This window comes from uncultured Pseudoflavonifractor sp., from assembly GCF_944387805.1.
Lineage (GTDB): Bacteria > Bacillota > Clostridia > Oscillospirales > Oscillospiraceae > Pseudoflavonifractor.
In genome coordinates, this window is record NZ_CALXGI010000016.1 from 1 (window position 1) to 49,111 (window position 49,111).

The following is a 49,111-nucleotide window of genomic DNA, read 5'->3' on the forward strand; positions in this document are numbered from 1 at the left end:
TCTATCGGGGAGTCCTTTTTTTGTCCATAGCTATAAGCTCTTTATCCACTGGCAGACCCAGTGGTTCTTTAAGCAAACCAAAAAAAGAAAGACATGACCTTTGGTCATGTCTTTCTTTTTGGAGCGGGTGACGAGGCTCGAACTCGCTACCTCCACCTTGGCAAGGTGGCGCTCTACCAGATGAGCTACACCCGCAAGCGACAGATGTTATTATAGCGGCTTGTCCGCCATCTGTCAACTCTTTTTTCATTTTTCTCTGAATTTATTTTTCCTTCCCCAAGATGCCTACGGATACCAGCTCCTCTTCTCCGCCGGAGTGCGTTGGGATCTCAGAGGGCACCGGCAGTTCCGAGGGAATGGGGATGTCTGAGGGCAGCACTGCCTCCTCCGACTGGGGCTGGAGACCGCAGCTGGGAAACTCCTCCCGGTTCCACTGGTAGCCCTGCTCTGTCATCTCCGCGTCCTGGAGGGCAAGGCCGTCAGCCCGCGTGGCGTCCACATGGCGGCTCTCCCCGTCAGGCAGGGTGACAATGTTCCAGTACCAGTCGGCGCCGTCCAGGGTGCCGGGCACTACTGTACACTCAATCCCCGTGTACTGGCACAGCAGCCGGAAGGCCAGGGCCATGCCCTCGCTGTCCGCCCGGCCGTCTACCAGGGCGGAATAGGCGGTGTTGGCCCTGCGGCCCTCGCTGTCCCGCAGGCCGTACTGGGCGGTGCTCCGCAGCAGGTCAAAAAGGGTCCTGAGCCCCGTCAGGTCCCCTTCCACCTCCAGACGGGAGCCGATGCTGCTCAGCCGGGCTGCCAGCCGCTCTTTCTTTCGCTGGAGCAGCTCCGGGTCCTCCGGGTAGCTGAGCTGGATCTCTACAATCCTCACTCCGCCGGGAGCGGTCTTTTTCTCCCCGGTCAGGCCGGGATAGATGGATACCGTCACTTCAGGCATGCCCAGGGCGGATTCCGGAGTGTCATAGTAGGCCTGCCGGACCAGATCCTGAATAAATTCCTCATCCTCGTTGAAATAGGTCACCCGCAGCACCGCCTCCGCGCCAAAGGACCGCAGCGTATCCTGCAGCTCCTCCCGGATGGCGCTGGTACCGGTGACTGAGACAATGCTCTTCACCTGGTCCTGGGTGCGGCGGTAGCTGATGTACACGCTCACCTCATAATAGGAGACAATGTAGGATGTCTGGGGCTTAATGTAGCTGACGGCGTAGGACCCCAGGGGGTATTCCTGAACCGCGTAGAGGCAGGCGGCATCCACGTCGGCGTCCACATCCCCCCGGTCGGGGGTGTAGTTGGACAGATGGACCACGCCGTAGGATATGCCCTGTTCCACAAAATGAATAACCGCGTCCTCCAGCTGCTGGTAGTTCTCGGCGGTAATCACGTCGCCGTCGGCGGCAAGGCCGTCGTCGTGGGGCTGAACCACGGTGTAGTTGTGGTCCAGCATGGAGGCGCAGCCACCCAGCCCCAGGGTCAGCAGCAGGGCCAGAACAGCAAGAACTCGCTTCACGGGGCTCGCGCCTCCCTTCTCTTCTCAGATGCCGCTCAGTGGAGCAGCTGGTTTTCCCCGTCCACCGACTCCATAGTGGTCCCGTTGCTGAAGTAGTAGGACAGGATTTCGGCGGCAATACCCGCCAGGTCGGTGCCGCTGCCGCCGTGTTCCACCACCACGGAGACGGCGATCTCCGGGTCGTCGTAGGGCGCGAAGCAGACCAGCACGGCGTTGGACTCGCTGTCCACCTGGCCTACCTGGGCGGTACCCGTCTTGGCGCCCACCTCCACGGGCAGGTCGGCAAAGGCGTTCTTGACGCTGCCCTCGTTGGCCATCAGGTACATGCCGTACTTGACCGCCTCCAGGTTCTCCTCGTCGATGTCCACACTGTCCAGCAGCTGGGGCTCATACTCATAGATCACCTCGGAGAAGTCGCTGGACTTGACGCTCTGAAGGATATGGGTGGCATACCGGTCGCCGCCGTTGACCAGAGTGGCCACGTAGTTGGCCAGCTGGAGGGGGGTAACCTGGGTGTTGCCCTGGCCGATGGAGGCGGACAGCAGGTCGCCGCCGTACCAGGTCATGCCCAGGGCCTCGCTGGTCTCGGGACCGGCCACCCGGCCGGATTTTCCGCCCAGCTCAAAGCCGGTGCTCTCCCCCAGGCCGAACATGGAGGCGTACTGGTCGATGAGGTCGATGCCCAGCCGGTCGCCCAGGGTGTAGAAGTAGATGTTGCAGGAGTCCTTGATGGCGTTGGCCATGTCCTCCATGCCGTGGCTGCCGCCGTACTGGAGGTAGTACCAGCAGGCGGGGTGGTAGTCGCCGTAGGGGTACTTCTCCCCCGCCGGGTACTGGAACCGGCCGGTGTCCCGGATCTTCTCGGTGGGGGTCACCAGCCCCTCCTGGAGGGCAGCGGTGCCCACAATCATCTTGAAGGTGGAGCCGGGGGAGTACAGGCCGTTGATGGCCCGGTTGTTGAAGGGATTAAGGGGGTTGCTGGCGACCTCGTTGTAGAGGGTGGTATTGCTGTAAATGGTGGTCAGGTCGTAGGTGGGGTAGGAGGCCATGGCCAGTACGCCGCCGGTCATGTCGGTCACCACCACGGCGCCGCCCTCGGTGTACTCCGACTCCAGGCCCTCAATGCCGTTGGCCAGGGCCCGCTCGGCCGCCTCCTGGAGGCGGATGTCAATGGTCAGGCTCACATTGCCCCCCGGCTCCGGCTCCAGCGTCTCGCCGGTCTCGCTGTCGGTGAGCCAGTACTGGGAGACAACCTTGCCGTCTGTGTTGGTGTTGATGGCCCGCTGTCCCGCGGTGCCCTTCAGGTAGGACTCAAAGGCCAGCTCCACGCCGTCCTTACCCACGGTGTCGTCCATCTGGTAGCCGTCGATGTTCTTGTAGTATTCCCAGTCGTCGGAATACATGCTGCCCACGTGGCCCAGCAGATGGGCGGCGTAGGTAGTGTTGTACTGCCGGACGGTGGTGGGCTCGATGGTGACACCCACCAGCCCCTCCTCCTTGACCCGGGAGATAAAGTCGATGTCCACGTCCTGGGCAAACACATAGGAGGTGCGCAGAATGTCCAGAGAGCGCATGCGCAGCTCGCACAGCACCCCCACCAGGGCCCGGCCATCCTCAGGGGAGACACTCTCGTCCACCTCATAGAATTCCCGCATCCTGGCCAGCAGGATGTCCGGCCCCTGCTGAGCCGCTTCGGTCCACTTCATCTGCTCCAGGAAAGCCTCATACCGGGCCTGGCCGGCCTCGGTGAGGGTGTCGGTATAGGTGAAAGGCTCAGTCATGGAGATGGGCAGCACCTCGTCGGTCCACGTCACCCCCTCCTCCCGGCAGATCTCCAGCAGGGCGAGCAGGTTGGGGTTGCGCTCGGCCTCCTCCCCCATGATGGAGGTGTCCAGCGTGACCTGATAGACCGTCCTGTTGGACACCAGCACCCGGCCGTACCGGTCCAGAATCTGGCCCCGGGCGGCCTCCACGGTCTCGGTTTTCGTAATGTTGCGCACGGATCTCTCCCGATAGTCGGCGCCGTGGACAATCTGAAGATTGTGGAGCACGGCGGTAAAGACGCCGATGATGAGCACCAGGATCAGGGTGATGACCCGGAGACGGGCGCGGAACTGTCTGGCTTCCAAGGGGTACCTCCTTACAGGCGGCCCGGGGCATGCGTGCGCCGGGGATTAGAACAGGGTTGCGAACTGGGTCCGGCTCCAGACCCAGTGGAAGATAGCGTAGATTAACGGGATAAAAACCAGGGAAAAGAGAAATTCCGGGACGGCCACCCTCAGCAGGGCGGTCAGGTCGGCCACCTGGAAGAGAAGCCGCCAGCCCACCCGGAAGAGTTCAATGAGAAAGAGACCGGCGGCGGAGCAGAGGGCGCAGCCCACCAGATTCTGCCGCACCAGGTACTGGGCGGTGATGCCCGCCCCGGCGCCCAGAAGGGCCAGGGATAGGGTCATAGCGCCGTTGGTTCCGTACACCGCGTCGCAGATCACGCCCACCGCCAGGCCAAAGCCCGCGCCCGGGGCTCCCCCCTCCAGTACGGCCACCGTAATGGCCGCCAGGGGCAGCAGGGTGGGCGACACGCCGAAGAGAGAGATGCGGCTGAGGACGTATACCTCCAAAAACCACACGGGCAGGAGGGCCAGGCCGTAGATCAGCCATTTTGTGAGAAAATCCCGCTGTGTCATCTGCCCGCCCCCTTACTCCACAATGTCAAAATCGGTGATAACGAACACCTGCTGCAGATCGTTCAGGTTGGCGGAGGGCGTGATAATGGCGTACCGGGTCATGCCAGAGTCGTCGGTGTGGACGGTGTCCACCGTGCCCACCAGCAGCCCCGCCGGGTACACGCCGCCCCGGCCGGAGGTAAGCACCTCGTCCCCGGACACCAGGTCGGTGTTCTCGGGCAGGTAGCTCAGCTTCAGCTTGCCCTCCCCCATGAGGGCGAAGTCGCCCTCCAGGATGGCGGCGGTGTCGGTGCGGGCCAGGATGCCGCCCATCTCGGTGTCGGTGTCGATGATGGTGGTGACGGTGGCCCAGTTGAGCCCCACCGTGGTGACCACGCCCACCAGATTGCCGTACTGGTCGATGACGCAGTCCTCGGCGGCAATGCCCATGTTCTCCCCCTTGCTGATGGTGAAGGTGGAGTACCAGTTGGTGGCCCCCACGGCGGTGACGGTGGCCGACTCCAGCGTCAAATCCCGCCGCTGCTCCCGCAGACCCAGCAGGCTGCGCAGCCGCTCGTTCTCCCGGCTGTCGGCCTCGGCCTGGCGGACCTGCTCCTCCATCTCGGCAATCTGGATTTTCAGCTGCTCGTTCTCCTCCACCAGCTGGTCGTACTGGAAGGCGTAGTCGTACACCCCCTCCACCCAGCCCACAAAGCCGTTGATGCCGTTGCGCACCGGTGTGGTAACAAAGCCCACCACGCTGGCGATGGGGTTGGCCGTGCCGCCCAGAAGGACGGAGGTCACCAGCGTAATGAGGGCCAGCAGCACCGCGATAATGAGAATGAGCACGCCGTTATGGCGGAAAAAGTCTTTCAAAGCAACCTCCACCCGCGTTCAGGCGGGTCTTTCCAGCAGTTATGTCCTCAGATAGGGTGCATTACCCCTCGGCGGCCAGCCTGAGGCAGTCCACCCCGAAGCGGGCGAGCATGCCGCTCAGGCGGCACACCGGCAGGCCCATCACGTTGTAGTAGTCGCCGCTGATGCCCTGGATGAGCAGGGCGCCGTAGCCCTGGATGCCGTAGGCGCCGGCCTTGTCCATGGGCTCGCCGGTGGCGATATAGTGCTCAATCTCCTCCTCGCTCAGCTCCCGGAAGGTGACGTCGGTGACCTCGTGGGCGGTCTGCTTCTCCCCGCCCCGGCAGACGGTGACGCCGGTGTACACCTGATGGCGCACGCCGGAGAGGGCAGAGAGCATCTTGAAGGCGTCCAGCTCGTCGGCTGGCTTGCCCAGCACAGCCCCCTCCAGGGCCACCACCGTGTCGGCGGCGATGACAATGGCGTCCTCCCCCGCCTTTCCGGCCACGGCGGCCGCCTTCTCGGCGGACAGGCGGCGGACCAGCTCCTCGGGGGGCAGGCCGCGGAAGGCGCTCTCGTCCACGTTGGGGGAGATGGTCTCAAAGTCCCGGATGCCCATCCGCTCCAGCAGCTCCTTCCGCCGGGGGGACTGGGACGCAAGAATAATCTTCATGTTCTGATACTCCTTTACTTTCCGGTGGAGCCGAAGCCGCCCTGGCCCCGCTCGGTCTCGTCCAGGCTGCCGCACACCTCCAGCCGGGCCTGGACCACCGGCATCACCGCCAGCTGGGCGATGCGGTCGCCGGGGGCGACGGTGTAGGCCTTGTCGGACAGGTTGGTCAGGCCCACCCGGATCTCTCCCCGGTAGTCGCTGTCAATGACGCCCACGCCGTTGGAGAGGGTGATGCCGTGCCTGATGCCCAGGCCGGAGCGGGCGAACACCAGGGCCACATACTCCGCAGAGGGCAGGGCGATGGCGATGCCGGTGGGGATGGACACCAGGGCCCGGGGTTCCACCGTCACCGGCCCGTCCACGCAGGCGCACAGGTCCATGGCCGCCGCGCCGGCGCTGGCGTAAAAGGGCGCGGGGATCTCCTTCCCGATTTTCGGGGATACATACTTGATTTTCAGGTTCATATTGCCTCCGGAGGGCTGCCGCCCTCATGTTTTGATGTGTGTATTATACCCGGACAGGGGATTTCCCTTTACTCCACGTCCCGGTAGTACAGGCCCCTGGTGTACTCGCCGGGGGTCCAGTCCCCTGTCTCCCGGTACCGGGCGGCCACCCGGGCGCACTCGTCGGGGGTCTCGGTGGTGAACATGAGCCGCTGGGCCCACAGGCCGATGCGCCGATAGTCCCCCTGCCGGTCGGCCAGGAACAGCTTCTGGCAGTTGAGAAGCTCGTTGCGGCAGCCCGGCGCCTTCACCACCGGGAACTGCTTGCCCTTCCGGTCGGTGAGCAGGTTCTCATTGTGGCAGTTGCAGCGGCCGGTGCGGTTCTTGATGACGCAGCTCTCCATGATCATCAGAGGCAGGCGGCCGTAGGTGATGAGCTCGGTGTCCATGGGCTTGGAGATGTCCCGCACCTGGGCCAGCTTCAGCTCAAAGGACAGGGTGGACGACACCAGCCCCAGCTTCTTGAGCTCCTTGAGGGCCTGGGCGTTGTACACCTCCAGGCCGTAGTCCCCCCGGAGGGTGAAGCCCAGCTCTCTGGCGATGGGCAGCATGCCCAGGTTGCCCACCAGGGCGTCTGTGACCCCCAGCTCCCTGGCCTTCTCCAGCTGCTTTACCAGCTCGTCCCGCTCCCGGTCCCAGGCCACGCGGGGCAGGGTGACGGCCAAGCGGCCCCTGGCCAGCTCCACGGTCTCCGGGTGGGCGTACAGCTCACCGGCGGGCACATAGATCAGGGCGGGGTCCTGCTCCATCAGCGCGGCGGTGACCTGCCCGGCCTTGAATACGGACACGGTCAGCTCCGGGGGCTCCTTCCGGTTGTTGTACCGGGCCCCGGGGTGGAATTCCCCGCTGCGCCGCTCCGGCAGAGCCGTGCGCTGGCGGGACAGGTCCTCCAGCACCTCACGCCGCATGGCGTTGAGGGCGGACAGGGGCAGGGACAGCCCGTCCTCCACCAGGGCCCGCACCCTGTCGCAGCGGTAAGGGGTGCCGCCGGTCTTGGCCAGCTGTTCCTCCACCTGCCCGGTGGTGATGGCCCGGGTGCGGGCGGCCTCGGGGACGGGGCCCTTGACGGTGGCCACCCGGCCGGCGCTGTCCTCCACGCCCACCTGGGCGCTCTCGCCGGGACGGATCATGGCGTAGAAGGTGACGGGCACACGGGGATTCTCCCGCTGGTACATAGCCCTGGCCTGGGCAAAGAGCTCCCTGGGCTCCCTGGTCTCCTCCCGGACGCCGAACATGTCCGGCCCCTGCCTGTCCATATAGAACCCGTCGGTAAAGCCCTGGCGGGAGAAGGCGGCGGTGAGCTGCTCAATCTCCTCCGCCGTGGGCTCCCGGTTCTCCCTGATGGCCTTGGCGTAGATGGAGATGACCACCGCCACGTACTCAGGCCGCTTCATGCGGCCCTCAATCTTCAGGCAGGCCACGCCCATCCGCTTGAGCTCCTGGATGTGACCGGCCATGGACATGTCCTTGAGGGACAGGGGGTTGCCGTCGGCCCTGCCGTTCCAGCCGTACTTGAGGCGGCAGGGCTGGGCGCACAGGCCCCGGTTGCCCGACCGGCCGCCGATCATGGAGGACATGAAGCACTGGCCGGAGTAGCACATGCACAGGGCGCCGTGGCCGAAGACCTCAATCTCAATGGGGGAGTTCTGGCAGATATAGGCGATCTGGTCCCGGGACAGCTCCCGGGAGAGCACCACACGGGTCATGCCCAGGTCGGCGCACAGCTTCACGCCGTCCAGGTTGTGGACGGTCATCTGGGTGGAGGCGTGGACGGGCAGGTCGGGCGAGGCCTGACGCAGCACCCGCAGCATGCCCAGGTCCTGGACCAGCACCGCGTCCACGCCGATCTCTCCGGCCTCGGCGGCCAGCCGGGCGCCCTCGGGCAGCTCCCGGTCGGTGAGCAGGGTGTTGAGGGTGAGGTACACCTTCACCCCCCGCAGATGGCAGTAAGAAACCGCCGCCGCAAATTCCTCCCGGGAGAAATTCTTCGCGTTGCGGCGGGCGTTGAAGTCACCGTATCCCATGTAGACTGCGTCTGCGCCGGCCTGTACGGCGGCGGTCACCGCCTCCATGGAGCCGGCGGGAGCCAGCAATTCCAGCATAGCGTCCTCCTTGTCTGTTGTATGAAAAGAAAAAGGGCCGCCGGTCCGCCGGAATCACTCCGCCGGACCGGCGGCCCCTCTGCGTCAATTGCCAGCCTGCCGAAAACGTTTTTTCACCGGGCTGCTGCGCTTTTTCAAGCCTTAAAAGTTTGACTGCACGGGAAAGACAACCCTGACGGTTTTCTTTCACACTGTCTTCCCCTCCGGAACCTCAACCCTCAGGGGGTATCGGCCGTCTCAATTACTTCTTCTGGTTCTGGAGCTTGAAGATCTCCCGCTTGGCCTCGGACAGCTCCATCTTCAGCTTGGTGGCCTCCTCCAGATACTCCTTGAGCTGGCGGCGCAGATTCTCGCTGGCCTCCACCTCCTTGAAGTACTCGTCGGCAATGTTGACGGCGGTGAGCACCGCCCCGTCCACCAGAGAGACCCGGGCGCCCTCCAGCACCTGCTTCATCTGGGCGTCCACATGCTGCGCCACCTTCTCCACATAGCCCTGGTCCTCGGTGGCCACAAGGGTGTACTCCTGTCCGGCGATGGTGACTGTGACGCGGTTTTTCATGGCGACCCCTCCCGTCCCCGGTACGTTCTGTGCACTCCGGGGAAATCTCTGCTGTACTTCCGGCCTGGCCGGAGCAATGTATTTTTAGGTAAACTTTATTATAGCATATACAAAGGTTTTTTTGAATGAATTATTTATAAATTTTCCTGCTTCTCCTCGTCCCTTCCTGGGGCGGTTTTTACAGCCGCTCCAGGATGCTCCGGATGAGCCCGGCGTGGGCCTCCTCATCCCCGGCCAGCTCCAGATAGAGCTCCCGGAGGGCGCTGTCCCCGGTGCGCCCGGCGGCGGCGCGGTAGGCCTCCGCCCCCTTCCGCTCCGCCCAGTACCGTGCCCGCAGGGCCGCCATGCAGCCGCCGCCCGGCAGCTCCGGCTCCGCCGGGGGCCAGAATTTCACCCCGGACAGCAGGAAATAGGCCGCCGACAGCCGTCCGGCGTGGCGGCGCTCATCGGCCGCCACCCCCATCAGCGCCCGGCCGTTCCCGCCGGGTATCCGCCGGGCCAGGGTCTGGTAGGTCCGCCAGTCGGACAGCTCGTCGGCGATAAAGGCCTGGAGCACCGCTCCGTCCCCGCCGGACTGCTCCGCCGGAACAGGAACCAGATCCGCTTTCCGCTCCTCTGCGGGCCGGACGGCTGCCTGCTCCTCCTCCGAATAAAGCGTAAAGGGGCAGTCGGGCCGGTCCTCCGGCATCACCCGCCGCCAAACCCGCTCAAATACCTCCCGGTCCGCCCCGCACTGGCCGGGCCCCAGGCTGCTGTTCTCGCTCATAGACCGCTCCTCCTGTTATTTCAGCGTTTTCAGACCATACTATGCACCGGAAAGTAAAATTGCGACCCATTGAACTCTTGTTTTCCTAGCTAAATAGTGGTATAACTATATCCAGACTTGTCCAAACACTCTAGGCAGCACCGTGCAATTTGGCAAGAGAACTGGCTGAGTCATTTTGTCTCAAATGAAAGTTTGAAAATCGCCGGAATACTGGATGTATTTCAAGATTTACAAACTGCACAGTTGGGGCAAAAGGGCCAGCCAGGGCCGCAGGCATAATTGTGCGGGATTGCCTCTACAAAGGAGTCAACATATATGTTGGAAATTCGCGATCTCCGCTATGAGGTGGATGACGGCGACCGTACCCTGGGCATTCTCCAGGGCATCAGCCTCACCATCCCCGAGCACAAATTTATCGTGGTCACCGGCCCCAACGGCGGCGGCAAGACCACCCTGGCCAAGGCCATCATGGGCATTGTGGAGCCCACCGGCGGCCAGATCCTGTGGAACGGCCAGGACGTGACCCATATGAGCATCACCGACCGGGCCCGGCTGGGCATCAGCTACGGCTTCCAGCAGCCCCCCCGGTTCAAGGGCCTGCGGGTGCGGGACCTGCTGTCCATGGCCGCCGGCAACGACAAGCTGACCCGGGACGAGGCCTGCCAGTATCTCACCCGCGTGGGCCTGTGCGCCAAGGACTACATCGACCGCGAGGTGGACACCTCCCTCTCCGGCGGTGAGGTCAAGCGCATTGAGATCGCCACCATTCTGGCCCGCAAGTCCGGCCTGATGATCTTCGACGAGCCCGAGGCCGGCATTGACCTGTGGTCCTTTGCCCGGCTGACCGAGACCTTCCGGGACATCCACGACCGCCGGGACGCCACCCTCATCGTCATCTCCCACCAGGAGCGGATCATCGACCTGGCCGACGAGATCATCATGGTCTCCGGCGGCAAGATCGTCAAGCAGGGCCCCAAGGACCAGATTTTCCCCGAAATTCTGGCCAACACCATCTCCGGATGCAGCTATCTCACTGAGGGGGTGAAAGCATGAACCAGGTAGATATTCAGCTCCTGCGTGAAATCGCGGACCTGGAGCGCACCCCCCAGGGTGCCTACAACATCCGCAAGAACGGCCAGCTGGAGGGCCGCTCCAACTCGGCCAACATCACCATTGAGTCCAAGAGCGACAAGCCGGGCATTGATATCCACATCGCCCCCGGCACCAAGCACGAGTCGGTCCACATCCCGGTCATCGTCACCCAGACCGGCCTGAAGGACCTGGTGTACAACGACTTCTATATCGGCGAGGACTGCGACGTGGACATTGTGGCCGGCTGCGGCATCCACAATTCCGGCTGCGAGACCGCCGAGCACGACGGCATCCACACCTTCTACGTGGGCAAGAACGCCCGGGTGCGGTACGTGGAGAAGCACTACGGCGAGGGCGAGGGCACCGGTCAGCGTATCCTCAACCCCCAGACCGTGGTCTATCTGGAGGAGGGCGCCTTCATCCAGCTGGACACCACCCAGATCAAGGGCGTGGACTCCACCAAGCGTGAGACCAAGATTGTGGTGGGTCCCCATGCCGAGGCGGTGGTCAACGAGAAGCTGCTCACCCACGGCAGCCAGACCGCCGAGAGCGACATGGAGATCATCCTGGACGGCGAGGATGCCAGCGGCCGGGTTATCTCCCGCTCGGTGGCCCAGGACAGCTCCCAGCAGGTGTTCTACCCCCGCATGACGGGCAACGCCAAGTGCTTCGGCCATGTCCAGTGCGACTCCATCATCATGGGCGACGCCAAGATCTCCTCTATCCCCGCCATCTCCGCCAACCATGTGGACGCCCAGCTGGTCCACGAGGCGGCCATCGGCCGTATCGCCGGTGACCAGATCACCAAGCTGATGACCCTGGGTCTCACCGAGGAGGAGGCGGAGGAGCGCATCCTCAACGGATTTCTCCACTAATCTCTCATATATACAGAGGGGGTCCCGGCGATACGCCGGGACCCCCTTGTCTCTATTTGTCCCCCTGCTTCAGCGCCAGCCGGCCGCCGCAGCGGCAGCGGTACCGCTCCGGGTGGAGCACCACGCTGGACGCCCTGGCCCGGACAAACTCGGCGCCGCAGCGGGTGCACTCCAGCACATACCGGGCCGGCTTCTGCTCCGGCAGGCCCATGGCCTCCCAGGTACCGGTGCGGGAGATGTGATAGCCCCAGCGGGCGTTCATTTTGGCGGCGTAGCCCTTCCACCGCTCCCCGTGGTTGCGGCAGCCCCGGCAGGTGTGGAGCACCTCGTGGGCCAGCACCTCCGCCACTGCCGCCTCCCCCGCCGGCAGCAGCCGGGCGGAGATTTCAATGATATACCCGCCCGATACCGGCCGGCAGCAGCCCAGCCGGGCCACCGCACGGGTGTTGAGCCGGACGCGGGGGTCGATGCCCTCAGGCACCGGGATGCCCGCCGCCCTGGCCTGGTCAATCACCCGGACCAACAGGGTGTCCACCTCTTTTTCCTCCATCTCCGCCTCTCCTCCGCCGTTCTGGTGTTGCCTCCCATTATATCACGCCCTGCCCCGGCGGAAAAGAGGCGGCGGAAACAGCTGTCCAAGCGGGGCGGAGTATGGTAGAATAGAGCTGACAACCACTGCCCGGGCCGTCTGACCGGCGGCGGGCTTGACAGGAGGCGTCCCCATGGGCAAGTATATTCTGGCGCTGGACCAGGGCACCACCAGCTCCCGCGCCATTCTCTTTGACAGCGAGCAGAACATTGTGGGCATCTCTCAGAAGGAGTTCAATCAGTTCTACCCCCGGGAGGGCTGGGTGGAGCACGACGCCATGGAGATCTGGTCCTCCCAGTACGCGGTGATGATGGAGGTCATCGCCCAGACCGGGGTGTCTCCGGCGGACGTGACGGCCATCGGCATCACCAACCAGCGGGAGACCGCCATCCTATGGGACAGGGCCACCGGCCGGCCCATCCACAACGCCATCGTGTGGCAGTGCCGCCGGACGGCGGAGATGGTGGACCAGCTGATTGCCGACGGTCTGGGGGACCACATCCGGTCCGTCACCGGTCTTATCCCCGACGCCTACTTCTCCGGCACCAAAATCAAGTGGATTCTGGACCATGTGGAGGGGGCCAGGGAGCGGGCCCGGCGGGGGGAGATCCTCTTCGGCACGGTGGACAGCTGGCTGCTGTGGAAACTGACCGGCGGGGCGGTCCACGCCACCGACGTGACCAACGCCTCCCGCACCATGATCTTTGACATCCGCCGCCTGGACTGGGACGACACCCTGCTCCAGGCCCTGGACATTCCCAGGGCCATGCTGCCCTCTGTCCGCTCCTCCAGCGAAGTCTACGGCTATGCCGACGTTCAGGGCGCCCGGGTGCCCATTGCAGGCATGGCGGGGGACCAGCAGGCCGCCCTCTTCGGCCAGACCTGTTTCAACCCCGGCGACGCCAAGAACACCTACGGCACCGGCTGCTTCCTGCTGATGAACACCGGCTCCACCCCCTGCGAGAGCAGGAACGGCCTGCTCACCACCATTGCCATCGGCCTGGACGGGGGCGTGCAGTACGCTCTGGAGGGCTCGGTGTTTGTGGGCGGCGCGGTCATCCAGTGGCTGCGGGATGAGATGCGCTTTTTCACCGAGAGCCGGGATGCGGAGTACTATGCCCAGAAGGTACCCGACAACGGCGGCGTGTATCTGGTGCCCGCCTTCACCGGTCTGGGCGCCCCCTACTGGGATATGTACGCCCGGGGCTGCATCGTGGGCCTGACCCGCGGCACCCGGCGGGAGCATATTATCCGGGCGGCCCAGGAGTCCATCGCCTACCAGGTGGCCGACCTGGTGCGTGCCATGGAGGCGGATACCGGCGTGCCCCTCACCCAGCTGAAGGCGGACGGCGGCGCCAGCCGGGACCGGTTTCTCATGCAGTTTCAGGCGGACATTCTGGACCGGCAGGTCCGCCGGCCCGTGATTCGGGAGACCACCGCCCTGGGGGCCGCCTACCTGGCCGGTCTGGCCGCCGGGGTGTGGAAGGACCGGGAGGAGATTGCCCACCTCTGGGCCTGCGACACCGCCTACACCCCCGACATGGACCCTGACCGCCGTGCCTCCCTCATGGAGGACTGGCACCGGGCGGTAAGCCGCAGCCGGGGCTGGGCGGGCGGCATGTAAGGTGCTTTTTGCGCCTCTCCGTCCTTTCTCTCCCAAATTCTCCAGGTTCCGGGTTCTTTTGCCCGGAACCTGCGCCATTTTTCTCTTGTTCTCCCGCCCCTTCTGCTGTAAAATGGAAACGGCAAGCAACAGGAGGCTGATGTTCATGCGTGAGATTGATACATATTCCTACCGCTGCGGCGTGATGGACTGCTTCTGTGAGATGGTGCGGGCGGGGGTAAAAGCCCTGGCTCTGAGCCACCCGGTGGACAGCCGGGCGGAGTGGGAGGAGCTGGGTCCCTTTGCCGCTAAAATTGCGGCAAAGTACGGCGTGAAGTGCCGCCCGGAGGAGGAGCCGTTGGTCACCGACCTTTTCCCCCTCTCTGCCACCCGGGGGAAGTTTCTCTACCTCTTCTACCGGGCGGACCACACCCTGGAGGAGTACCTGCGGCTCAAGGAGCGCAAGGCGTCCATGGTGGCAGGCCGGGCCTACTTCGGCGGAAACCGGACCCAGATCGCCCGGGAGTACGGCCGTCTGCTCTCCTACTCCCCCGAGACTGTCCGCGCCCTGCTGGCCGCCAACCAGGATCGGGAGCAGGTGTGACCGCCCGGGCGGCAGGCAATTTATTTCTGTTGACAACCTTACGGTTGGATGCTATCATATACCGTGATCTTCTCTATGCACGACCTGAACTCACATTTTTTGTAAGTCATCGTCTGCTCACTGGATGATGATAAACAGAAATGTGGGTTTTCTTTTTGCGCAGAGATCAAAATTTATTGCAGGAGGTACCAGCATGTATCACGGTACTGTAAAGTGGTTCAACGAGACCAAGGGCTTCGGCTTCATCTCCAACGACGACGGCAGCGGCGACGTGTTCGTCCACTTCTCCGCCATCCTGGTGGACGGCTTCAAGACCCTCGCCGAGGGCCAGAAGGTGACCTACGACACCGAGCCCGATCCCAAGGACACCGGCAAGCTCCGCGCTGTCAACGTCCGTCCTCTCTAATCTGAGGGTATAGACAAAGGCCCGCCGCGCAATGTGCGGCGGGCCTTTCCTTTTGTCACTCCCGGCGGCGGCCGGACATATGCTGTACTGTGGGGCGGGGCGGCGGCGCTGCCCCTGCTCTGCCAAATCTGTTTTGGGGGATACTTCCATGTATAATTGTTCCAACCGCCGCTGCTGTTGCTGCTGCGGGTGCTGCTGCGGCTGTTCCTGCGGGAATGGCGGAGCCGTCACCCTTCCCTCCTTCCCCGACCGTCCCGTGTGGGATTCCGCCCCTTCCGGGGACGGCTACCCGGTCTATGTGGCCATGCCGGCCTTTATGACCCGGGGCTCTGCCAATCTGCAGGCCGCCGTGGAGCTGGACGCCGGCTCCTCCTGTGCCTGCAGCCGGGGCTGAACGCCCCCGCCGCCCTCCGGCGGCGTACTTACCGCCATGGAATTCCCCTCAAGCCCGCTCCGGTATCCGCCGGGGCGGGCTTTTATTTCCTTTTTCTAATAAAAAAGGGGTGCTCCGAAGAACACCCCTTTGGGACCGTCAAAGTTCATTTCTGCCTTTCCATGCGCTCCAGCACCAGAGCCGCCTGCTCCCGGGTCAGGGCCGTCCGGGGGGCTGTTCCGTCAAACAGTCCCCTGGTCTTGGCCGCCTTCCAGGCCTCCTCCGCCCACGCGCTGACAGGCTGAGCCGCCTGCTCCGCCTGCCAGTCCTCCATGGCGGCGCGGAACATCTGGTTAAATGTCTCCTGTGTCATCTCCTCTTGCCCTCCCTTCATCTCTCTGGCTACGTCGGCGCGGAACTGGTCCATGTTTTTGCCGTGCCTGGGAAACCAGTGGCCCACGTCGGCGTGGTTGGAGGCAATGCCCAGGGCACAGCCCTCCGCGTGGTCCACCACAACCCCCGGCTTCAGCGGGTCCAAGCCGTATCGGGTGCAGAGCATGGCGGCCTGCTCCACCGCATTGCGGTACACCGCGGCAAAATAGGCGGCGTTTTTGTCCGCGTCGTAGCCAATCATGACGCCGCCCTGGTAGGTATGGCCGGCGGGTTCCAGAATTTCAAGGCTGATGTGGGTGTTGTTGGCAGAGACGCCGCCTCCCCTGGGCGCACCCGCGTGCCAGCCCCGCCAGTTCCAGGGCAGGGTCTGAATGACCCCGTCCTTGTGCACAAAGGCGTGGGCGCAGGCCTCCACTCCCGGCCGGTTCCAGCTCTTCAGGAACACCTCCGGGTCGGGCTGGGCCACGCCGGTGGAGTGGATCATAACCCCCTTTGGGGTGATGGTCCGCCCTGTCTTCCAGCAGTCGCTGCCAGTCAGAATGTGTTCGGTCAGATTCATGTGCTTCCCTCCCCTCCATAATATGCCGTTCCGCCCCTGTCTGTGGCACATCACTGTGCACCTACGGGAAAATCCGGGACTTGCAGGCGCTCCCGGCCTGCATTATAATGAAATTACCGCCGTGCGCACCTTAAGACGCCGGCAATCTCCGCCCGGAAGGCGGACACAGGGAGGTCAACATGGAGAAACGGCATTTTGCGTCCATCGGGGAGGATATCTCCCTGCTGGGCTATGGCTGCATGCGCTTTCCCACCCGTAAGAGCGACGGCATGATTGCCGTCCGGGAGAGCCGCCGCCTGCTGGAACGGGCCCATGAGGCGGGGGTCAACTATTTTGACACCGCCTGGAACTACCACAGGGGGGAGAGCGAGCCCTTTCTGGGGCAGGTGCTCTCCAAGTGGGACCGGCTGAGCTATCACCTGGCCACCAAGCTGCCCACCTGGCTGGCCAAATCCGCCTCCGACGTGGAGGATATCTTTACCCGCCAGCTCCAGCGCTGCCGGGTGGACTACTTCGACTTCTATCTGGCCCACAGCATTACCGCCGAGCATTATGCCACCTTCCAGGCCTCGGGGGCCTACCAGGTTCTGTCCCACGAGAAGGCCCGGGGCCGCATCCGCCGGCTGGGCTTCTCCTTCCACGACCGGCCCGAGCTGCTGGAGAAGATTCTGGACGACCACCAGTGGGACTTTGTCCAGCTCCAGCTCAACTACCTGGACTGGGATCTGCAGGACGCAAAGCGCCAGTATGAGATTGTCACGCAGCGGGGTCTGCCCGTCATCGTCATGGAGCCGGTGCGGGGCGGAGCTCTGGCCAGCCTGACCCCCGCCGCCCGTACCGTGCTGGAAGAAGCCGCGCCGGGCAGGAGCGCCGCCTCCTGGGCCCTGCGGTATGCCGCCTCCCTGCCGGGGGTGATGACCGTACTCTCCGGCATGTCGGCCATGGACCAGGTGGATGACAACATTTCCACCATGTCCCCCTTCCAGCCTCTCTCAGGCGAGGAGCGGGCCGTGCTGGCCAGGGCGGTGGAGGTATACCGCTCCGCCGGCACCATCCCCTGCACCGGCTGCCGGTACTGCACCGACTGCCCCAGGCATGTGGACATCCCCCGCATCTTCGCCATCTACAACCAGTTCTGCGTGGACGGAAAGAAGAGCTCCTTTGACAACACCTGGGACCTGATTCCCGAATCCATGCGGCCCGACCAGTGCGTCCGCTGCGGCCAGTGTGTGGACCGCTGCCCCCAGCATATCGCCATCCCAGACCGCCTGGCGGAGGTGGCCGCAGCCGCCGCCGAGGCTGCCAAGGGCTGAGGCGTTTCACTTTCCGGGCAGCAATTGCGGCCAAGGAAGCCGGAAACCCGCCGCACTGCGTGCGGCGGGTTTCCGGCTTTGATTTGGAAGAGAGAGGAATAGAAGAGGGAGAAATGAAAGACTCGCTTATATATATGGAAACACGGAAAACCGTGTTGTCTCTGGTCCGCCACAACAGCCCGAGGCGGTATCGGTGGTGTTCCTTTGCTGTGACTATAAGATACCACCGGGGCAGCGGAAATTGTTGGACGGATTTTAAATAAGATGTGAAGATTATGTAAACACCATCTTTTTTATTTCAACGCGCTTAACTGCGACTTTTGTCTTGACTGCCTCTGCCCGGTCGTTTATACTGATAAAATTAGAGGCCAAGCGGCCTCCTTGGGGCCCAGAAGGGCCCCCCTTACCGTGTTTTTTCCTCTCCCCGGCCCAGCGCGCGGCAGAGCGCCGCGTAAGATGTCAGAAGACATGCCCCACTGTGGGTATGTCTTTTTTTGTTGCTCCGGGCCGGATATTCTTTCCTCAGGAGGATATTTATGACCCTTCAGGACTTTTTTCGCGAGAATCCCAAGGCTGCCCTGGCCTTTTCCGGCGGCGCGGATTCGGCCTATCTCCTCTGGGCGGCCAGGGAGTGGGCGGAGGATGTAAAGGCCTATTATGTCCGCTCCCCCTTCCAGCCCGCCTTTGAGCTTGCCGACGCCAAGCGGCTGGCGGAGGAGCTGCACATGCCCATGGCGCTGCTGGAGGCCGACGTGCTGTCGGTGCCCGGCGCGGCGGCCAACGGCCCCGACCGGTGCTACCACTGCAAAACCGCCCTGTTCACCCTTTTGAAAAATGCGGCCCTGGCGGACGGGTACTCCCTTCTCATCGACGGCACCAACGCCTCGGACGACGCCGGGGACCGGCCCGGTATGCGGGCGCTGAAGGAGCTGGCCGTCCGTTCTCCCCTGCGGGAGTGCGGCATCACCAAGGCGGAGGTGCGGCAGCGGTCTAAAGAGGCGGGGCTGTTCACCTGGGACAAGCCCGCCTATGCCTGTCTGGCCACCCGGGTGCCCACGGGCACAGCCATCACGCCGGAGGCTCTCTCCGCGGTGGAGGGTGCGGAAAACGCCCTGGCCGCCCTGGGCTATCGGGATTTCCGGGTTCGTCTCTTCCACGGCGCGGCCAAACTTGAGCTGACGGAGGGCGATTTCATGAGAGCGGCAGGTGAGCGTGAGGCGGTCAAAGCCGCCCTTTCCCCCTGGTTCAAGACCGTACTGCTGGACTGCAATACACGGACGGGAGGCTGACAAATATGGACAACAAGCGGGATATTCTCTCTCTGCTCCGGTCGGTGGCGGCCGGGGAGTCCACCCCCGAGGACGCCCTGCTGGAGCTGAAGCTGTCCCCCTTTGAGGATTTGGGCTACGCCAAGGTGGATTACCACCGGTCGGTGCGCCAGGGCAACGCGGAGGTCATCTACGGCGCGGGCAAGACGCCGGAGCAGATTGTCGGCATTGTGGCCGCCATGCACAAGCGGGGCTGCGGCAACATTCTCATCACCCGCATCGGTCTGGAGGCCGCGGAGATGGTGAGCCGGACGGCGGAGCTGGACTATCACCCTGAAGCCAAGCTGGCGGTGGCCTGGCCCCGGCCGGACACCCCTTCCCTAGGCCACATCGTGGTGGCCACCGGGGGCACCAGCGACCTGCCGGTGGCCGAGGAGGCCGCCCTCACCGCCGAGGCCATGGGCAACCATGTCACCCGGCTGTACGACGTGGGCGTGGCGGGGCTCCACCGGCTGCTGTCCAAGCTGGACGTGCTCATGTCCGCCCGGTGCGTGGTGGCGGTGGCTGGCATGGAGGGCGCTCTTGCCAGCGTGGTGGGCGGTCTGGTGGACTGCCCGGTCATCGCCGTGCCCACCAGCGTGGGGTACGGCGCCTCCTTCCACGGCCTGTCCGCCCTGCTGTCCATGCTCAACTCCTGCGCCTCCGGCTCCGCCGTGGTCAATATCGACAACGGCTTCGGCGCCGGGTATCTGGCCAGCATGATCAATCAGATGGAGGGTCTGCCCTCCCAAGACCAACACAAGGAGGCTTCCCAGCCGTGAAAATTCTGTACCTGGAGTGCAACATGGGCGCGGCGGGCGACATGCTCATGTCCGCCCTCTACGAGCTGCTGCCCGACAAGGCGGCCTTTGTCAGCACCATGAATTCCCTGGGCCTGCCCGGGGTCACCCTGACCCCTCTGTCCGCCAAGACCTGCGGCATTGCGGGCACCCGGATGGAGGTGACCGTGGGCGGCCAGGAGGAGGAGTCCCACGACGTGCCAATGGCCGCCGCTGAGGGGCACATCCACGTCCACCCCCACGACCATGAGCATCATCACCACGACCACTGTCATCCGGAGAACCCCCACTGTCCCGGCCATGACCACTGCCACGAGCACCACCATGACCACCATGAGCATGACCACGGCCATCACCACCATCACCACCATCACCACGCCTCCCCCGGCCACATCGCTTCTCTTATCAGCGGCCTGCCCCTGCCCGGGGAGGTGAAGGCCCACGCCCAGGCGGTATACGACGCCATCGCCGCCGCCGAGGCCAAGGCCCACGGCTGCCCGGTAGACCAGGTCCACTTCCACGAGGTGGGGGCCCTGGACGCGGTGGCCGACGTGGTGGGCGTGTGCTACGCCATGTATCTGCTCTCCCCCGACAAAATTGTGGCCTCCCCCGTTCACGTGGGCAGCGGCTTTGTCCGGTGCGCCCACGGAGTGGTGCCGGTGCCCGCTCCCGCCACCGCCTTCCTGCTGGAGGGCGTGCCCTCCTATGGCGGCGAGGTGAAGGGTGAGCTGTGCACTCCCACCGGGGCCGCTCTAGTGGCCCACTTCGCAAAGGAATTTGGACCCATTCCCGTCATGGCCACCCGCGGCGTGGGCTACGGCGTGGGCAAGAAGGAGTTTGAACGGGCCAACTGCGTCCGGGCCTTTTGGGGTGAGACGGCGGACGCCGCCAACGGCGAGATTGCCGAGCTGGTGTGCAACGTGGACGACATGACCCCCGAGGCCCTGTCCTACGCCTGCGCCCGGCTGCTGGAGGAGGGGGCTCTGGACGTGTACGCCACCCCCGGCGTGATGAAAAAGGGCCGTCCCGGCCATGTGATCACGGTGCTGTGTGACCCGGCCCGTGAGGAGCAGCTGGCCAGGGCCGTGCTGCGGGAGACTGCCACCAACGGCCTGCGGGCCCGTCGGTGGGACAAGTATTTCCTCACCCCCGGCCGGGAGACGGCAGAGACCCCCTTCGGTCCCATCCGCATCAAGACAGCCCAGGGCTGGGGCATTTCCCACCGCAAGCCGGAGTATGACGACGTGGCCGCTGCGGCCCGCCGGGCAGGGGTTCCCTTCGCCCAGGTGTGGGAGGCGGCCCTGACTGGAAGGAAAAAGGAGGATTCTTCCCATGAATGAGGCTCTCTGGAACAAATGCGCGGAATTTCACGGCCACAAGTGCCCCGGTCTGGCCACCGGCTTCCGGGTGGCCACCGAGGCCATGGCCAAGCTGGGGCTGGACGCCCCCGAGGCTGACGAGGAGCTGGTGTGCGTCACGGAGAACGACACCTGCGCCGTGGACGCGGTACAGGTGATCACCGGCTGCACTATGGGCAAGGGCAATCTCATTTACCGGGGCACCGGCAAGATGGTCTTTACCTTCTACCGCCGCAAGAGCGGCAAGGGCCTGCGGGTGGCGGTAAAGCCCGGGGACCGTACCATGGACCGGCCCGCCCGGCAGAACTGGCTCCTCACCGCCCCGGTGGAGGAGGTGCTCTCCTTCTCCCGGCCCACCCGGCCCGTCCCCGAGAAGGCCCGCATCTTCGGCAACGTGACCTGCGCCCGGTGCGGAGAGACCATCCCCGAGCACAAGGCCCGGCTTCACCAGGGTGAGCTGCTCTGTCTGGACTGCTTCCAGCCCTACGACCGCGGGTGGTAAACAGCTTTTTCACCACCTTTCCCCTTCCAACCCCATATAAAGGAGTTTTCCCATGAAAAAGCAACCCCGTCTCCCCGCTCTGCTGCTCTCCCTGCTGCTTCTGGCCGGATGTGCCGCCGCGCCCGCCGGCTCCTCCCCCGCTCCGTCCACGCCGCCGGAGCAGACCGCTGAGGCCAGCGGCACCCGCACCATCACCGACGCCGCCGGGCGCCAGGTGGAAATTCCCGAGACCGTGTCCTCTGTGGTGTGCGTGGGAGTGTGCACCCTGCGGTACACCACCTACCTCCAGGCCCAGGACCTGGCGGTAGGGGTGGAGCAGGACGAGGTGGACGCCCCCATCACCAAACCCTTCAGCTACTTCAATCAGGACCTGTTCGCCTCCCTGCCCGTCACCGGCAGCAACGGCGAGACCTATGATGAGGAGATTTTAAAGGTCAATCCCGACGTGATTGTGGCCAACACCGACGCAGACAGCGCCCAGGCCCTCCAGGACAGGACGGGCATCCCCGTGGTGGTGGTGCCTCTCAATGAGGGCATGTTTGACGGAAACGTGTTCCAGATTCTCTCCATCCTGGGGGAGGTATACCACAGGGAGGACCGGGCAGAGGAGCTCTCGGACTACCTGAAGGGCATCCAGGCCGACCTGGCGGAGCGCACCGCCGGGGTGGCCGACGGGGACAAGCCCACGGTGTACGTCTCCGGCGTGTCCTTCAAGGGCTCCCACGGCTTTGAGGGCACCGAGGCGGGGTACGCCCCCCTGGCGGCTCTCAACGGGGTAAATCTGGCGGACACCACCGGCCAAACCGGCGCCTTCAGCCTGGACCCGGAGCAGGTGCTCGCCTGGGACCCGGACGTGATTTTTGTGGACTTCAACGGCCTGCCCCTCATCAGCGAGGACTACGCCTCCAACCCGGACTTCTACAACAGCCTCACCGCTGTGAAGGAAGGCCGTGTATACAGCCAGATCTCCTTCCGGTACAGCGCCACCAACACCGAGCTGGCTCTGGCCGACGCCTACTACATGGGCAAGGTGCTCTACCCGGAGGAATTTGCCGACGTGGACGTTGCCGCCAAGTTTGACGAGATCTTTGAGACCATGCTGGGGGTGGAGGACGCCTATGCCCAGTACCAGGCGGCGGGCTATGAATTCAAGGAGATGACCCTGGGTGGGTAAGGGCGCGGACGCGGTGCGCCTGAGCGCGCCGGAGGCCTACTCCCGCCACCGGGCCAGGAATATGGGCGTCCTGCTGGCCCTGTGCGGGGTGCTGCTCCTGGCGGCCCTGCTGTCTCTCCGGGCCGGGTCCTACAACACGCCGGTGCTGGAGCTCATCAGGGGCATTGCAGGCAGGGCGGAGGACAACAGCGTCAACATTGTGGTGCGCAACATGCGCCTGCCCCGGATCTGCACCGCCATTCTGGGCGGCGCCGGGCTTGGCGTGGCCGGCGTGGTGCTCCAGTCGGTGCTGCGCAACCCCCTGGCCTCCTCCAGCACCCTGGGCATCTCCCAGGGCGCCGGATTTGGCGCCGCCTTCGCCATCATCGTGCTGGGCGCCGGGCTCCAGGCCGGGGGCGGCGTCACCTTCTCCAACCCGGCCCTCATCGGCCTGTGTGCCTTCGCCGGCAGCATGGCCGTGTCGGTGCTCATTCTGGCCCTGTCCCGCCTGGGGCAGATCACTCCTGAGGCCATGGTGCTCTCCGGCGTGGCCCTCAGCTCCCTGTTCTCCGGGGCCACCACTTTATTGCAGTACTTTGCCGACGAGGTGCAGCTGACCTCTCTGGTGTTCTGGACCTTCGGCGACCTGGGCCGCACCGGCTGGGATGAGGTGGGCATTATGGCGGCGGTGGTGTCCGCCGCGGGGCTCTATTTCTTCTTCAACCGCTGGAACTACAACGCCCTGGAGAGCGGCGAGCAGACTGCCGTCAGCCTGGGCGTCAACGTGAGCCGCCTGCGGATTGTCAACGTGCTCATCTGCTCGGTGGTGGCGGCGGTGGTGGTGTCCTACGTGGGCATCATCAACTTCATCGGCCTGGTGGCCCCCCACATTGTCCGCCGTTTCCTGGGCAACAACTACTGCTATCTCATCCCCGGCTCCGCCCTCATGGGGGCCGTGCTGCTACTGCTGGGGGACCTGGTGGCCCGGAACGTGGTGGCCCCGGTGGTGCTGCCCATCGGCGCCATCACCTCCTTCCTGGGGGCTCCCCTGTTCCTCTACCTGCTGTTCAAAGGACGGAACCGCTCATGATGACTGTGGAACATCTGAATTTCTCCTACCGTTGCGGCCGGCAAATCCTCCATGACGTGTCCTTTGAGGCCCGCAGCGGGGAGTGTCTGGCCATTCTGGGCAACAACGGCGCAGGCAAGAGCACCCTGCTCAAGTGCTTCAGCCATATTTTAAAGCCCCAGTCCGGTTCGGTACGGGTGGACGGGGCCGAGCTGCTCACCATGTCCCACGGGGAGATGGCCCGGAACGTGGCCTTTGTGGCCCAGAATCCCCCGGCCAGCCATTTGACGGTGTACGACATGGTTCTGCTGGGCCGCAAGCCCTACATGAAGTGGGGGGCCACGGCGGAGGACTACCGCCTGGTGGACGGGATGCTGTCCGCCCTGGGCCTGGAGGACATGGCCGTCCGGCCCATGGACCGGCTGTCCGGCGGCGAGCAGCAGAAGATCATGCTGGCCCGGGCCCTGGTGCAGCAGCCCAGGGTGCTGCTGCTGGACGAGCCCACCAGCAGCCTGGACCTGCACAACCAGTATGAGGTGCTCTCCCTGGTGCAGAAGCTGTGCCGGGCCCAGGATATCGCCGCCGTCATGGTTATCCACGACCTGAACCTGGCCCTGCGGTACTGCGACCGCTTTCTCCTGCTCCACGGCGGCCGGGTCCACGCCTTCGGAGACGCGTCGGTGGTCAGTACAGAGAACATCCGGGACGTGTACCGCATCAGCGCCCGGGTCTGCCGGGTGGACGGCATCCCGGTCGTAGTGCCGGTGTGCTGAATACGCAAAAATGCCCCTGCGCCCATGGGCGCAGGGGTATTTTTTGTCTTGTCAGTTCCTCCGCCGGCCCAGGAAGCGGAGCAGATAGAGGAACAGGTTGATGAAGTCCAGATAGAGCTGGAGGGCGGCAAAGACGGAGGCCTTGGCCGCCATCTGGGGATCGTGGCCGTAGTAGGCGTGGAGGGCCTTGATCTTCTGGGTGTCATAGGCGGTGAAGCCCAGGAACACGGCGATGCCGATGAGGCAGTAGATCCGGTCCAGGGCCTGAAGTCCGGGAATGAACAGGGAGATAAGGCCGAAGATCACCAGGAAGATGAGCCCGCCCATCAGCACGGTGCGGATGCGGGACAGGTCGGCTTTGGTGGCATAGCCAAAGGCGGCCATGGCGCCGAAGTACAGGGCGGTGACGCCGAATACCAGCACCAGGCTGGCCACGTCAAAGAGAATGAAATAGACCGAGAAGGTCACGCCGGTGAGGGCGGCATAGGCAAAAAACAGGAGCCGGGCCGCCGGGACGGACAGTTTGTTGACCCGGGCTGCCAGCACCACCACCACCACGATCTGGGCGATGGCCAGGCCGATATAGGTGAAGGAGTTGAACAGGAGCCGGAGGCTGAAGCCGGTGACATATCCGGCCAGCGCCACGGCGAAGGTGACGGCCAGACCGGCAAACATCCATAGGAAGGTGCGGGCGGTGTACCGGCCCACGGTCTCCACCATGCCGTAGCCGCCGCAGCCCTCCTGAGTATAGTAGTTGTTTTCGTACACGGAGCATTCTCCTCTCCCCGCGGGAAAATTTCTCCCTGCACGGCGCTCTGCCGCCGGGAGAGCACGGGATTCTGCTGTTAGTATACACGGTTTTCCGGCAAAAGAAAAGTGCCATTGGGGAAAATCTGTCCTCTGTGTCAGCCGCCGCCCCCCAATGTCTTTGGGATATTCTGCGGCCGCTCAAAGATTACCCGGAAAAAATTAAGAAATGCATATAAAATCGCCAGGAATCTTTCAGTTCCATGTGCTTTTATGGTAGAAATGGCAAAGTTCAAATCTGCGGCCCGACCCGTTGGCGGCGTTCGTCCTCCAAACAGATTCATTCCCCTGATTTCGGCAAAACAAAAACAGCCACGCCGTTTGGCGTGACTGTTCTTGTGGTGGAGACAACAGAACTCGAATCTGTGACCTTCCGCGTGTGAGGCGGACGCTCTACCAGCTGAGCTATGCCTCCATATCTGGTATGTCCGGTCATGCCCCATAAAAGGGGTTGGTGACCCGGACGGGAATCGAACCCGTGTTACCGCCGTGAAAGGGCGGTGTCTTAGCCGCTTGACCACCGGGCCGTCTGCACAGGACAGAAAACCATCCTGTTAGATTTTTATGGTAGCGGCACCTGGATTCGAACCGGGGACACTGCGGGTATGAACCGCATGCTCTAGCCAACTGAGCTATGCCGCCATGCAACCCCGTCGAACAGGGCAAGAGTTATTATATCCGACAGTCCCCAGTTTGTCAACGTTTTTTTCAAATTTTCTCTCAAAAATTTTTCAGGCTGCCTTCACTCGATTTTATACCCCACGCCCCACACGGTTTTGATGAACCGGGGATTGCGGCTCGGCTCCCCCATCTTCTCCCGCAGGCGGCGGATGTGGACCATAACAGTATTGTTCCGATCCAGGTACTTCTCTCCCCACACGGTCTCAAACAGCTTCTCTGCGGAGATGACCTGCCCCCGGTTCTCACAGAGCATCCACAGGATATCAAACTCCAGAGGCGTCAGGTTCAGGGGCTTGTCGTACAGGGTGCACTCGTGGGTGGAGCGGTTGATGACCAGACCGTTGAAGTCAATGATATCCCCCACAGGGCGGTCGCTCTCGTTGTAGTGGGTGTACCGCCGCAGCTGGGCCTTCACCCGGGCCACCAGCTCCAGAGGGTTGAAGGGCTTGGTCATGTAGTCGTCTGCGCCGATGGTCAATCCGGTGATCTTGTCCATGTCCTCGGTGCGGGCGGTGAGCATGAGAACGGGAAAGTGGTGCTCCCGGCGAATTTCTCCGCAGAGGGTAAAGCCGGAAATATCGGGCAGCATCACATCCAGAATGGCCAGATCCAGCCGCTCCCGGCCGACGTACTGGAGGGCGTCGGCGCCGGTGCCGCACTTGAACACGGTAAAGCCCTCGCTTTTGAGGTAGACCTCCACCAGATCGGCAATCTCTGGCTCGTCATCCACCACCAGAATATTTGCGTTCAATGCGTCCACCCCCATCGGCACACATTATAGCCGCATGGGGGCGGAGAAGTCAAGGCGATAGCGGAAACGTAAGAAAACCTTCAGGAAAACGGCGCTCAGCCGCCGGCAGCGGCGCCATCCTCCCCGCTGCCGTCCAGCGCTGCGGCGTGCAGTTTGTCCCCGTAGGCCGCTGCAAGCTGGGCCGCCATGGTGGGCACGCCGCTGTCCGGCTCCACCGCGTCCGGGTCGGTGTGCATGCTGCCGCAGATGGCCATGACGGACGCGCCGTCCAGGCTGTCGTAGGCGGCGCAGAAGTTCTCGTACATGGTGTTTTCCCGGTACGCCTCGCCCTCTGGCCCCATGTTTCCGTAGTAGGTCTCCCCCTGGCTGATACAGGCCTCTGCGGCCCGGTATGCGGCGCTGTCCGCTTCCCCGGCGTCCCGCAGCGTGTCCAGGTAGCGCGCCCCCGTGGTGTCGGACTGGTGCCCCACGTCAATGCCGTGAAACACCGTCTCGGGACAGGTCTCTTTGATAGCCTGGTAGAACGACTTTATGTCCGGGTTATGGGAGAGGGTTCCGTTCCAGTCGTCATAGACGGCGTCCAGAATGGCGTCGTCCTCCGCCGTCATCCACTGGTTCAGGAAGTCCGCCGTGTACCAGGGCAGTTCTACAAAGAGATGGCGCATTCCCTGGGCGTAATAGTCCTGCCAGAGCTCCAGCTCCTTGTCCAGGATGGCGGGGACGCCGTGAGTCTCGCCGTAGAGGTAGATGTGCCCGGGCTGGGCCGTCTCCGCCGGCAGGTCGGGCACCACGATTTCCCGCTCCTGTCCGCAGGCGGCCAGGGACAGCATAAGCGCCAGGGACAGCAGCACCCCGGCCGCCCGCTTGACTCTCAGGTTTCTCACGCTGCTTTCTCCTTCAGGCTCAGAAAATCCAGCGGATAAGTCCGGAGAGGAGAAAGGCCACCACGGCGGGCATGAAGTTCTCCCAGCGCATGGGCTTCTCAGTCAGGGCTTTCACCAGCAGCACCACGCCGGCCAGAGCCAGGGCCCAGGGCGCCAGAGCCAGGATAATCATCACAGGCACGCTGAGAATGCTCAGCACCAGCGCCAGCAGAATAACGGCCACAAAACAGCCCACAATCAGTGTCACCATACAGGATGCCTCCTTTGTTTTGTTGATGGAATTGTACCACCACAGGGTTAAATCCTCCATATGGGAAGGATTAAAAAACACTAAAAAAACAGGGAGAGCCGCGCTGCGGCTCTCCCTGCCGGGAAGTTGGGTTTACTTGAAGTACTCCGCGCCGCTCTCAAAGAGGGGCTGGTGCTTGTCGCCGGGAATGTTGCGGGCGACCCAGGGACCGCGGCGCTCGCTGTGGCCCATCTTGCCGAAGACCCGGCCGTCGGGGGAGAAGATGCCCTCCACCGCCTCCATGGAGCCGTTGGGGTTGACGGTGATGTCCATGGAGGGAACACCGGCGGCGTCCACGTACTGGGTGGCCACCTGGCCTTTGGCGATGAGGTCCTTCAGCAGGCCCTCGGGGGCCACGAAGCGGCCCTCGCCGTGGGAGACGGGGATGGCGTGGAGGTCGCCCACCCGGCTCTTGAGCATCCAGGGGGAGTTGACGCTGGCCACCCGGGTGGTGACATACCGGCTCTGGTGGCGGCCGATAAGGTTATAGGTCAGAGTGGGGCAGGTATCGTCCATGGGACGGATCTCGCCGTAGGGCACCAGACCCAGCTTGATGAGGGCCTGGAAGCCGTTGCAGATGCCCAGCATCAGTCCGTCCCGGTGCTTGAGCAGGTCGTGGACTGCGTCGGTGATGGGGCCGCTGCGGAAGAAGGAGGCAATGAACTTGCCCGATCCGTCGGGCTCGTCGCCGCCGGAGAAGCCGCCGGGCACCACGATCATCTGGCTGCGGCGGATGGCCGCCTCCAGGGCCTGGGCGGACTCCCGGAGCTGAGCGGTGCCGCCGTTGCGCACCACCAGGATCTCCGGCTCAATGCCCGCCCGGAGGCAGGCGGCGGCGGTGTCGTATTCGCAGTTGGTGCCGGGGAACACGGGGATAACCGCCCGGGGCCGGGCCGTCTTGTGGGCGCACACCGCGGGGGACCGGCCGGTCCAGGAGATGGTCTCCACCTTGCCGGGCGCTCCGGCCCGGGTGGGGTACACCTCCTCCAGCACGCCCTCGCTGATGGAGAGCAGCTGGTCCACGGTGACGGATTCGCCGCCCAGGACAATCATCGCGGTGTCGGTGGTATGTCCCACCAGCACGCCGCCGGGCACCGGGCCGTCGCACTCGGCCAGAATGGCGCCGCACATGCCGGTGTAGAACAGGCTGCTCTCAGCAGAGGGATCGGCCTTAAAGCCCACCCGGTTGCCGAAGGACATCTTCATAATGCCCTCGGCCAGGCCGCCGCTGCCAACAGCCCAGGCGGAGCATACTCTGCCCGCCCGGCAAAGATCGTGGAAGGTCTCCCATGTTTTTTTCAGGCTGTCGTAGTCGTCATAGGCCACGCTCTGGAACAGGTAGACCGGGTGTCCGCCCGCCTTGAACTCGGGGGAGATGACCTCTCCTGCCCTGGCGGGGGCGATGGCAAAGGAGACCAGAGTGGGCGGCACATCCAGGTCCAGGAAGGAGCCGGACATGGAGTCCTTGCCGCCGATGGCGGCCACGCCCAGCCTCAGCTGGGCCCGCAGGGCGCCCAGCAGGGCCTGGAAGGGCTTGCCCCATCGCTCAGGGTCAGTGCGCAGCTTCTCAAAGTATTCCTGGAAGGTGAGATAGGCCTTTGTGTAATCGCAGCCGGAGGCCACCAGCCGGGCCAGGGACTCCACCACGGAGGCCTGGGCGCCGCTGAAGGGGTCCCGTTCCATCCGGTCGGGGTCAAAGCCCCAGGCCATAACGGAGCAGGTGTCGGTCTCGTGGCCGGGGCCCACAGGCAGCAGGGCGGCCATGGCCTGGGCGGGGCTGGTCTGGCCCGCGCCGCCGAAGGGCATGAGCACGCTGCCCGCGCCGATGGAGCCGTCGAACCGCTCGCCCAGGCCGCGCTGGGTGGCCAGATCCAGCTCGCCGGCCAGCTGGCGCAGGCGGGAGGGCCGCAGCTCATTCACATGGGCCCTGCGGGCGGGGACGGCGACGGTAATGTGCTTGTCCGCGCCGTTGGAGGACAGGAAGGCCCGGGACAGGCTGGCCACGGTCTGGCCGTTCCAGGTCATGACCATGCGGGGGTCCTCGGTGACGGTGGCCACCTGATAGGCCTCCAGGTTCTCGCTCTCAGCGGCGGCGATGAAGGCGGCGGCGTCCTCGGGGGCCACCACCACGGCCATGCGCTCCTGGCTCTCGGAGATGGCCAGCTCAGTGCCGTCCAGGCCGTCGTACTTCTTGCGCACCGCGTCCAGGCTGATGGACAGGCCGTCGGCCAGCTCGCCGATGGCCACGCTGACGCCGCCTGCGCCGAAGTCGTTGCAGCGCTTGATGAGGCGGGTCACCTCGCCCCGGCGGAAGAGCCGCTGGATCTTCCGCTCCTCGGGGGCGTTGCCCTTCTGGACCTCGCTGGCCATGGTGTCCAGGCTCTCCAGGTTGTGGCTCTTGGAGGAGCCGGTGGCGCCGCCGATGCCGTCACGGCCGGTGCGGCCGCCCAGCAGGATGACCACGTCGCCGGGAGCGGGACACTGCCGTACCACATGCTCTGCCGGGGCGGCGGCCACCACAGCGCCCAGCTCCATGTGCTTGGCCACATAGCCGGGGTGGTAGATTTCGGACACCTGGCCGGTGGCCAGGCCAATCTGGTTGCCGTAGGAGGAGTAGCCGGCGGCGGCGGTCTGGGCAATCTTGCGCTGAGACAGCTTGCCGCTCAGGGTCTTGTCCAGGGGGGTCCGGGGGTCGCCGCAGCCGGTGATGCGCATGGCCTGGTACACATAGGCACGGCCGGACAGGGGGTCCCGGATGGCGCCGCCGATGCAGGTGGCCGCGCCGCCGAAGGGCTCAATCTCAGTGGGGTGATTGTGGGTCTCGTTCTTGAACATGAGGAGCCAGTCCTCCTCCTGTCCGTCCACTGTGGCGGTGACATGGACCGAGCAGGCGTTGATCTCCTCGCTCTCGTCCAGGCCGGTGAGCACGCCCCGCTTCTTGAGCACCTTGGCGCCCAGGGTGGCCATGTCCATCAGAGTCTGGGGCCGTACGGCGGCCTTCTCAGGGCCGTAGACCTCCTCCCGGGCGGCCAGGTACTCCTGATAGGCCTGGGCCACCTCTTCGTCCAGAATCTCGGCGCTGTCAATGTGGGTGCCAAAGGTGGTGTGGCGGCAGTGGTCGGACCAGTAAGTGTCCACCACCCGCAGCTCGGTGACGGTGGGGTCCCGCTTCTCCTCGTCACGGAAATAGGCCTGCATGAACTTCAGGTCGTTCAGGTCCATGGCCAGGCCGTAGTCGCCCAGCATGGCGTTCAGGGCGGTGTCGTCCATAGCGGTGAAGCCGCCGATGGTCTTGACGGCGGGGGGCACGGGGTAATCCTGGGCCAGGGTGGCGGGCTTTTCCATGGCCGCCTCCCGGCACTCCACCGGGTTGATGAGGTAGCCCTTAATCCGCTTCAGATCTCTCTCAGTCAGTTCCCCCATGAGGACGTAGACCTTGGCGCAGGCCACCCGGGGCCGCTCGCCGCCGGTGAGGAGCTGGATGCACTGCTGGGCCGAGTCGGCCCGCTGGTCGTACTGGCCGGGCAGGGCCTCCACCGCCAGAATGGTGCACACGCCGCCGGGGGCAGGCATGTCCTCTTCGTAAAACGTGTCGCACTGGGGCTCGGAGAACACCGTGTCCCGGGCGGCCTGCCAGGCGGCGGCGTCCAGTCCGTCCACGTCGTACCGGTTAAGGATGCGCACGCCGGTGAGAGCGGAAATACCCAGCTGCTCCCGCAGCTCCCGCATGACTCCCATGGCCTCCACGTCAAATCCGGGCCGCTTCTCCACATAGCAGCGGAAGACCTGTTCCATCTTCATTCCTCCAACAAATCAATTCTCTCTGGTTCTCTGATTTCTGATTCTCTATGTTCAATGCCCTGCGGGCAGTGAATCCTCTGGTTATCCCATCTTCCAGCCGGTCAGTCCGTAGAAAACGTTCTGCTGGGTGGGAGAGAGGCCGGTCAGGCTGCCCCAGTGGGTGAGCACAGACCAGTTTTTAAAGCAGATGGGGGTAAAGGGCGCCGTCTCGGCCAGGCGGGCGTACAGGGCGGAGGCCGCTGTCTCCCGCTGCCCCTCCCCTGCCGCCCGGAAGGCGGCCAGCAGAGTCTGGGCGTCAGCGTCGCTGTATCCGCCGTAATTCAGCGTCCCCTCCGGGGCGATGAGGGCGGTCAGGTCAAAGTCGCCGGTGAGCTTTACCTCCCCCAGGTACAAATCAAATTCCCCTGCCGCCAGGGCGGCCACATAGTCCTCCCAGGCCAGCTTGTCCAGCTGTACCGCCACCCCCAGCTTCTCAAGCCCCTGTGCCAGGTACTCCGCGGCGGAGACCTTGTAGGTGTTGTCCGTGTTGACGATAAAGCGAAGGCTCAGATTCTGCCAGCCGTTGGTGCGCAGGCCGTCCGCCCCCAGGCTCCACCCTGCCTCCTCCAGCAGCTGCTCCGCCGTCTGGGGGGCGTACTCCAGGGTTCCGGCCAGGGCCTCGTCGTACAGAGGACTCACCGGGGACACGGGGAGGGCCGCCGCCCGGGCGTGCTGGGACAGAATGGACTTGGTCACCGCCGAGCGCTCGTAGCCGTAGGACAGGGCCCTGCGCAGCGTCTGGCCGGCGCAGGGGCCGGAGGCGGTGTTGTAGCCTATGTAGAGCATCACCGACGTGGCGTAGTCCCAAACCTCATAGGTGCCCGAGTAGCCCAGGGCGTTGGAGCCGGTGATATCCAGGGCGACCATGGAGATATCCTGGGTGTCAAAGGCGTGGATCATGCCGTCGGCCTCCCGCACATCGTAGAGCGGGATGTGCTCCAGGGGCACCTCCTCCCCTCTCCACCAGCCGGTTCTGGCCTCCAGGGCCAGGCTGTCTCCTTCACCGGTGAGGACATAGGGCCCGGTGCCCAGCGGGGTGCCCCCGGTCTCCCTGACAATGGGGATGTCCAGCAGGGCGGGCAGGGCGCCGTTGGGGGCGGTCAGGGTAATCACCACCGTGTTCCCCTCCCCCGCCGCGATGCCGGCCACGCCGGAAAAGCGCCCGGCGTAGGGGGTGTTCTCCCCCATGGCCAGCTGGAGGGAGTACACCACATCAGAGGCGGTCAGCAGGCTGCCGTCGGAGAAGGTAATCCCCTCCCGCAGGGTAAAGGTCCAGATAAGCCCGGTCTCATCGGTCAGGGCCGAAGCGCACAGCACCGGCGACGGGGTAAAGCTCTGGTCCAGCTCATAGAGCCCCTCGTACATCAGGGGAGCCAGGGTCAGGTTGGTCCGGTTGCCGCCGGTGATGGGGTGGAAGGACTCAGCGGCGTAGCAGGGCAACACAAACTCCCGCTGCTCGATCTGAGGCTGGGTCTGTTCCGCCGTCTGGACGGGCGCAGGGGTGGTGGGGACGGGGGTCTCCTCCGCCGTCTCCGGGGCGCAGGCGGCGCAGCAGAGCAGCAGGGCCCCGCTCAGCAGCAGGGCAGGCAGGCGGGCCCTCACAGGAAGGTGAAGGAGGCGTCCCGGGGCAGGGCCAGCCCGCTCTCCGCCTCGGCGCATTTCAGGATGCCCGCCACCACCGGGCAGGCGGCGTGGCCCGGAAAGTGGGCACGGGCGTAGTCATACAGGGGCCCCTCCCCCGGCTTCTTCAGGCACAGCTCATAGCTGTCGAAGGTATCCCCCAGGTCCTCCAGCATCTTTTGCACGCTCTTGCAGCCGGAGGCCACCTTCAGCTTTACAGTGCCCTCGTCCTCGTCAAAATTGGCCTCCACTACGGCGGTAAACCCGCACACGCCCGGCTCAATCTTCAGTTTCTTCATGGTGCGCTCCCCCCGTTCTTATCTGTCAGTCCGTCAGGGCGATGGCCGCCCCCTGGCTGCCCCGCTCCCCCCTGGTCACCCGGTGGGACCAGTATTTTTCGTGGAGGCAGGCGGTGCAGTCGGGGGACACGGCGATGTGGTCCTCCGTCAGCCCCTGCCGGAGCAGGCGGTAGACGTTAATGCCCTTCAAATCCACCCGGAACTTGCCGCCTGGCCAGGGGTCAATGAACTTCAGCGCTCCGGCGCCCAGGGCGGCGGTCATGGCGTTGGGCACATCCTCCCCGGTCTCAAAGCAGCAGCGGGAGATGCCCGGGCCGATGGCGGCCCGAATGTCCTCGCTGCGGCAGCCGTACAGGTCCCGCATCTTTTCGCAGGCCCGCTCCACAATGCCGTTGGCAGTGCCGCGCCATCCGGCGTGGACGGCAGAGACCACCCGGCGCACCGGGTCGTGGAGGAGAATGGGCAGGCAGTCGGCGGAAAACACCACCAGACACAGCCCGGGCACATCGGTGATAAGGCCGTCGGCCTCATAGTCCGGCTTCCGCCTCAGGCCGGAGCCCCCGTCGGCGGCGGTGCACACCCGCACCGTGTCCCCGTGGACCTGGCTGGAGAACACCACTTTGTCCACATCCGCGCCGATAGCGGCGCAGAAACGGCGGTAATTCTCCTCCACGGCCCGCCGGTCGTCCCCCCGGTTTACGCCCAGGTTCAGGGAGGCGTAGATACCCTGGGACACGCCGCCCAGCCGGGTGGAAAAGCCGTGGACCACGCCGGGGCCCATATCGGCGCCCTGTCCGAAGGTGACGCCGTTTACCGTTTTCTCTGTAACGTTCATATACTCCCCTCTAAAAGCACGCCCAATTTCCTTTTGTGTTCCCAAAGCAGAGTCAGCCGGGTCAAGTGCAGATTCATTCATTAAGGTCATAAAGGTCATAATGGTATTTTTTACTATTGTAATCAAGCATAACACAAGACTCTGAACAAATCCATCGTGTTCACGCTGCCGTTCCTACTCTGCGGCCGGGAAAGCAGAGTAGGAACCGGGGCTAAAAGAAAAGTGAAAAATGAAAGGAAAAACCAAAAGGCGGTCCCGGAGGGGGAAGGAATCTCCCCCCTCCGGAGGTTTTCAGCCCTTATTACGTTTCACTTTCCATTTTTCACTGCTGCCGGGCCCCGCCCGGGTGCGTCGGTTATTGGGAATTCCCGAACTGCTTACTGCTGGTCGGGATGGTACTCCTTGCAGGTGCACTTCTTCCACTTCAGGCCGCTGCCGCAGGGGCAGGGGTCGTTGCGGCCGATTTTGATCACTTTCTTGGCGGGCTGCTTCTTCACGGTGCCGTCGTCGGCGCCGCTCTCGCCGGTGACCTTGGCCACCCGCTCACGCTTGACCTCGCCGCCCACCTTAACCCGGGCCAGGAACAGGCGGCGCACCGTCTCCTCCTGAATGGCGGCGATCATGTTCTCAAACATCTCGTAGCCTTCCCGCTTGTACTCCACAACGGGGTCGTGCTGGCCGTAGCCCCGCAGGCCGATGCCTTGGCGCAGCTCGGTCATGGCGTCGATCTCGTCCATCCAGTACTCGTCCACCACGCGGAGCATGACCACCCGCTCCAGCTCGCGCATGAGGGGCTCGCCCAGCTCCTGCTCCTTGCGGGCGTAGAGGTCCCGTGCCTTGCCCAGCACCAGCTCCACCAGCTCATCGGCGGTGTAGCCCTCCAGCTCCTTGTCGGTAAGCTTGAGCTCCTCGGGGTGGAGGAACACGCCCCGGAAGGGGGCCACCGCCTCCCGGAACTGCTCGGCGTTCATGTGCTTCTGCTCGCCCATGTGGCCGTGGATTGCGTTGGAGACCACGGTGTGCATCATGTTCTGGACAGCCTCCTTGAGGTTGTCCCCGTCCAGCACCCTGCGGCGCTGTTCGTAGATGACCTTGCGCTGGGTGTTCATCACGTCGTCGTACTCCAGCACCGTCTTACGGGTCTGGAAGTTCTTGGACTCCACCCGCTTCTGGGCGGACTCAATGGCGTTGGTGAGCATCTTCTGCTCGATGGGAGTGTCCTCGTCCACGCCCAGGGTCTCCATCATGCTCATCACCCGCTCGGAGCCGAACAGACGCATGATGTCGTCCTCCAGGGACAGGTAGAACCGGCTCTCGCCCGGGTCGCCCTGGCGGCCGGCGCGGCCCCGGAGCTGGTTGTCGATACGGCGGGACTCGTGGCGCTCGGTGCCCAGGATGAACAGGCCGCCGGCGGCGCGGACCTTCTCGGCCTCGCCCTTGATGGCCTCCTTGTACTTGGCCTCGGCCTCGGCGAACATCTTGCGGGCATTGAGGATCTCCTCATTGTCGGTCTCGGCGTAGCCGGTGGACTCGGCGATGAGCTCGTCGGACAGCCCGGCCTTGCGCAGGTCGTTCTTGGCCAGGAACTCGGCGTTGCCGCCCAGCATGATGTCGGTACCACGGCCGGCCATGTTGGTGGCCACGGTGACGGCCCCCAGCTTGCCGGCCTGGGCCACAATCTCGGCTTCCTTCTCGTGGAACTTGGCGTTGAGCACGTTGTGCTTGATGCCCTTGCGGCGGAGCATCTCGCTGAGCTCCTCAGACTTCTCGATGGACACGGTGCCCACCAGCACGGGCTGGCCCTTGGCGTGGCACTCCTCAATCTGCTTGACCACGGCCCGGAGCTTGCCCGCCTCAGTCTTGTAGACCACATCGTGGTGGTCGATGCGGGCCAGGGGCCTGTTGGTGGGAATTTCCACGATGTCCAGCTCGTAGATCTCGTTGAACTCGTCCTCCTCGGTCATGGCGGTGCCCGTCATGCCGGAGAGCTTGTCGTAGAGGCGGAAGTAGTTCTGGAAGGTAATGGTGGCCAGGGTCTTGGACTCGCGGGCCACCTGGACCTTCTCTTTGGCCTCGATAGCCTGGTGCAGGCCCTCGGAGTACCGGCGGCCGTACATCAGGCGGCCGGTGAACTCGTCCACGATGATGACCTCGCCGTCCTTGACCACATAGTCCTTGTCCCGGCGCATCAGGCCCCAGGCCCGGATGGCCTGGTTGATGTGGTGGGAGAGGGTGGTGTTCTCCGGGTCGGCCAGGTTCTCGATGTTGAAAGCCTTCTCCGCCTTCTCGATGCCCCGGGCGGTGAGGGTGACGGTGCGGGCCTTTTCATCCACCACATAGTCGGCGTCGATGTTGGGGTCCTCCTCCTCCTTCTCATCCACACTGGCCACCTTCTTGGCCTTCAGGCGGGAGACAAAGGAGTCCACAATCTGGTAGAGCTGGGTGGACTGGTCGCCCTGACCGGAGATAATCAGGGGGGTACGGGCCTCGTCGATGAGGATGGAGTCCACCTCATCCACGATGGCGAAGGCATGGCCCCGCTGGACCATCTCCTGCTTGTAGATGGCCATGTTGTCCCGCAGGTAGTCAAAACCAAACTCGTTGTTGGTGCCGTAGGTGATGTCGGCGGCATAGGCGGCGTGGCGCTGAGCGGGGGTCACCTCGTGGATGACCAGGCCCACGGTCAGGCCCAGGAAGCGGTAGAGCTTGCCCATCCACTCGCTGTCGCGCTTGGCCAGGTAGTCGTTGACCGTCACGATGTGGACGCCCTCTCCGGTGAGGGCGTTGAGGTAGGCGGGCAGGGTGGCCACCAGGGTCTTGCCCTCGCCGGTCTTCATCTCGGCGATGCGGCCCTGGTGGAGGACGATGCCGCCGATGAGCTGCACCCGGTAGGGCCGCATGCCCAGCACGCGCCAGGAGGCCTCCCGGCAGACTGCAAAGGCCTCGGGCAGGATGTCGTCGGTGGTCTCGCCGTTTTTCAGGCGGGTCTTAAACTCGTCGGTCTTAGCCCGGAGCTCCTCGTCGGTGAGGGCCTTGCAGGGCTCCTCCAGGGCCTCGATTTTCTTTACAAGGGGCTCGATCTCCTTGAGCTTCCGCTGGGAGCTGGTGCCGAAGATCTTCTTGAGCAGGTTACCCATTTCTCGTTCACCTTTCTTCCGTGCATTGACAAAGGCCCGGGCCAGACGGCTCCCGGCCGGAATTTCCTAAGTTAGCAGTATACCATAAACCACCCCAATAAAAAAGTAGAAATTATGAACAAACCAGAGGGCGGAAAAAGTGTTTTTGTCGCCCGCGGGCAGGTATTTCCACTGAAAAAAAGCGCGGTTTGGAAATCCTGTCCGCCGGCCTGCCGCAAAAAGCGCCCCCGCCCGTCCCGGGCGGGGGCGCGCTGCTCAGTCGATGAGCACGCAGGAGGTATAGGTCATGGTTCTGGGGCCGTAGTAGTACTTCATGCCCGACTGCTCGCAGACCCGGGAGACGAAAAGCCCGTAAGCCTCCATGGAGGGGATGGCCTTGTCCGGGAAGCGGCAGGGCGCGTCCGGGTAGGTGCAGGTCTTGCAGATGGAGCAGGCCCCCGAGGCCATGGGCAGACAGTCCGGCCAAATGGCCCGCAGCCGCTCCACCAGGCGGGAAAAGCGCTCCTTCTGCAGCCGCTCCAGCTCCTGCATGGTCTCCACGTCAAAGTCGTCCTCCAGCTCCCCGGTGGACTGGACCAGAATGCCCCGGCGGTACTGTCCCGCCCGGGCGGCCGTCTCCTCCAGCGTGCCGCAGGCAGGCGGGCAGGTCCAGCACCGGCCGTACATGCGGCACCGGTCTGCCGCGCACATCTCCCGTACCTCGGGCAGGAACTCCAGCGCCTCCATATTGACCGCCCCCGCCTGGGAAAAGCCGCAGTCCAGGGCCATGGTCACAATCTCCTCTGTTGTCAAGACGTTCTCCCCCTCTGTCCCCCGGAAGCCCGGGGGCGTTTTTTTCAGTATAACACCGGGCGGTCCCGGCGGAAAAGGGAAAAATGTGAGCTCTGTGGTGTTTTCGCCCGTTTCTTCCGCCGTTTTTTTCTTCCCCATTTACGCCGCTTTTCTTTGGTGGTACAATATATTCTGTATTGGTATCTGCATCTTTACCGGAAAAGGAGCTGCTATGAAACGCCGAATTTTCTCTCTGGCCGCCGGACTTCTGCTGGCGCTCTCTGCCTGCGCCCCAGCCTCCCCGCAGTCCTCCCAGGAGCTGATCTACCCCACATCCCACCCCTCGTCCGCTCCGTCCCCCACGGGGAGTCAGGTCCCCCGGCCCACGCCCGAGGTTTCCGCCGCCCCCGCCCCCACAGAGAGCCAGGCCGCCCAGGCGGAAGCGCCGGTGTGGGGCGTTCAGGAGAGCCAGTGCTCCCAGTCCGACGACGCGGACAAGGACGTGCTGCTGGTTCAGGGCAAGTTCTCGCTGCCCCTGATTGAGAACGCCGAGGGGGTGCCCGCCTACGAGGCCATCAACCAGTGGTATATGGACCTGTCCGCCGGCCTGCGGAGCGACACCCTGGCCAACGCCGGCCAGGCCGACGCGGACTATGCCCTGTCCAAGTCCATGGGGTACGCCTTCACCTACTACACCGATGAGGAGACCTACGAGATCACCCACCAGACCAGCCGGATGGTGAGCATTCTCCGCACCCACTACGGCCACACCGGCGGCACCTATCCCACCCTGCTCTACATGGCCGACCACTTTGACCTGACCACCGGCGAAGCGCTCGCCTTTGACGACTTCTTCACCGACCCGGACGCCGCCGCCGCCATCGCCCTGAAGGAGGTGCTCCGCCAGGCCGCCCAGGGGGACGCCAACGGCGTTACCTACGACACCGCCCTGGCTGAGAGCCTGTTCAAGCGGGAGAACTTCTACCTCACCGCCGACGCGGTGGTCTTTTTCTACCAGCCCCAGGACCTGGCCCCCAACGCCGCCGGCGCGCCCACCTTCCCGGTGGAGCGGAGCCTGTTCGGGGACCTGCTGGCCGACTGGGCCTGACAACTCTGACAATTTGGTGATACTATGCTCAACTGCAATATAAAGGTAAACGACGTGTGCCGCCTCATCATCGAGGGGTACACCGCCGACGGCACCGGCGTGGCCCGGCTGGACGGGATTGTGGTCTTTGTCCAGGGGGGCGTCCGGGGCGAGGAGTGCGACGTGCGCATCGAGAAGGTGGGCCGGAGCAACCTGTTCGGCCGGGTGGTGCGGGTGTTCCAGCCCTCCCCCGCCCGGATTATGCCCCAGTGCATCCACTACACCAAGTGCGGCGGCTGCCAGTTCCGGCACATGAACTACGCCGAGGAGCTGGAGGCCAAGCGCATCCGGGTGGAGGACTGCCTGCGGCGCATCGCCGGGCTGGATGTGACGGTGCCCGTCATCCACGGGGCAAAGGACACCCGCCGGTACCGCAACAAGGTCCAGTTCCCGGTTCAGCCCGGGCCGGAAGGCCCCCGGGTGGGTTTCTACCGCCAGCGGACCCACCAGGTCATCTCGGTGGAGGACTGCCTGCTCCAGCCGGAGACCGCCGCCCGGCTCCGGGCCGCCGCGGTGTCCTGGATGCAGTGGAACAACATCTCCGCCTACGATGAAACCACCGGTCGGGGGCTGGTGCGCCATATGTATGTCCGGGTGAACCGGGCGGGGCAGTCCCTGTTCTGCCTGCTGGTCAACGGCAAGTCGGTGCCCCAGGAGGAGGCCCTGGTCCGGGCCCTGCGGAACGTGGAGCCGGGGCTGGTTGGCGTGGTGCTGGGTGTCAACGAGAAGAAGAATAACGTCATTCTGGGCGACTCCTACCGCACCCTCTGGGGCCAGGATTGGCTGGAAGACACCCTGTGCGGCTTTACCTTCCGGCTGTCGGTGCCCTCCTTCTACCAGGTCAACGCCAATCAGGCGGAGGTGCTCTACGGCCGTGCCCTGGACTTTGCCGGTCTCACCGGCAGGGAGACCGTGCTGGACTTGTACTGCGGCATCGGCACCATCAGCCTGGTGATGGCCCGGCAGGCGGGCAAGGTGTTCGGCGCCGAGGTGGTTCCCCAGGCGGTGGAGGACGCCAAGGGAAATGCCCTGCGCAACGGGGTGAACAACGCCGAGTTTCTCTGCGGCGACGCGGGCGAGGCCGCCCGCACTTTGGCTGCCCGGGGTGTGAAGCCTGACGTGGTGTGCGTGGACCCGCCCCGGAAGGGCCTGGCCGAGGACGTGGTGGACACCATTGCCGCCATGGCCCCGGAGCGGATTGTGTACGTCTCCTGTGACCCGGCCACCCTGGCCCGGGATGTGAAGCGCTTTGCCGCCCTGGGCTATGCCCTCCGCAAAGCCGAGGCGGTGGACATGTTCCCCCGCACCGCCCATGTGGAGAGCGTGGTTCTGCTCACCAAATAATTATGATTTTTCTCGAGACTTCCCGTCTGACGCTCCGTACCGTAACATCGGAGGACGCCGCCGCCATTTACACCTGGCGCTCTGACCCCCGCTGCGCCCGGTATCAGCGGGGTCAGGTCACGGAATATGTGGAGATTGCCGCTCTGGTGGAAAAACACAGGGACGACGTTTTTTCCGTGGACGCCCCCTTTATGGCCGTGATGGCCCTCAGGAGCACCGGCGAGCCGGTGGGCGAGATTGTGGTGATGCCCCAGGACGGCGCCATCTCCCTGGGCTTTACCGTCTCGCCCCTGTACCAGCGGCAGGGCTACGCCTTTGAGGCCCTGACCGCCCTCATGGATCTGCTCCACGCCCGGTTCCCCCAATGGGAATTTCTCTGCTTCACCGACCCGGAGAACACCCCCAGCATGGAGCTGCTGACCAGGCTGGGCTGCCGTGACCTGGGCTATGTGCCCGCCATGGACTCCCGGGTGTTTGGAAAGTGGATTACCGGGCAGACGGAAGCGGAAATTGCCCGGGCGGCGGGAGCGCCGCCCGGATAACCGGAGGACAGCGGAACGATGAACTATAAGATTGCCATTTGTGACGATTCGGCGGCGGACCGGCAGTACCTGTCCACCCTGGCGGGCCGGTGGGCGGCGGACAGGGGACACACCCTTCAGACCGCTCTTTTCGCCTCCGCTGAGGAATTTCTCTTTCACTACGCCGAGGAGAAGGACTACGACATCCTGCTCCTGGACATTGAGATGGGGGCCATGGACGGCGTGACCATGGCCCGAACCCTGCGCCGGGACAATGAGACGGTCCAGATTATCTTTGTCACCGGCTACTCCGACTACATCGCCGAGGGCTACGACGTGGCCGCCCTCCACTATCTGATGAAGCCCGTCCGGGAGGACAAGCTGTTCTCCGTGCTGGACCGGGCGGCGGAAAAGCTCTCCCGGAACGAAAAGATCCTGAACTTCGAGGCGGGCGGCGAGATGATGCGGGTGCCCGTCTATCAAATCAAGTACGCCGACGTGTCGGGCAACTATGTGACCATCCACGCCGCCGGGGAAATCACCGTGAAGATGACCCTGGGGGAGCTGGAGCGGCAGCTGGACAGCCGCTTCTACCGGGCGGGCCGGTCGGTCATTGTGAACCTGACCCGGATCAGCCGGGTGACCAGAACGGAGATCCGGCTCAGCGACGGCACCGCCATCCCCCTGCCCCGGGGGGCATATGAGGGCGTAAACCGGGCCATTATCAATCTGAGGTGATTGGGCATGGGGTTCTTTTCCAGGCGGATTGACCGGCAGATCGCCTCCTACCAGCAGGAGCTGGTGGAGACCCACTACCGGGAAGTGGACAATATGTACCGGCAGATCCGGGGCTGGCGGCACGACTACCGCAACCACATCCAGACCATGAAGGCCTATGCGGCCGCGGAGGACTGGGAGGCCATCAGGCGGTACCTGGACCTGCTGGACCAGGACCTGACCACGGTGGACACGGTCATCAAGACCGGCAACCCCATGGCCGACGCCATCCTCAACTCCAAGATCTCCCTGGCCCGCTCCAAGGGCATCCAGGTGGTGGCGGACGCCTGTATCCCGGTGAAGCTGAAGTCGTCGGAGATTGACCTGTGCTGCATTCTGGGCAACCTCTTTGACAACGCCATTGAGGCCAGCCTCCAGCTGCCGGAGGAACAGCGGCTCATCCGGGTGTACATGGACATGAAGAACACCCAGCTCTACATCTCCTTCACCAATTTCACCGCCGGGAAGAAGCTGCGCAAGGTGGGGCGCCTGTTCCGCACCACCAAGGGCGAGGGCCACGGCTTCGGGCTGGTGCGCATCGACGCCATTGTGGAGCGGCTGGGCGGGTACATCAGCCGCAACAGCGAGGACGGCGCCTTTACCACTGAGATTCTGCTCCCCCAGGCGTGAGCGCTGCAATTCGTCCCCCCAGCATGACAATTCGTCCCCAGAATGATCTGGGGACGATTTCTTTGGTAGAATGGTACCAGAGGTGACCGAGATGGAAGAAAAGAAGAAATCCCCCTACAACATGTGGCAGAACACCGGCTTTATGCTCTCCGCCGCCTGGCGCAGCTGCCCCAGCGTGATTTTTCTGTGCATCGCGCTGGCGGTGGTCACCGCCGGCCAGACCGTGGCCGAGCTGCTCATCGCCCCTGCGGTGCTCTCCAGGGTGGAGGAGGCCGCGCCGCTGGCGTCCCTGCTTCTCACCATCGCCGGGTTTACCCTGCTCCTGCTGCTCCTGTCCGGCCTGAAGCGGTATCTGGACACCAACACCCTGTTCGGCCGGATTAAGGTCCGCACGGATCTGCTTGGCCGGATCAACCTGAAGCTGGCTCAGACCTCCTACCCCAACCTGATGGACGCCCGGTTTAACGACCTGTCCGGCAAATCCTTCGACGCCTGCTGCAGCAACAATTCCGCTGCGGAGCACATCTGGACCACCTGGAGCACCATTCTCACCAACCTGCTGGGCTTTGCCGTCTATCTGGCCATCCTGTCCGGCCTGCATCCCCTTCTGTTCTGCGTCATCGCCGTCACCGCTGCGGCGGGGTATTTTGTGGACAAGAAGATCAGCGGCTGGGGCTACCGGCACCGGGAGGAGGCCGCCAGGCCCATCAAGGAGATGGGCTACATCCGCAGGACTGCCACCAGCCGCCCCTACGCCAAGGACATCCGCATGTTCGGCCTGGGACCCTGGATAAACGACGTGTGGCGCAAGTCCATGTCCCTGTTCCGGGCCTTTCTCCGCAGGCGGGAGTCGGTCTACCTGTGGATCAACCTGACCGACCTGCTGCTGACCCTCATCCGCAACGGCGCAGCCTACGCCTACCTCCTGTGGCTCACCCTGACCGGCGGCATGAGCGCGGCGGAATTTCTGCTCTACTTCACCGCCGCCAGCGGCTTTACCCAGTGGGTCACCGGCATTCTGGACATGTTCAACCAGCTCCACCGGGAGAGCCTGGATATCTCCACGGTGCGGGAATATCTGGAGTACCCGGAGCCCTTCCGGTTTGAGGACGGGGAGCCTCTGCCCAAGGACCTGGCCGTTCCCTGCGAAATCAAGCTGGAGAACGTGTCCTTCCGGTACCCCAAGGCGGAGAAGGACACCCTTCAGCACATCAATCTGACCATCCATCCCGGGGAAAAGCTGGCCATTGTGGGCCTCAACGGGGCGGGCAAGACCACCCTGGTGCGGCTGGTCTGCGGCTTTCTGGACCCCACCGAGGGCCGGGTGCTTCTCAACGGGGAGGACATCCGCCGCTATGACCGCCGGGCCTATTATGCGCTGTTCTCCGCCGTGTTTCAGGACTTCTCCGTGCTGGAGGCCAGCGTGGCGGAAAACGTGGCCCAGCGGGTGGAGGGCATCGACGTTGACCGGGTCATGGCCTGCCTGGACCAGGCGGGCCTGACGGAAAAGGTGGAGTCCCTGCCCAAGGGGGTGGACACCGCCATCGGCCGCCAAGTCTTTGAGGACGGCGTGGAGCTGTCCGGCGGCCAGACCCAGCGGCTGATGCTGGCCAGAGCCCTGTACAAGGACGGACCCATCCTGGTTCTCGATGAGCCAACCGCCGCCCTGGACCCCATCGCCGAGGAGGACATCTACCGAAAGTACAGCGGGATGACTCAGGGCAAGACCTCCCTGTTCATCTCCCACCGGCTGGCCTCCACCCGGTTCTGCGACCGCATTCTGTTCCTGGAGCAGGGGCGCATTGCCGAGGAGGGGACCCATAATGAGCTGCTCGCCCGTGGGGGCGGCTACGCAAAGCTCTTTGACGTGCAGAGCCAGTATTACAGGGAAGGGGGCGAACACCATGGAGAATAAGGAGAAAAAGCTGGGCTATATGGCGGCCTGGAAGCTGAATCTGCGGGCGTGGGGCATCTGGCAAAAACTCTGTCCCCAGGTGTTTGCCTCCACCCTGCTCGCCTCCGTGGTTACGGCGGTCACGCCCTATGTGACCATCTTCCTGTCCGCCCGTATCATCGACGAGCTGTCAGGAGAGCGCAGGCCGGACCAGCTGCTCCGGTGGGTGGTCCTCACCCTGGCCTGCACGGCGGCGTGCGCCTTGCTCCAGGGGGTGCTCACCCGCTGGGCCAACTACGCCAGGGACTGCGCCGGACAGCTGGGCGACCAGCTCTATATGGACAAGATGATGGCGCTGGACTACGCCGACGTGGACCGGCAGGCGGTGTTCGACCTGTACTCCCAGATCCGGCAGAACGAGAGCTGGGCTGGCTGGGGCATTCGCAATACCATCTCCTATTTTGAGTCCTTTGTCACGGCGGTGGTCCAGATTCTGGGCGGCGCGGGCCTGTCGGTCAGCCTGTTCCTCTCCCCCGTCTCCGCGGGCAGCGGCCTGCCCTTCCTCAACCACCCCCTCTGCGCCGCCGCCATGATCTGCCTGCTGCTGCTGGCCGCTGTGGTCTCCCCCATGCTCAGCAACCGGGGTGACCAGTATTGGGTCAGTTATGCAGAGGAAGCCCGTCTGGGCAATCGTCTGTTCAGCTTTTACGGATTTCTGAGCCAGGACAAGAGCCGGGCGGCTGATATCCGCATTTACCAGCAGCAGGAAAACATCTGCGGGCCCTATCTTGCCCAGGAAAACGGTTTCTCTCCCAGTTCCTCCATCGCCCGCTGTGCCAGGGGCCCCATGGGGCTGCTCAACGCCCTGTCCCAGTGCGTGACCGTGGTGCTCACCGGCCTGGTGTACGTCTTTGTGTGCCTGAAGGCCTGGGCGGGGGCCTTCGGCGTGGGCTCTGTCACCCAGTATGTGGGGGCCATCACCCAGCTGTTCCGGGGCCTGTCCGCCCTGCTGGAGACCATGGGCAACATCCGGGCCAACGGAACGTTCCTGGAGACCAATTTTGAATATCTGGACATCCCCAACCGGATGTACCAGGGCAGCCTGACCACTGAGAAGCGCGCCGACCGGAAGTACGAGGTGGAGTTCCGGGACGTGTCCTTCCGCTACCCGGACACCGACCAGTGGGCCCTGCGCCATGTCAGCATCAGGTTCCGGGTGGGCAGCCGCCTGGCCGTGGTGGGCCGGAACGGCAGCGGCAAGACCACCTTTATCAAGCTGCTCTGCCGCCTGTACGACCCCACGGAGGGGGAGATTCTGCTCAACGGCATCGACATCCGCAAGTACCGGTATGACGACTATATGCGCATCTTCTCCGTGGTCTTTCAGGACTTCAGGCTGCTGGCCCTGCCCCTGGGCGAGAACGTGGCGGGCGCGGCGGAGTACGACCGCGCCCGGGCGGAGAAGTGCCTGAAGGACGCCGGATTCGGCGGCCGGCTCTCCTCCATGCCCCAGGGGCTGGACACCTGGCTCTACAAGGACCTGACAGAGGACGGCGTGGATATCTCCGGCGGCGAGGCCCAGAAGATCGCCATCGCCCGTGCGCTGTACAAGGACGCCCCCTTCCTCATTCTGGACGAGCCCACCGCCGCACTGGACCCGGTGGCCGAGGCGGAGATTTACGCCAAGCTCAACGACATCGTGGAGGACAGGACCGCCGTCTATATCAGCCACCGGCTGTCCTCCTGCAAGTTCTGCGATGAGATCGCCGTGTTTGAGGACGGGCGGATCGTCCAGCAGGGCAGCCACGAGGCCCTGCTGGCAGAGGAGGGCGGCGCCTATGCCACCCTGTGGCACGCCCAGGCCCAGTACTATAATGAGTAAAACCCAAGGAGGAAAACAATGGTAGAACAGATTCAGGACAGAGAAGAAAAGGAGCGCATCGCCCGCAGGGTGCTGGAGTCCCTGCCCGAGTGGTTCGGCATTGAGGAATCCCGGGAGGAATACATCCGGGAGAGCGTGGACCAGCCCTTTTTCGCCTGCTATGCGGACGGACAGGCGGCAGGCTTTCTCTGCCTGAAGGAGACGGGCAGGGCCACCGCAGAGCTGGCGGTGATGGGGATTATGCCCGCCTTCCACCGGCATGGCCTGGGCCGTGCTCTCTTTGACCGGGCCAAAGCGTATGCACAGGCCCGAGGCTACTCCTTTCTTCAGGTCAAGACCGTGCAGATGGGCCGGTATGAGATCTACGACCGCACCAACCGGTTCTATCTCAGCCTGGGCTTTCAGGAATTTGAGGTGTTCCCTACCCTGTGGGACGCGCACAACCCCTGCCAGGTGTACGTCATGGCCATTGGAAACAACTCCACTGCAAACTAAAGCCGGGCGGTATGCCGAAATTCGGCATACCGCCCGGCTTTTCGTCTGTCAGGCCGCTGTCCGTTCTCCGGATGCCGCCGGGAGGGCCTGTCGTCCGGCCTTCCGGCGGGCGCCGGGGAACTTCCGCAGGGTCCCCAGGTCCACGCCCTGCCGCCTGTACCCGGCACAGAGCACCGCCCCTTCCGGCGCCCGCCCTGCCGGCCGGACGCCCACCGTGATCCCCACCCCCAGTCCGGAAGCCGCCAAAACCATGGTCTGAATATACATGCGCATCCCCCTCCCCCGCCGCTGCCCGGCGCCGCCGGGCAATTCCCCATCTTGTGAGAGACAGGATACGCCTTTTTTCTCCCTCTTTCCTTTCAAAAAAGATGCAATCTCTCCCCCTCCGGCGCGTCTGAAACAGGCCCTTTTCCCTTTCCCTTCCCCGCGGGCGGCACGTACGGCCTTCCGGACCCGCCTCTTCTCCGCGCAGGAGAAAGTGCGTTCCTTTTTATTCCGCCACATACGGCGTTTTGTCAAAACCCGCGTCAAAAAGGGAAAAAATTCAGGGAAACTATTGTGGTATTGGGACGGGATATCTGCTATACTTTGAGACGTATCGACATTTGATTTTCGCCCGGAGGAGAGAGGCCTTCCGGGCCGTTTGCGGGAGGACGGACATGGGCGCACAGACGGAAGGAAACAACGGGGCGGCGGGGCGCTGCCCGCTGGAAAAGCGGGGCTGCGGCGGCTGCCCCATGCTCTCCCTGCCCTACGGGGAGCAGCTGAGGCGGAAGCAGCGGCGGCTGGAGGAGCTGCTGGGGGAGTTCGGCCCGGTGTCCCCCATTCTGGGCATGGAACACCCCTGGCACTACCGCAACAAGGTCATCTCCTCCTTCGCCTGGGGGCCGGGGAAAACGCTGGTCAGCGGCATCTACGCCCAGGGCACCCACCGTGTGGTACCGGTGGAATCCTGCCTCCTCCACCAGGAGGCGCTGGACCGGGCGGTGGCCGCCGTGCGGCAGGCCGCCCGTGAGTTCCGCTACCAGCCCTTTGACGAAAACAGGCGCACCGGTCTTATCCGCCATGTGCTCTGCCGCCACAGCCTGACCACCGGCGAAGTGCTGGCCGTGCTGGTGACCGCGTCGCCGGTGCTGCCCGGCGCCCGCGCCTTTGCCGCCCGGGTGCGGGAGCTGTGTCCCGCCGTCGCCACCCTGGCTCAGAACGTCAACCCCAGGCCGGGCAGCGCCGTGCTGGGGGAGCGGGAGAAAATTCTCTTCGGCAGAGGATATATTGAGGACGTGCTCTGCGGCGTGAAGTTCCGCATCTCCCCCTCCAGCTTCTACCAGATCAACCCGGTGCAGACCCAGGTCCTCTACTCCGCCGCCATTGCCGCCGCCCAGCTCACCGGCAGGGAGCAGGTGCTGGACGCCTACTGCGGCGTGGGCACCATCGGCCTGTCCGCCGCCGCCCACGCGGGCAGCGTGGTGGGGGTGGAGCTGAACCGGAGCGCCGCCGCCTGCGCCGGGGAGAACGCCAAAGCCAACAATATCCGCAACGCCCGCTTCCTCTGCGGGGACGCCGCCGCCTTCCTGGACGGCATGGCCGCCCGGGGGGAGAAGCTGGACGTGGTATTCCTGGACCCGCCCCGGGCGGGCAGCTCCCCCGTGTTTCTGGACGCCCTGTGCCGGGTGTCCCCCGCCCGTGCGGTATACATCTCCTGCAACCCGGAGACCCAGCGCCGGGACCTGGAATATCTGGCCGCGCGGGGATGGCGGGCAGAGTCCATCCAGGGGGTGGACATGTTCCCCCACACGGAGCACATTGAGACGGTGGTTCTTTTGTCCAAACTTAACGCCAAGCAACATATCGAGGTGGAGTTGAATCTGGACGAGCTGGATTTGACAGCGGCGGAGAGTAAAGCCACTTATGATGAGATCAAAGCCTATGTGCTGGAAAAGCACGGCCTGAAGGTGTCCAGCCTGTATATCTCCCAGGTTAAGCGGAAGTGCGGGCTAGATGTGGGGCAGAATTATAATCTGTCAAAGAAGGAAGACGCGAAAGTGCCACAGTGCCCGCCGGAAAAGGAAGCTGCAATTATGGATGCACTAAAGCATTTTCAAATGAT

Annotated in this window: 45 protein-coding genes and 4 tRNA genes; 23 read left to right on the top strand and 26 right to left on the bottom strand. The window is 64.1% G+C overall.

Annotated elements, in window-relative coordinates; all coding sequences use genetic code 11:
* Positions 1-119 precede the first annotated feature (119 nt).
* From Q0K06_RS06130 to Q0K06_RS06175, 10 genes are all read right to left on the bottom strand, one after another.
* Positions 120-195: transfer RNA gene (locus tag Q0K06_RS06130), tRNA-Gly, on the bottom strand.
* A 67-nt stretch (positions 196-262) separates the two neighbouring features.
* Positions 263-1,510 carry a hypothetical protein gene (locus Q0K06_RS06135; protein ID WP_294549963.1) on the bottom strand — a complete coding sequence of 416 codons (1,248 nt, stop codon included), beginning with the start codon at positions 1,508-1,510 and terminating at the stop codon, positions 263-265.
* A 35-nt stretch (positions 1,511-1,545) separates the two neighbouring features.
* Positions 1,546-3,639 (bottom strand): penicillin-binding transpeptidase domain-containing protein, encoded by a 2,094-nt coding sequence (locus Q0K06_RS06140; RefSeq protein WP_294549966.1) that lies wholly within the window; start codon positions 3,637-3,639, stop codon positions 1,546-1,548.
* A gap of 45 nt (positions 3,640-3,684) precedes the next feature.
* Positions 3,685-4,194 carry a rod shape-determining protein MreD gene (locus tag Q0K06_RS06145; RefSeq protein WP_294549969.1) on the bottom strand — a complete coding sequence of 170 codons (510 nt, stop codon included), beginning with the start codon at positions 4,192-4,194 and terminating at the stop codon, positions 3,685-3,687.
* Between the two features lie 12 nt (positions 4,195-4,206).
* Entirely contained in the window at positions 4,207-5,049 is an 843-nt protein-coding gene (mreC, locus tag Q0K06_RS06150; protein ID WP_294549972.1) for a rod shape-determining protein MreC, read from the bottom strand.
* A 61-nt stretch (positions 5,050-5,110) separates the two neighbouring features.
* A complete protein-coding gene (locus tag Q0K06_RS06155; protein WP_294549975.1) occupies positions 5,111-5,701 on the bottom strand; it encodes a Maf family protein in 591 nt (196 codons plus the stop codon).
* A gap of 14 nt (positions 5,702-5,715) precedes the next feature.
* Complete coding sequence (gene dut / locus Q0K06_RS06160) at positions 5,716-6,165, bottom strand: dUTP diphosphatase (RefSeq protein WP_294549978.1); 450 nt, start codon at positions 6,163-6,165, stop codon at positions 5,716-5,718.
* A gap of 68 nt (positions 6,166-6,233) precedes the next feature.
* Positions 6,234-8,306: a U32 family peptidase gene (locus Q0K06_RS06165; RefSeq protein WP_294549981.1), complete on the bottom strand. Its 2,073-nt coding sequence runs from the start codon at positions 8,304-8,306 to the stop codon at positions 6,234-6,236.
* Positions 8,307-8,547: 241 nt separating this feature from the next.
* Positions 8,548-8,865, bottom strand: coding sequence for a cell division protein ZapA (locus Q0K06_RS06170; protein ID WP_294549984.1), 318 nt, complete (start codon positions 8,863-8,865; stop codon positions 8,548-8,550).
* Positions 8,866-9,043: 178 nt separating this feature from the next.
* Positions 9,044-9,631: a ferritin-like domain-containing protein gene (locus Q0K06_RS06175; protein WP_294549987.1), complete on the bottom strand. Its 588-nt coding sequence runs from the start codon at positions 9,629-9,631 to the stop codon at positions 9,044-9,046.
* Between the two features lie 315 nt (positions 9,632-9,946).
* Here Q0K06_RS06175 and Q0K06_RS06180 point away from each other — a divergent pair, with 315 nt between their 5' ends.
* Together Q0K06_RS06180 and Q0K06_RS06185 are read left to right on the top strand one after the other, a co-directional pair.
* Positions 9,947-10,684 carry an ATP-binding cassette domain-containing protein gene (locus tag Q0K06_RS06180; protein ID WP_006571236.1) on the top strand — a complete coding sequence of 246 codons (738 nt, stop codon included), beginning with the start codon at positions 9,947-9,949 and terminating at the stop codon, positions 10,682-10,684.
* Positions 10,681-11,598 (top strand): SufD family Fe-S cluster assembly protein, encoded by a 918-nt coding sequence (locus Q0K06_RS06185; protein ID WP_294549997.1) that lies wholly within the window; start codon positions 10,681-10,683, stop codon positions 11,596-11,598. The genes Q0K06_RS06180 and Q0K06_RS06185 overlap by 4 nt, the downstream gene beginning before the upstream one ends.
* 52 nt (positions 11,599-11,650) lie before the next feature.
* Here the strand turns inward: Q0K06_RS06185 and Q0K06_RS06190 are convergent, their stop codons facing one another.
* Positions 11,651-12,148, bottom strand: coding sequence for a SprT-like domain-containing protein (locus Q0K06_RS06190; protein ID WP_294550000.1), 498 nt, complete (start codon positions 12,146-12,148; stop codon positions 11,651-11,653).
* Between the two features lie 172 nt (positions 12,149-12,320).
* Between Q0K06_RS06190 and glpK the strand changes: the two genes are divergently transcribed.
* The 4 genes from glpK to Q0K06_RS06210 all read left to right on the top strand — a co-directional run bounded on the left by glpK (position 12,321) and on the right by Q0K06_RS06210 (position 15,194).
* Entirely contained in the window at positions 12,321-13,811 is a 1,491-nt protein-coding gene (gene glpK, locus Q0K06_RS06195) for a glycerol kinase GlpK (RefSeq protein WP_294550003.1), read from the top strand.
* A 145-nt stretch (positions 13,812-13,956) separates the two neighbouring features.
* A complete protein-coding gene (locus Q0K06_RS06200) occupies positions 13,957-14,394 on the top strand; it encodes a hypothetical protein (RefSeq protein ID WP_294550006.1) in 438 nt (145 codons plus the stop codon).
* A 193-nt stretch (positions 14,395-14,587) separates the two neighbouring features.
* Complete coding sequence (locus Q0K06_RS06205; protein ID WP_294522247.1) at positions 14,588-14,800, top strand: cold-shock protein; 213 nt, start codon at positions 14,588-14,590, stop codon at positions 14,798-14,800.
* A 148-nt stretch (positions 14,801-14,948) separates the two neighbouring features.
* The gene (locus tag Q0K06_RS06210) at positions 14,949-15,194 is read left to right on the top strand and encodes a hypothetical protein (protein ID WP_294550008.1); all 246 of its coding nucleotides are present in this window, start codon (positions 14,949-14,951) and stop codon (positions 15,192-15,194) included.
* A 145-nt stretch (positions 15,195-15,339) separates the two neighbouring features.
* Here Q0K06_RS06210 and Q0K06_RS06215 read toward each other — a convergent pair whose 3' ends face one another.
* Positions 15,340-16,125: a peptidoglycan recognition family protein gene (locus tag Q0K06_RS06215; RefSeq protein WP_294550011.1), complete on the bottom strand. Its 786-nt coding sequence runs from the start codon at positions 16,123-16,125 to the stop codon at positions 15,340-15,342.
* 179 nt (positions 16,126-16,304) lie between these two features.
* Between Q0K06_RS06215 and Q0K06_RS06220 the strand changes: the two genes are divergently transcribed.
* The 8 genes from Q0K06_RS06220 (at position 16,305) to Q0K06_RS06255 (ending at position 24,400) form a co-directional block, all read left to right on the top strand.
* The gene (locus tag Q0K06_RS06220; RefSeq protein ID WP_294550013.1) at positions 16,305-17,438 is read left to right on the top strand and encodes an aldo/keto reductase; all 1,134 of its coding nucleotides are present in this window, start codon (positions 16,305-16,307) and stop codon (positions 17,436-17,438) included.
* A 536-nt stretch (positions 17,439-17,974) separates the two neighbouring features.
* Entirely contained in the window at positions 17,975-18,727 is a 753-nt protein-coding gene (gene larE / locus Q0K06_RS06225; protein WP_294550016.1) for an ATP-dependent sacrificial sulfur transferase LarE, read from the top strand.
* A gap of 5 nt (positions 18,728-18,732) precedes the next feature.
* Entirely contained in the window at positions 18,733-19,527 is a 795-nt protein-coding gene (gene larB, locus Q0K06_RS06230) for a nickel pincer cofactor biosynthesis protein LarB (RefSeq protein ID WP_294550019.1), read from the top strand.
* Positions 19,524-20,885 carry a nickel pincer cofactor biosynthesis protein LarC gene (larC, locus tag Q0K06_RS06235; RefSeq protein WP_294550022.1) on the top strand — a complete coding sequence of 454 codons (1,362 nt, stop codon included), beginning with the start codon at positions 19,524-19,526 and terminating at the stop codon, positions 20,883-20,885. The genes larB and larC overlap by 4 nt, the downstream gene beginning before the upstream one ends.
* Complete coding sequence (locus Q0K06_RS06240; protein ID WP_294550025.1) at positions 20,878-21,405, top strand: FmdE family protein; 528 nt, start codon at positions 20,878-20,880, stop codon at positions 21,403-21,405. Before larC ends, Q0K06_RS06240 begins: the two co-directional genes overlap by 8 nt.
* 52 nt (positions 21,406-21,457) lie before the next feature.
* On the top strand, positions 21,458-22,579 hold the full coding sequence (locus tag Q0K06_RS06245) for an ABC transporter substrate-binding protein (RefSeq protein ID WP_294550028.1): 1,122 nt from the start codon (positions 21,458-21,460) through the stop codon (positions 22,577-22,579).
* Positions 22,572-23,648: an iron ABC transporter permease gene (locus Q0K06_RS06250; protein WP_294550030.1), complete on the top strand. Its 1,077-nt coding sequence runs from the start codon at positions 22,572-22,574 to the stop codon at positions 23,646-23,648. The genes Q0K06_RS06245 and Q0K06_RS06250 overlap by 8 nt, the downstream gene beginning before the upstream one ends.
* On the top strand, positions 23,645-24,400 hold the full coding sequence (locus Q0K06_RS06255) for an ABC transporter ATP-binding protein (RefSeq protein WP_294550033.1): 756 nt from the start codon (positions 23,645-23,647) through the stop codon (positions 24,398-24,400). Before Q0K06_RS06250 ends, Q0K06_RS06255 begins: the two co-directional genes overlap by 4 nt.
* A gap of 51 nt (positions 24,401-24,451) precedes the next feature.
* On the opposite strand, the gene Q0K06_RS06260 is transcribed toward Q0K06_RS06255, so the two are convergent.
* The 13 genes from Q0K06_RS06260 to Q0K06_RS06320 form a co-directional block, all read right to left on the bottom strand.
* The gene (locus tag Q0K06_RS06260; protein WP_294550036.1) at positions 24,452-25,168 is read right to left on the bottom strand and encodes a Bax inhibitor-1/YccA family protein; all 717 of its coding nucleotides are present in this window, start codon (positions 25,166-25,168) and stop codon (positions 24,452-24,454) included.
* Between the two features lie 378 nt (positions 25,169-25,546).
* Positions 25,547-25,622 (bottom strand) — tRNA-Val (locus tag Q0K06_RS06265).
* A gap of 37 nt (positions 25,623-25,659) precedes the next feature.
* Positions 25,660-25,734: transfer RNA gene (locus Q0K06_RS06270), tRNA-Glu, on the bottom strand.
* A 38-nt stretch (positions 25,735-25,772) separates the two neighbouring features.
* Positions 25,773-25,849, bottom strand: a tRNA-Met gene (locus Q0K06_RS06275).
* 100 nt (positions 25,850-25,949) lie between these two features.
* Positions 25,950-26,639 carry a VanR-ABDEGLN family response regulator transcription factor gene (gene vanR, locus Q0K06_RS06280; RefSeq protein ID WP_294550039.1) on the bottom strand — a complete coding sequence of 230 codons (690 nt, stop codon included), beginning with the start codon at positions 26,637-26,639 and terminating at the stop codon, positions 25,950-25,952.
* Between the two features lie 95 nt (positions 26,640-26,734).
* Entirely contained in the window at positions 26,735-27,523 is a 789-nt protein-coding gene (locus tag Q0K06_RS06285) for a hypothetical protein (protein WP_294550041.1), read from the bottom strand.
* Between the two features lie 19 nt (positions 27,524-27,542).
* Positions 27,543-27,773, bottom strand: a complete 231-nt coding sequence (locus tag Q0K06_RS06290; protein ID WP_294550043.1) for a phage-shock protein — start codon at positions 27,771-27,773, stop codon at positions 27,543-27,545.
* A 132-nt stretch (positions 27,774-27,905) separates the two neighbouring features.
* Positions 27,906-31,613 (bottom strand): phosphoribosylformylglycinamidine synthase, encoded by a 3,708-nt coding sequence (locus Q0K06_RS06295; RefSeq protein ID WP_294550047.1) that lies wholly within the window; start codon positions 31,611-31,613, stop codon positions 27,906-27,908.
* An 81-nt stretch (positions 31,614-31,694) separates the two neighbouring features.
* Positions 31,695-33,254, bottom strand: coding sequence for a peptide ABC transporter substrate-binding protein (locus Q0K06_RS06300; RefSeq protein ID WP_294550049.1), 1,560 nt, complete (start codon positions 33,252-33,254; stop codon positions 31,695-31,697).
* Positions 33,251-33,571 carry a hypothetical protein gene (locus Q0K06_RS06305; RefSeq protein WP_294550051.1) on the bottom strand — a complete coding sequence of 107 codons (321 nt, stop codon included), beginning with the start codon at positions 33,569-33,571 and terminating at the stop codon, positions 33,251-33,253. The genes Q0K06_RS06300 and Q0K06_RS06305 overlap by 4 nt, the downstream gene beginning before the upstream one ends.
* 25 nt (positions 33,572-33,596) lie before the next feature.
* Positions 33,597-34,406, bottom strand: coding sequence for a peptidoglycan editing factor PgeF (pgeF, locus tag Q0K06_RS06310; protein WP_294550053.1), 810 nt, complete (start codon positions 34,404-34,406; stop codon positions 33,597-33,599).
* 377 nt (positions 34,407-34,783) lie between these two features.
* Positions 34,784-37,543: a preprotein translocase subunit SecA gene (gene secA / locus Q0K06_RS06315; protein WP_294550055.1), complete on the bottom strand. Its 2,760-nt coding sequence runs from the start codon at positions 37,541-37,543 to the stop codon at positions 34,784-34,786.
* Positions 37,544-37,798: 255 nt separating this feature from the next.
* On the bottom strand, positions 37,799-38,335 hold the full coding sequence (locus Q0K06_RS06320) for a DUF2284 domain-containing protein (RefSeq protein WP_294550058.1): 537 nt from the start codon (positions 38,333-38,335) through the stop codon (positions 37,799-37,801).
* Between the two features lie 211 nt (positions 38,336-38,546).
* Between Q0K06_RS06320 and Q0K06_RS06325 the strand changes: the two genes are divergently transcribed.
* From Q0K06_RS06325 to Q0K06_RS06360, 8 genes are all read left to right on the top strand, one after another.
* The gene (locus Q0K06_RS06325) at positions 38,547-39,422 is read left to right on the top strand and encodes a DUF3298 domain-containing protein (RefSeq protein ID WP_294550061.1); all 876 of its coding nucleotides are present in this window, start codon (positions 38,547-38,549) and stop codon (positions 39,420-39,422) included.
* Positions 39,423-39,446: 24 nt separating this feature from the next.
* A complete protein-coding gene (gene rlmD / locus Q0K06_RS06330; RefSeq protein ID WP_294550064.1) occupies positions 39,447-40,805 on the top strand; it encodes a 23S rRNA (uracil(1939)-C(5))-methyltransferase RlmD in 1,359 nt (452 codons plus the stop codon).
* Positions 40,806-40,807: 2 nt separating this feature from the next.
* Positions 40,808-41,347 carry a GNAT family N-acetyltransferase gene (locus tag Q0K06_RS06335; protein ID WP_294550067.1) on the top strand — a complete coding sequence of 180 codons (540 nt, stop codon included), beginning with the start codon at positions 40,808-40,810 and terminating at the stop codon, positions 41,345-41,347.
* An 18-nt stretch (positions 41,348-41,365) separates the two neighbouring features.
* Positions 41,366-42,064: a LytTR family DNA-binding domain-containing protein gene (locus Q0K06_RS06340; RefSeq protein WP_294550072.1), complete on the top strand. Its 699-nt coding sequence runs from the start codon at positions 41,366-41,368 to the stop codon at positions 42,062-42,064.
* Positions 42,065-42,070: 6 nt separating this feature from the next.
* Positions 42,071-42,733: an ATP-binding protein gene (locus tag Q0K06_RS06345; protein ID WP_294550076.1), complete on the top strand. Its 663-nt coding sequence runs from the start codon at positions 42,071-42,073 to the stop codon at positions 42,731-42,733.
* A 91-nt stretch (positions 42,734-42,824) separates the two neighbouring features.
* The gene (locus Q0K06_RS06350; protein ID WP_294550079.1) at positions 42,825-44,648 is read left to right on the top strand and encodes an ABC transporter ATP-binding protein; all 1,824 of its coding nucleotides are present in this window, start codon (positions 42,825-42,827) and stop codon (positions 44,646-44,648) included.
* Positions 44,638-46,509 (top strand): ABC transporter ATP-binding protein, encoded by a 1,872-nt coding sequence (locus tag Q0K06_RS06355; protein ID WP_294550082.1) that lies wholly within the window; start codon positions 44,638-44,640, stop codon positions 46,507-46,509. Before Q0K06_RS06350 ends, Q0K06_RS06355 begins: the two co-directional genes overlap by 11 nt.
* 18 nt (positions 46,510-46,527) lie before the next feature.
* Positions 46,528-47,004, top strand: coding sequence for a GNAT family N-acetyltransferase (locus tag Q0K06_RS06360; protein WP_294550085.1), 477 nt, complete (start codon positions 46,528-46,530; stop codon positions 47,002-47,004).
* 48 nt (positions 47,005-47,052) lie between these two features.
* On the opposite strand, the gene Q0K06_RS06365 is transcribed toward Q0K06_RS06360, so the two are convergent.
* Complete coding sequence (locus Q0K06_RS06365; protein WP_294550088.1) at positions 47,053-47,271, bottom strand: hypothetical protein; 219 nt, start codon at positions 47,269-47,271, stop codon at positions 47,053-47,055.
* A 392-nt stretch (positions 47,272-47,663) separates the two neighbouring features.
* Between Q0K06_RS06365 and rlmD (Q0K06_RS06370) the strand changes: the two genes are divergently transcribed.
* On the top strand, positions 47,664-49,111 hold a 1,448-nt coding region (gene rlmD / locus Q0K06_RS06370; protein WP_294550091.1), incomplete at its 3' end, for a 23S rRNA (uracil(1939)-C(5))-methyltransferase RlmD.

Excerpts from the sequence above, each read along its gene's own strand:
- Q0K06_RS06295 (WP_294550047.1), bottom strand. The coding sequence starts at position 31,613 with ATGAAGATGGAACAGGTCTTCCGCTGCTATGTGGAGAAGCGGCCCGGA.
- Q0K06_RS06355 (WP_294550082.1), top strand. The coding sequence starts at position 44,638 with ATGGAGAATAAGGAGAAAAAGCTGGGCTATATGGCGGCCTGGAAGCTG.
- Q0K06_RS06215 (WP_294550011.1), bottom strand. The coding sequence starts at position 16,125 with ATGAATCTGACCGAACACATTCTGACTGGCAGCGACTGCTGGAAGACA.
- pgeF (WP_294550053.1), bottom strand. The coding sequence starts at position 34,406 with ATGAACGTTACAGAGAAAACGGTAAACGGCGTCACCTTCGGACAGGGC.
- Q0K06_RS06305 (WP_294550051.1), bottom strand. The coding sequence starts at position 33,571 with ATGAAGAAACTGAAGATTGAGCCGGGCGTGTGCGGGTTTACCGCCGTA.
- Q0K06_RS06335 (WP_294550067.1), top strand. The coding sequence starts at position 40,808 with ATGATTTTTCTCGAGACTTCCCGTCTGACGCTCCGTACCGTAACATCG.
- Q0K06_RS06255 (WP_294550033.1), top strand. The coding sequence starts at position 23,645 with ATGATGACTGTGGAACATCTGAATTTCTCCTACCGTTGCGGCCGGCAA.
- Q0K06_RS06185 (WP_294549997.1), top strand. The coding sequence starts at position 10,681 with ATGAACCAGGTAGATATTCAGCTCCTGCGTGAAATCGCGGACCTGGAG.
- Q0K06_RS06170 (WP_294549984.1), bottom strand. The coding sequence starts at position 8,865 with ATGAAAAACCGCGTCACAGTCACCATCGCCGGACAGGAGTACACCCTT.
- Q0K06_RS06180 (WP_006571236.1), top strand. The coding sequence starts at position 9,947 with ATGTTGGAAATTCGCGATCTCCGCTATGAGGTGGATGACGGCGACCGT.
- Q0K06_RS06190 (WP_294550000.1), bottom strand. The coding sequence starts at position 12,148 with ATGGAGGAAAAAGAGGTGGACACCCTGTTGGTCCGGGTGATTGACCAG.
- Q0K06_RS06175 (WP_294549987.1), bottom strand. The coding sequence starts at position 9,631 with ATGAGCGAGAACAGCAGCCTGGGGCCCGGCCAGTGCGGGGCGGACCGG.
- Q0K06_RS06360 (WP_294550085.1), top strand. The coding sequence starts at position 46,528 with ATGGTAGAACAGATTCAGGACAGAGAAGAAAAGGAGCGCATCGCCCGC.
- Q0K06_RS06220 (WP_294550013.1), top strand. The coding sequence starts at position 16,305 with ATGGAGAAACGGCATTTTGCGTCCATCGGGGAGGATATCTCCCTGCTG.
- rlmD (WP_294550064.1), top strand. The coding sequence starts at position 39,447 with ATGCTCAACTGCAATATAAAGGTAAACGACGTGTGCCGCCTCATCATC.
- Q0K06_RS06350 (WP_294550079.1), top strand. The coding sequence starts at position 42,825 with ATGGAAGAAAAGAAGAAATCCCCCTACAACATGTGGCAGAACACCGGC.
- secA (WP_294550055.1), bottom strand. The coding sequence starts at position 37,543 with ATGGGTAACCTGCTCAAGAAGATCTTCGGCACCAGCTCCCAGCGGAAG.
- dut (WP_294549978.1), bottom strand. The coding sequence starts at position 6,165 with ATGAACCTGAAAATCAAGTATGTATCCCCGAAAATCGGGAAGGAGATC.
- Q0K06_RS06145 (WP_294549969.1), bottom strand. The coding sequence starts at position 4,194 with ATGACACAGCGGGATTTTCTCACAAAATGGCTGATCTACGGCCTGGCC.
- Q0K06_RS06340 (WP_294550072.1), top strand. The coding sequence starts at position 41,366 with ATGAACTATAAGATTGCCATTTGTGACGATTCGGCGGCGGACCGGCAG.
- Q0K06_RS06155 (WP_294549975.1), bottom strand. The coding sequence starts at position 5,701 with ATGAAGATTATTCTTGCGTCCCAGTCCCCCCGGCGGAAGGAGCTGCTG.
- Q0K06_RS06240 (WP_294550025.1), top strand. The coding sequence starts at position 20,878 with ATGAATGAGGCTCTCTGGAACAAATGCGCGGAATTTCACGGCCACAAG.
- Q0K06_RS06245 (WP_294550028.1), top strand. The coding sequence starts at position 21,458 with ATGAAAAAGCAACCCCGTCTCCCCGCTCTGCTGCTCTCCCTGCTGCTT.
- glpK (WP_294550003.1), top strand. The coding sequence starts at position 12,321 with ATGGGCAAGTATATTCTGGCGCTGGACCAGGGCACCACCAGCTCCCGC.
- Q0K06_RS06200 (WP_294550006.1), top strand. The coding sequence starts at position 13,957 with ATGCGTGAGATTGATACATATTCCTACCGCTGCGGCGTGATGGACTGC.
- Q0K06_RS06325 (WP_294550061.1), top strand. The coding sequence starts at position 38,547 with ATGAAACGCCGAATTTTCTCTCTGGCCGCCGGACTTCTGCTGGCGCTC.
- Q0K06_RS06345 (WP_294550076.1), top strand. The coding sequence starts at position 42,071 with ATGGGGTTCTTTTCCAGGCGGATTGACCGGCAGATCGCCTCCTACCAG.
- Q0K06_RS06290 (WP_294550043.1), bottom strand. The coding sequence starts at position 27,773 with ATGGTGACACTGATTGTGGGCTGTTTTGTGGCCGTTATTCTGCTGGCG.
- larE (WP_294550016.1), top strand. The coding sequence starts at position 17,975 with ATGACCCTTCAGGACTTTTTTCGCGAGAATCCCAAGGCTGCCCTGGCC.
- Q0K06_RS06210 (WP_294550008.1), top strand. The coding sequence starts at position 14,949 with ATGTATAATTGTTCCAACCGCCGCTGCTGTTGCTGCTGCGGGTGCTGC.
- Q0K06_RS06165 (WP_294549981.1), bottom strand. The coding sequence starts at position 8,306 with ATGCTGGAATTGCTGGCTCCCGCCGGCTCCATGGAGGCGGTGACCGCC.
- Q0K06_RS06365 (WP_294550088.1), bottom strand. The coding sequence starts at position 47,271 with ATGTATATTCAGACCATGGTTTTGGCGGCTTCCGGACTGGGGGTGGGG.
- larB (WP_294550019.1), top strand. The coding sequence starts at position 18,733 with ATGGACAACAAGCGGGATATTCTCTCTCTGCTCCGGTCGGTGGCGGCC.
- Q0K06_RS06205 (WP_294522247.1), top strand. The coding sequence starts at position 14,588 with ATGTATCACGGTACTGTAAAGTGGTTCAACGAGACCAAGGGCTTCGGC.